Source organism: Sphingomonas changbaiensis NBRC 104936, assembly GCF_000974765.1.
In the GTDB taxonomy this organism is placed as follows: Bacteria; Pseudomonadota; Alphaproteobacteria; order Sphingomonadales; family Sphingomonadaceae; genus Sphingomonas_B; species Sphingomonas_B changbaiensis.
In genome coordinates this window covers 1-57479 of the sequence record NZ_BBWU01000001.1, presented here as the reverse complement: position 1 = coordinate 57479, position 57479 = coordinate 1, and the positions used below count along the sequence as shown (strand labels likewise).

The 57479-nt window shown below is 64.5% G+C and carries 51 protein-coding genes and 2 pseudogenes (1 of these 53 running past the window's edge); 23 read left to right on the top strand and 30 right to left on the bottom strand.

Translation table 11 applies throughout. The features are described 5' to 3' along the window. The 3 genes from SCH01S_RS00245 to SCH01S_RS00235 all read right to left on the bottom strand — a co-directional run. Positions 1–2: a 2-nt sliver of an aminotransferase class I/II-fold pyridoxal phosphate-dependent enzyme gene (locus tag SCH01S_RS00245; RefSeq protein WP_217995389.1), read on the bottom strand. The gene continues 1438 nt to the left of window position 1, outside the view; just 2 of its 1440 coding nucleotides fall inside the window; its start codon straddles the left edge of the window (only 2 of its three bases are visible, at positions 1–2); its stop codon lies beyond the left edge, outside the window. Between the two features lie 72 nt (positions 3–74). Then, a complete protein-coding gene (locus tag SCH01S_RS00240; protein ID WP_046346747.1) occupies positions 75–437 on the bottom strand; it encodes a response regulator in 363 nt (120 codons plus the stop codon). A gap of 17 nt (positions 438–454) precedes the next feature. After that, a complete protein-coding gene (locus tag SCH01S_RS00235) occupies positions 455–1846 on the bottom strand; it encodes a sensor histidine kinase (RefSeq protein ID WP_046346746.1) in 1392 nt (463 codons plus the stop codon). 165 nt (positions 1847–2011) lie between these two features. Between SCH01S_RS00235 and SCH01S_RS15625 the strand changes: the two genes are divergently transcribed. The 9 genes from SCH01S_RS15625 (at position 2012) to SCH01S_RS00190 (ending at position 18294) form a co-directional block, all read left to right on the top strand. Continuing rightward, on the top strand, positions 2012–3430 hold the full coding sequence (locus tag SCH01S_RS15625) for a sensor histidine kinase (RefSeq protein ID WP_052733682.1): 1419 nt from the start codon (positions 2012–2014) through the stop codon (positions 3428–3430). 27 nt (positions 3431–3457) lie between these two features. Next, entirely contained in the window at positions 3458–5368 is a 1911-nt protein-coding gene (locus tag SCH01S_RS00225) for a response regulator (protein ID WP_052733681.1), read from the top strand. Then, positions 5365–5883 (top strand): response regulator transcription factor, encoded by a 519-nt coding sequence (locus tag SCH01S_RS00220; RefSeq protein ID WP_169746337.1) that lies wholly within the window; start codon positions 5365–5367, stop codon positions 5881–5883. The genes SCH01S_RS00225 and SCH01S_RS00220 overlap by 4 nt, the downstream gene beginning before the upstream one ends. A gap of 10 nt (positions 5884–5893) precedes the next feature. Then, positions 5894–7486, top strand: coding sequence for a putative bifunctional diguanylate cyclase/phosphodiesterase (locus SCH01S_RS00215; protein WP_052733679.1), 1593 nt, complete (start codon positions 5894–5896; stop codon positions 7484–7486). Positions 7487–7633: 147 nt separating this feature from the next. After that, positions 7634–10825: an efflux RND transporter permease subunit gene (locus tag SCH01S_RS00210; RefSeq protein WP_046346745.1), complete on the top strand. Its 3192-nt coding sequence runs from the start codon at positions 7634–7636 to the stop codon at positions 10823–10825. Next, the gene (locus SCH01S_RS00205) at positions 10818–11963 is read left to right on the top strand and encodes an efflux RND transporter periplasmic adaptor subunit (protein WP_046346744.1); all 1146 of its coding nucleotides are present in this window, start codon (positions 10818–10820) and stop codon (positions 11961–11963) included. The genes SCH01S_RS00210 and SCH01S_RS00205 overlap by 8 nt, the downstream gene beginning before the upstream one ends. After that, entirely contained in the window at positions 11923–13395 is a 1473-nt protein-coding gene (locus SCH01S_RS00200; protein WP_046346743.1) for an efflux transporter outer membrane subunit, read from the top strand. The genes SCH01S_RS00205 and SCH01S_RS00200 overlap by 41 nt, the downstream gene beginning before the upstream one ends. Before the next feature lie 13 nt (positions 13396–13408). Further along, on the top strand, positions 13409–16627 hold the full coding sequence (locus SCH01S_RS00195) for a WD40/YVTN/BNR-like repeat-containing protein (RefSeq protein WP_046346742.1): 3219 nt from the start codon (positions 13409–13411) through the stop codon (positions 16625–16627). A 2-nt stretch (positions 16628–16629) separates the two neighbouring features. Beyond that, on the top strand, positions 16630–18294 hold the full coding sequence (locus SCH01S_RS00190) for a M28 family metallopeptidase (RefSeq protein ID WP_439645789.1): 1665 nt from the start codon (positions 16630–16632) through the stop codon (positions 18292–18294). Between the two features lie 1051 nt (positions 18295–19345). On the opposite strand, the gene SCH01S_RS15620 is transcribed toward SCH01S_RS00190, so the two are convergent. From SCH01S_RS15620 to SCH01S_RS00155, 9 genes are all read right to left on the bottom strand, one after another. Beyond that, positions 19346–19756: a hypothetical protein gene (locus tag SCH01S_RS15620; RefSeq protein WP_157032744.1), complete on the bottom strand. Its 411-nt coding sequence runs from the start codon at positions 19754–19756 to the stop codon at positions 19346–19348. Position 19757: 1 nt separating this feature from the next. Then, a complete protein-coding gene (locus SCH01S_RS15615; RefSeq protein WP_052733677.1) occupies positions 19758–23963 on the bottom strand; it encodes a S8 family serine peptidase in 4206 nt (1401 codons plus the stop codon). Positions 23964–24003: 40 nt separating this feature from the next. After that, positions 24004–24315, bottom strand: a complete 312-nt coding sequence (locus SCH01S_RS00180) for a hypothetical protein (RefSeq protein ID WP_157032743.1) — start codon at positions 24313–24315, stop codon at positions 24004–24006. A 12-nt stretch (positions 24316–24327) separates the two neighbouring features. Next, the gene (locus SCH01S_RS00175) at positions 24328–24900 is read right to left on the bottom strand and encodes a hypothetical protein (RefSeq protein ID WP_046346740.1); all 573 of its coding nucleotides are present in this window, start codon (positions 24898–24900) and stop codon (positions 24328–24330) included. A gap of 23 nt (positions 24901–24923) precedes the next feature. After that, positions 24924–25364: a hypothetical protein gene (locus SCH01S_RS00170; protein ID WP_046346739.1), complete on the bottom strand. Its 441-nt coding sequence runs from the start codon at positions 25362–25364 to the stop codon at positions 24924–24926. Beyond that, positions 25357–26349 (bottom strand): hypothetical protein, encoded by a 993-nt coding sequence (locus tag SCH01S_RS00165; protein WP_046346738.1) that lies wholly within the window; start codon positions 26347–26349, stop codon positions 25357–25359. Before SCH01S_RS00165 ends, SCH01S_RS00170 begins: the two co-directional genes overlap by 8 nt. A 32-nt stretch (positions 26350–26381) precedes the next feature. Continuing rightward, the gene (locus tag SCH01S_RS17310) at positions 26382–26507 is read right to left on the bottom strand and encodes a hypothetical protein (protein WP_281174934.1); all 126 of its coding nucleotides are present in this window, start codon (positions 26505–26507) and stop codon (positions 26382–26384) included. 218 nt (positions 26508–26725) lie between these two features. After that, positions 26726–27550 (bottom strand): AfsR/SARP family transcriptional regulator, encoded by an 825-nt coding sequence (locus tag SCH01S_RS00160; RefSeq protein ID WP_046346737.1) that lies wholly within the window; start codon positions 27548–27550, stop codon positions 26726–26728. A 777-nt stretch (positions 27551–28327) separates the two neighbouring features. Beyond that, entirely contained in the window at positions 28328–29371 is a 1044-nt protein-coding gene (locus tag SCH01S_RS00155; protein WP_084689310.1) for an alpha/beta hydrolase, read from the bottom strand. A gap of 17 nt (positions 29372–29388) precedes the next feature. Here SCH01S_RS00155 and SCH01S_RS00150 point away from each other — a divergent pair, with 17 nt between their 5' ends. From SCH01S_RS00150 to SCH01S_RS17385, 4 genes are all read left to right on the top strand, one after another. Then, complete coding sequence (locus SCH01S_RS00150; RefSeq protein ID WP_369385506.1) at positions 29389–29652, top strand: helix-turn-helix transcriptional regulator; 264 nt, start codon at positions 29389–29391, stop codon at positions 29650–29652. Continuing rightward, positions 29653–30993, top strand: coding sequence for a type II toxin-antitoxin system HipA family toxin (locus SCH01S_RS00145; RefSeq protein ID WP_046346736.1), 1341 nt, complete (start codon positions 29653–29655; stop codon positions 30991–30993). Positions 30994–31214: 221 nt separating this feature from the next. After that, positions 31215–31541: a GAF domain-containing protein gene (locus SCH01S_RS15975; RefSeq protein ID WP_245612122.1), complete on the top strand. Its 327-nt coding sequence runs from the start codon at positions 31215–31217 to the stop codon at positions 31539–31541. Then, a complete protein-coding gene (locus SCH01S_RS17385; protein ID WP_084689309.1) occupies positions 31542–31877 on the top strand; it encodes a PAS domain-containing protein in 336 nt (111 codons plus the stop codon). It abuts the gene before it with no gap. A 392-nt stretch (positions 31878–32269) separates the two neighbouring features. On the opposite strand, the gene SCH01S_RS15610 is transcribed toward SCH01S_RS17385, so the two are convergent. From SCH01S_RS15610 to SCH01S_RS00120, 4 genes are read right to left on the bottom strand one after another with little or no spacing between them, the layout of a single operon-like run. Further along, positions 32270–34309, bottom strand: coding sequence for a PAS domain-containing hybrid sensor histidine kinase/response regulator (locus SCH01S_RS15610; protein ID WP_052733675.1), 2040 nt, complete (start codon positions 34307–34309; stop codon positions 32270–32272). Then, entirely contained in the window at positions 34306–34767 is a 462-nt protein-coding gene (locus SCH01S_RS00130) for a response regulator (protein ID WP_046346734.1), read from the bottom strand. Before SCH01S_RS00130 ends, SCH01S_RS15610 begins: the two co-directional genes overlap by 4 nt. Next, positions 34764–37013, bottom strand: coding sequence for an ATP-binding protein (locus SCH01S_RS00125; RefSeq protein ID WP_046346733.1), 2250 nt, complete (start codon positions 37011–37013; stop codon positions 34764–34766). Before SCH01S_RS00125 ends, SCH01S_RS00130 begins: the two co-directional genes overlap by 4 nt. Next, positions 37001–37612, bottom strand: coding sequence for a biliverdin-producing heme oxygenase (locus SCH01S_RS00120; protein WP_084689308.1), 612 nt, complete (start codon positions 37610–37612; stop codon positions 37001–37003). The genes SCH01S_RS00125 and SCH01S_RS00120 overlap by 13 nt, the downstream gene beginning before the upstream one ends. A gap of 274 nt (positions 37613–37886) precedes the next feature. Here SCH01S_RS00120 and SCH01S_RS00115 point away from each other — a divergent pair, with 274 nt between their 5' ends. After that, positions 37887–38642 (top strand): Crp/Fnr family transcriptional regulator, encoded by a 756-nt coding sequence (locus SCH01S_RS00115; RefSeq protein WP_046346731.1) that lies wholly within the window; start codon positions 37887–37889, stop codon positions 38640–38642. Positions 38643–38958: 316 nt separating this feature from the next. On the opposite strand, the pseudogene SCH01S_RS17445 reads toward SCH01S_RS00115, so the two are convergent. From SCH01S_RS17445 to SCH01S_RS00065, 10 genes and pseudogenes are all read right to left on the bottom strand, one after another. Beyond that, positions 38959–39087, bottom strand: a pseudogene (locus SCH01S_RS17445) (PEPxxWA-CTERM sorting domain-containing protein); the annotation flags it as partial. Positions 39088–39681: 594 nt separating this feature from the next. Further along, positions 39682–40761, bottom strand: a pseudogene (locus SCH01S_RS17440) (nidogen-like domain-containing protein); the annotation flags it as partial. Positions 40762–41111: 350 nt separating this feature from the next. Next, the gene (locus SCH01S_RS00105) at positions 41112–41531 is read right to left on the bottom strand and encodes a hypothetical protein (protein WP_046346729.1); all 420 of its coding nucleotides are present in this window, start codon (positions 41529–41531) and stop codon (positions 41112–41114) included. Between the two features lie 477 nt (positions 41532–42008). Further along, complete coding sequence (locus tag SCH01S_RS17380; RefSeq protein WP_046346728.1) at positions 42009–42245, bottom strand: helix-turn-helix domain-containing protein; 237 nt, start codon at positions 42243–42245, stop codon at positions 42009–42011. Then, a complete protein-coding gene (locus SCH01S_RS00095) occupies positions 42242–42457 on the bottom strand; it encodes a DUF2274 domain-containing protein (protein WP_046346727.1) in 216 nt (71 codons plus the stop codon). The genes SCH01S_RS17380 and SCH01S_RS00095 overlap by 4 nt, the downstream gene beginning before the upstream one ends. Further along, positions 42458–43657 (bottom strand): TraB/TrbI/VirB10 family type IV secretion system protein, encoded by a 1200-nt coding sequence (locus tag SCH01S_RS00090; protein ID WP_046346726.1) that lies wholly within the window; start codon positions 43655–43657, stop codon positions 42458–42460. It lies immediately after the preceding gene. Further along, positions 43654–44598 carry a P-type conjugative transfer protein TrbG gene (trbG, locus tag SCH01S_RS00085; RefSeq protein ID WP_052733674.1) on the bottom strand — a complete coding sequence of 315 codons (945 nt, stop codon included), beginning with the start codon at positions 44596–44598 and terminating at the stop codon, positions 43654–43656. Before trbG ends, SCH01S_RS00090 begins: the two co-directional genes overlap by 4 nt. After that, positions 44595–44954, bottom strand: a complete 360-nt coding sequence (locus SCH01S_RS00080; protein WP_281174933.1) for a VirB8/TrbF family protein — start codon at positions 44952–44954, stop codon at positions 44595–44597. Before SCH01S_RS00080 ends, trbG begins: the two co-directional genes overlap by 4 nt. Positions 44955–45830: 876 nt before the next feature. Further along, positions 45831–46172, bottom strand: coding sequence for a helix-turn-helix domain-containing protein (locus SCH01S_RS00070; protein ID WP_052733673.1), 342 nt, complete (start codon positions 46170–46172; stop codon positions 45831–45833). A 633-nt stretch (positions 46173–46805) separates the two neighbouring features. Next, positions 46806–47615, bottom strand: a complete 810-nt coding sequence (locus tag SCH01S_RS00065) for a hypothetical protein (protein ID WP_046346724.1) — start codon at positions 47613–47615, stop codon at positions 46806–46808. A 304-nt stretch (positions 47616–47919) separates the two neighbouring features. Here SCH01S_RS00065 and SCH01S_RS00060 point away from each other — a divergent pair, with 304 nt between their 5' ends. Genes SCH01S_RS00060 through SCH01S_RS00050 form a run of 3 tightly spaced genes read left to right on the top strand, consistent with a single transcriptional unit; the run spans position 47920 to position 50010 of the window. Next, positions 47920–48183 carry a hypothetical protein gene (locus tag SCH01S_RS00060; RefSeq protein ID WP_046346723.1) on the top strand — a complete coding sequence of 88 codons (264 nt, stop codon included), beginning with the start codon at positions 47920–47922 and terminating at the stop codon, positions 48181–48183. A 28-nt stretch (positions 48184–48211) separates the two neighbouring features. Beyond that, positions 48212–49282, top strand: a complete 1071-nt coding sequence (locus tag SCH01S_RS00055; RefSeq protein ID WP_046346722.1) for a YcaO-like family protein — start codon at positions 48212–48214, stop codon at positions 49280–49282. Continuing rightward, the gene (locus SCH01S_RS00050; RefSeq protein WP_052733672.1) at positions 49279–50010 is read left to right on the top strand and encodes a TfuA-like protein; all 732 of its coding nucleotides are present in this window, start codon (positions 49279–49281) and stop codon (positions 50008–50010) included. Before SCH01S_RS00055 ends, SCH01S_RS00050 begins: the two co-directional genes overlap by 4 nt. Here SCH01S_RS00050 and SCH01S_RS00045 read toward each other — a convergent pair. Continuing rightward, positions 50003–51826 (bottom strand): hypothetical protein, encoded by a 1824-nt coding sequence (locus SCH01S_RS00045; RefSeq protein ID WP_169746335.1) that lies wholly within the window; start codon positions 51824–51826, stop codon positions 50003–50005. The two genes, SCH01S_RS00050 and SCH01S_RS00045, sit on opposite strands and share 8 nt — an antisense overlap. 489 nt (positions 51827–52315) lie before the next feature. On the opposite strand from SCH01S_RS00045, the gene SCH01S_RS16265 reads away from it, so the two are divergent. The 4 genes from SCH01S_RS16265 to SCH01S_RS00030 all read left to right on the top strand — a co-directional run bounded on the left by SCH01S_RS16265 (position 52316) and on the right by SCH01S_RS00030 (position 54350). Next, complete coding sequence (locus SCH01S_RS16265) at positions 52316–52603, top strand: hypothetical protein (RefSeq protein ID WP_157032742.1); 288 nt, start codon at positions 52316–52318, stop codon at positions 52601–52603. Between the two features lie 84 nt (positions 52604–52687). Further along, entirely contained in the window at positions 52688–53236 is a 549-nt protein-coding gene (locus SCH01S_RS00040) for a GreA/GreB family elongation factor (protein WP_369385505.1), read from the top strand. After that, on the top strand, positions 53233–53901 hold the full coding sequence (locus SCH01S_RS00035; protein ID WP_046346719.1) for an NAD-dependent epimerase/dehydratase family protein: 669 nt from the start codon (positions 53233–53235) through the stop codon (positions 53899–53901). Before SCH01S_RS00040 ends, SCH01S_RS00035 begins: the two co-directional genes overlap by 4 nt. Before the next feature lie 74 nt (positions 53902–53975). Beyond that, positions 53976–54350, top strand: coding sequence for a hypothetical protein (locus tag SCH01S_RS00030; RefSeq protein WP_052733671.1), 375 nt, complete (start codon positions 53976–53978; stop codon positions 54348–54350). A gap of 105 nt (positions 54351–54455) precedes the next feature. Here SCH01S_RS00030 and SCH01S_RS00025 read toward each other — a convergent pair whose 3' ends face one another. Beyond that, a complete protein-coding gene (locus tag SCH01S_RS00025) occupies positions 54456–54638 on the bottom strand; it encodes a hypothetical protein (protein WP_046346718.1) in 183 nt (60 codons plus the stop codon). A gap of 136 nt (positions 54639–54774) precedes the next feature. Beyond that, positions 54775–55179: a heavy metal-binding domain-containing protein gene (locus SCH01S_RS00020; RefSeq protein WP_046346717.1), complete on the bottom strand. Its 405-nt coding sequence runs from the start codon at positions 55177–55179 to the stop codon at positions 54775–54777. A 129-nt stretch (positions 55180–55308) separates the two neighbouring features. Between SCH01S_RS00020 and SCH01S_RS00015 the strand changes: the two genes are divergently transcribed. Further along, entirely contained in the window at positions 55309–55911 is a 603-nt protein-coding gene (locus SCH01S_RS00015; RefSeq protein ID WP_157032741.1) for a hypothetical protein, read from the top strand. A gap of 95 nt (positions 55912–56006) precedes the next feature. Continuing rightward, a complete protein-coding gene (locus SCH01S_RS00010; RefSeq protein ID WP_052733670.1) occupies positions 56007–56402 on the top strand; it encodes a hypothetical protein in 396 nt (131 codons plus the stop codon). Between the two features lie 338 nt (positions 56403–56740). Here the strand turns inward: SCH01S_RS00010 and SCH01S_RS00005 are convergent, their stop codons facing one another. Next, positions 56741–57271 carry a YdcF family protein gene (locus SCH01S_RS00005; protein WP_046346715.1) on the bottom strand — a complete coding sequence of 177 codons (531 nt, stop codon included), beginning with the start codon at positions 57269–57271 and terminating at the stop codon, positions 56741–56743. Between the last annotated feature and the right edge of the window lie 208 nt (positions 57272–57479).

Genomic DNA, 57479 nt, shown 5'->3' with positions numbered 1-57479 from the left:
ATGATGTTGCCCCACTGAATACAATCACAAACAGGATTAACTTCGGATTCGTAATGATCGCCGACCAGGCGTGGTTAACGCGCGTGCAACTCTATTTTGCGGATCAGGTCCGGCAGCGACACAGGCTTGGTCTCGAAATCGACGCAGCCCACTTCGACGCTCTTCTGCCGATCGCTTTCGAGCGCATGGGCGGTCAGCGCGATGACGGGGATGGTGGCGGTGCGATCGTCGTGCCGGATCGCGAGCGTCGCTTCCCACCCGTCCATGTCGCCGAGCGCGACGTCCATCAGGATGACGTTGGGCTGTCCGGCGATCGCCATCTCGATGCCCTGCGGGCCGTCGACCGCGCATTCGACCTCATAGCCGTTCCGCTCGAGGCGGCGGCGCAGCATGTCGCGGTTGAGCTCATTGTCTTCGACGATCAGGATCTTTTTCATGGTCGGTCTTTCGGCTCTCACGCGGCGAGCGGCTGCGGAGCGGCGGAGATGTGTTCGGGAAGAGTGAGAACCGTCGCCGGCCGGCCATCGTCCAGCCGGGTCGATGCGATCGTGCCGCCCAGCAACTGGGCGAATTTATAGGCGAGCGCGATTTCGATCCCGGTCCCGCCATACTTGGTGGGGGACGCATCGTCGCCGTGCTCGAACATCTCGCGAATGATCATGGTCTGTCGCGGCTCGCCCTGCTTCGAGGTGTCGACGAAGGTGAACGCGATCGAACGGTCGGCGCCGGCCTCGCAGCTGAGCAGCAGCTTGCCGCTGCCGTGCTGGCTGGCGATGCCGCTGACCAGGTGGCGCACCGCCGATCCGGTGGCGGTCCAATCCAGCAGCATCGACCGGGTCAGGCCATCGCCGCCGGCGACTTCGATTTCGTAATCGCCGATCAGTCCGGCCAGGTCGCCGAGCCAGGCGTCGAGATGCGCCTCGCCCGACCCGAGCGTCGCGTGAACCGGCATCTTGCCGGCTTCGATCCGGGAATAGGAGAGAATGTCGTCGATCAGGCGCAGCAGGTCCGATCCGGCCTTATGAACATGGCTCAGATCCTTGACCGTCATGTCGTCATTTTCGTCGACGGCCTCTTCGAGCAGCAGCTGGCTGTAACCGATGATCGCATTCAGCGGCGTGCGCAGCTCGTGGCTCATGCCGGCGACGAAATCGGCCTTGGCCGTGCTTGCCTGGTTGGCCGCAGCGGTGAGGTTGCGCAGATTGTCGGAGGTCGAGACGAGCGAGTTCAGCTCGCGGGTGAACTCCCGCTGCTCATGAAACATCTTGGCGAAATAGAGCGACATCATCGCGAAATAGATCGCGACGCTGGCCATCGAGATCATGCCGATCACCTGGAAATCGTGCAGGTTCGCGGCGGGCAGCGGCTTGCCGCCGAAGCAGCGCAGCAGGAACAGCGCGACGCTGCCGAAAATCTGCGCCAGCAACAGGTTCCGCACCCACCCCTTGGGCGGCAGATAAAGAAAGGCCAGCAGCGGAAAGATCAGGATCCACGGCAGGAAGGGCGAGCTGACGCCGCCATAGCTATAGCAGGCCCACAGCACGCAGAAGATCAGGTTCTGCACCGAAAGGAAGGCGAGCAGCTGGTAGCGGCCGGTCGCCCGCAGCGCGAACGGGTAGATCCAGAATGCCAGGATCGACAGGAAGAACACGCCCGCCCGGTAATCGCGCGAGATATCGGCGATCACCAGATAGAGCGGGATCGTGTTGCCCAGGATCGGGCCGAACACGTGGCTGAGCATGAACATGCGCGCGCGGCGGTGCGCTTCGGCATTCACCCGCATTTCCGGCGGGATGAAATAATCGAGCAAGCCGCTGAGGCTGAATTTGGGTTTCACCAATTGCATCTGCCGTGCCTGTTCCGATCGAACCGCGGGCAGACCGTCGGAAAGAAGGTCAACCGCCCGTTTGGCATCCGATAGGGGCAAAGCCCTTAAATGCGCGTTAAGCGCGTCATTCGCTGTTTCTTAAGCATCTCCCTCTATCGCTGCCCCGATCCTCAGGGGCCTTCGATGCATAAGCCAATCTACCGCATCATTGACTGGTTCATCCCGGCGGCGATGCTGGAAAGCGACTCCGATCGCTTGATGGCGCGCACCTTCGTGATGCTGCACCTCGCGGGCCCGCTGATGGGCCACAGCGTGACCTTCTTCCTTGCGCGCACCGCCGCCGGCGCGACCTGGCAATTCTGGGTGACCGAAGGAATGGTCGCCGGATTCTTCGGCATTCCTTTCCTGCTGCGCGCGTGCGGGAGCATGCGCCTGCCGGCGATGACCAGCGTGCAGATGCTGGTCGGGCTCAGCCTGTTCGGGTCATTCTCCTTCGGGGGAATCAGCTCGCCGCTGCTGCCCTGGTTCCTGATCGCGATGGTGCTGGGCTTCTTCTACCTGTCGGAATCGATCAAGCTGGTCCTGACCGGCATCGCGCTGCAGATCGGCGTGTTCATCGGCACCCGCATCTTCTACGGCCAGTTCCCGAGCCTGCTGTCGGCGCAAGACCTGCAGCTGGCGAACACGTTCTCCATCCTCGCAGCCCTCGCTTACATGACGATCCTGGCGCTGTACTACGAAACGGTCATGCGCATCAGTCTCAGCCTTGAGCAGGAGACGATCGATCAGCGCGGCAAGCTCCAGCTCGTGCGCGAGGCGATGGAAGCGGCCGAGCTGGCGAGCAAACGCAAGTCGATCTTTCTGGCCAAGATGAGCCATGAGCTGCGGACGCCGCTCAACGCGGTCATCGGCTATGCCGAAATGCTGCGCGAAACATTCCAGGACCAGGCCGACGCGAGCCGCAAGATGCAGGACCTCGACCGCATTCACGCGGCGGGCCGGCATCTTCTGGCGCTCGTCAACAATGTGCTGGACCTGTCGTCGATCGAGGCGAACCGGCTGGAGCTTTCCACCGAGCCTGTGAACGTCACGTCGCTGATCAACGAAGTGATCGCGACCGCCTCTCCGCTGGTCATGAAGCGGGACAACCGCATGATCGTCAACATGCCGGAGGATCTGGGCACGATCGATCTGGACGCGCTGAAGGTGCGTCAGTCACTGCTCAACCTGCTGAGCAATGCCGCCAAGTTCACCACCAAGGGCACGATCATGCTGACCGTGCTCCGCCGGTCCAGCGGCCGCCGCGATTTCATGTCGCTCGAAGTGACCGACAACGGCATCGGCATGAGCGAGGAAGGCCTGCGCCGGATTTTCGAGGATTTCAGCCAGGCCGAGAACGATACGGTCAGCAAATTCGGCGGCACCGGCCTCGGCCTCGCGCTCACCAAGCGCTTCTGCCAGATGATGGGCGGCACCATCGACGTGCGCTCCGAACGCGGCGTCGGCACCAGCTTCACCATCCAGATTCCGATCGTTGCATCCCGGCGCGCCGAGAGCGATGCCACGCCTTCGGCCCCGCCCGCCGCGGGGGAGGCGGCGTGATGTCGCAGAGCATAGCGGACGCCTGTCATGAATCTTGAGGCACTCGACGACCTGAAGGCGCGCCCGCGGCTGTTCGGCGCCGCCCGGCGTTCGATCGCCGGGCCGATGCTGGCGGCGGCGCTGGTCGTGGTCGTCGTGACCGCATTGGCCAGCGAATTCGGCGCGCTCGCGGCGCTTTCGTCGGGCATCCTGACGGCCGCGGTTGCATGCTGGATTCTGTCTGGCGCAATTGCGCGGCTTGCCGTCGAGCCGGTCGAGCTGCTGCTGGACCAGCTCGATGGCCAGGATCTTGAAAGCTTCCGCTGGCGGCGTGGCCAGGCGATGACCCGGCCGCAGATCGAGGGCGACGTGAAGCTGCTGCGCCGCCGGATTCGCGAGATCATGCGCCGTTCGCGCACCATGATCGACGAGCTCGAACGCGCGCGTGAGCAGGCCAATCACCAGAATCTCGCCAAGTCCCAATTCCTCGCGAAGATGAGCCACGAGCTGCGCACGCCACTGAACGCCATCCTCGGCTACGCGATGCTGCTCCACGAAGATGCGAGCGAAGCGGGCGAAAGCGCCGCGATGGCGGACCTGGACCGGATTCAGCAGGCCGGCCGCACGCTGCTCGCGCTGATCAACGACATTCTGGACCTGTCGAAGATCGACGCCGGGCGGATGACGATCGAGCGGGTCGCGATCGACGTGCAGGCGCTTGCCGCCGCCGTCGCGAGCGCCTGCGGGGCCGGCGATCCGCCGAACGGCAATCGCTTCGAGCTGACGGTCGACCCTGGCATCAGCATCATGATCGGCGATGCCGCGAAATTGCGGCGTTGCCTGATCAACCTGATTGGCAATGCTTTCAAATTCACGCGCGATGGCTCCGTCGCTCTTCGGATTTCTCCGTTGGAGCGCGGCGGTTCGTCGTGGATCGAGTTCGCGGTCAGCGACACCGGGATCGGCATCGCGCCGGAAAACATCGGCGGCCTTTTCGACGCGTTTCGTCAGCTGGACGGCAGCGCGACGCGGCAGTTCAGCGGCGCCGGGCTTGGTCTTTCGATTGTGCAGAGATTGGCAGGACTTATGGATGGCAACTGCACGGTGGAAAGTGTCGTGGGCGAAGGATCGACGTTCCGCATGCTCCTGCCGCTGGGCGATTCCGCCAGCCGGACCGCCGCAGCCGGCGAAAAATCGAGCGAGTCGGTCGGAATGCTGGTCAAGACGCCGAGCGCCGAACACACCGCGCTGGTCGTCGACGACGACGAAGCGACGGTCGAGCTGATGCAGCGCTGGCTGGTGCGGATGGGATACAATGTCGTCTTCACCAATGGTGCCGACAACGTGCTGGAGCTTGCGCGCACGCACAGGCCGGATTTCATCCTGCTCGACGTCCTGCTGCCGGGGGCGTCCGGCTATCAGGTGCTGGAGCAGCTCCGCGCCGATCCGGACATCGGCCATATCCCGACCATCCTGATCACCGTTGAAGATGACCGGGCGCGCGGTTTGCGAGCAGGCGCGACCGACTATCTTCGCAAGCCGATCACCGCGCAGCAATTGCGCAGCGTGCTCGACGTCTATCGCCTGCGCGCGACCGGCGAAGTCCTGGTAATCGACGACGACGATGATTCCGCCGACCTGCTCGCGCGCAGCGTCGCCCAGGTCGGCTTTTCGGCGCGGCGCGCGGCCGACGGCGCCGAAGGCCTGGCAATGGCGGCCGAAATGCGGCCCGATGCGATCGTGCTGGACCTGGCCATGCCGGTCATGAACGGATTTGAAGTTCTGGACCGGCTGTCGGCCACGGAAGAGCTTCGCGACGTGCCGCTGATCGTCGTGTCGGGCTGCGACATCACGATCGAGGAACATCGCCGCCTGGCCGCGGCCGGCCATCGCTTCTTTCCGAAGGCGGCCTCGACGCCCCGCGAAATTGCTCAATCGTTGAAGGAGTTGGTGCTGTGAACGCCCCTGCTTCAATCCCGGTGCAGAAGGTCGTCCTGATCGTCGACGACGTTGAGGACAACCGTGTGCTGCTGGACCGTGCGCTGAAGTCGAGCGGCTATGCGACCGTCCACGCGGAAAGCGGGCGCGAGGCGCTGTCGCTGATCTCGCGCCGCACGCCCGACATCGTGCTGCTGGACTGGATGATGCCCGGCTTTTCGGGCCTCGAGACGCTGCGCGCGATCCGCGAAACCCATCCCAAGACGCGCCTTCCGGTGATCATGTGCACCGCGATGGGCGAGGAAATGTCAGTGGTCACCGCGATCAACGAGGGCGCCAACGACTATATGCTGAAGCCGATCAGCCTTGCGATCCTGCGCGCTCGCATGTCCGTTCACCTGGACCAGCGCGAGGCGATCGACACGCTGACGGTCGAAAAACTGCACGCCGAACGCAAGCTGGGCGAGCAGACCCGTCAGATGTTCATCGCGATCGCCCGCGACCGCGACGATCCCCAGTCGGCGACGAAGGGGTGAGCCGCCGAGCATGAGCAAGACATTCTTGCAGACGACGGAAGCCCGGCTGCCCCACATCCGCAGCAGCTTGTCGCTTGCTGCCATGGCCTTGTCGGTCGTGGCGCTGATCCTGGACCGTGTCCACATGCTCGGCCTGTCGGGGCTCGCGGTCGCCGCCGGCCTTGGTTCAGCGGCGGGCCTGGCCGGCATGGCGGCGGCGGGCGCGCGGGCCCGCGTGCAGATGCGCGCGCTCAATGAGACCAACGGAAGTCTGCGCGAACTGCTGCACGTCGATCAGCTGACTGGCCTGATGAACAGGTCCGCTTTCGACGCGGTGCTGGACGATCCCCGGGTCGCCGAGCATGAAATGCTGATCCTGCTGTTCTTCGACCTAGATCGGTTCAAGGACGTCAACGACACGCTCGGCCACAAGGCCGGCGACGACCTGCTGAAACAGGTGGCGCAGCGCGCGTCGGAAGCGGTCGGACAGACGATCGCGCTCGCGCGGCTGGGCGGCGACGAATTTGCTTCGGTGATCGCGTGGAGCGCCGACAGGCGTGCCGAGCAATACGGGGCCGCGATCGTCGAAGCGGTGGGCGCGCCCTACCTGATCGACGGCCATCAGGTGGAGATCGGCGCGTCCGTCGGGCTCGCGCTTGGCGATCCGACGCGCTTCAACCCCCGCGAGCTGCTGCGCCGCGCCGACCTCGCCATGTACGCGGCCAAGGGCTCGCCGGGCGGGCGCTACAGGCTGTTCGACGATGCGCTGGATCGCCATCAGACGCGCGAGAGCTCGGTGCGGATCGAGCTTGGCAAGGCGATGCTCGAGAATTTGTTCTCGCTCCATTACCAGCCGCTGATCGACGCGCGCACCGGCGCGTTCAGCAGCGCGGAAGCGCTGCTCCGCTCACAGGCGCCGGCGTTGCGCGACGTGACGCCGGCGGCGCTGATCTCGACCGCCGAAGCGAGCGGCCAGATCAACGCGCTGACCGACTGGACGATCGAAACCGCGCTGGCCGCGATCGCGAAGCTGAAGTCCTCGCCGATCGCGGTGAACATCTCGCCGGTCTATTTCCGCAAGCCGGAGTTCGTTTCCCGGCTAATGGACAAATTGCTGCTCGCGCGGGTGCGCCCCGAACTGCTGAGCATCGAGATCACCGAAAGCGTGCTCATCGAAAACCTCGATGCCGCCCGGCAGTCGGTCGACCGCCTGCGCGAACTGGGCATCAAGGTGTTCCTCGACGATTTCGGCACCGGCTATTCGTCGCTCAGCTATCTTCAGTATTTCGAACTCGACGGCCTGAAGCTGGACAAATCTTTCCTGCGCAACGTCGGCGACCGCCGTAAGACCAACCAGATCATCCGCTCGATGATCGATTTCGGCCACAGCCTCGACATGCGGGTCGTCATCGAAGGCGTGGAGAGCGACTGGCAGGTCCGGCTGCTCCAGCTGCTGGGCTGCGACCTGCTGCAGGGATACGAGATCGGCATGCCGATGCCGCTCGACGACCTGCTCGCCTATCGCGACCGCCACGTCGGCGGCGGCGCCGGTGTGCACGGCCATTTTCCGGCACCGCTTTCCCTGCCGACGCCGGACGAGGTTCAGCCAATCCGTTCGCTCTGATCGTTCGCGGTTAGGTGTTGGACTTCATGAAATAAATCGGGCAAGAGCGCCGCGACCAAGATTCGGGCAGGGGGTGCTCGACTTCGGTCATCGGTCATTTGGGCGAACCGTCCGGTGGGGCGGCCACGGTTCGGTCCGGAGTCGTGCATGATCGGCATTGTCGGCGTAGCGCTGCGGCGCCCGCTTACCTTCATCGTGATGGCCTTGCTGATCGCGATCGTCGGCGTGCTGGCCGCGATCCGGACGCCGGTCGACATCTTCCCCGACATTCCGGTGCCGGTGATCGCCACGGCCTGGAAATATGGCGGCCTGCCGCCTGCCGAGATGTCTAGCCGGATCATCACACCGTTCGAACGCACCCTCACCACTACCGTCAACGATATCGAGCATGTCGAGAGTCAGTCGCTCGAAGGCATCGCCGTGGTGAAGGTCTTTCTTCAGCCCTGGGCCGATATCCGCACGGCGACGGCCCAGGTCACGTCCGTATCCCAGACGGTGCTGCGGCAGATGCCGCCGGGCGCGACGCCGCCGCTGATCCTGAACTACAACGCATCGACCGTGCCGATCATGCAGCTGGCGCTCTCCGGACAGGGGATGACCGAGCAGCAATTGAACGATCTCGCGATGAACCAGGTGCGGATCCAGCTGATCTCGGTGCCGGGCATCGCGATGCCGGCGCCCTATGGCGGCAAGCAGCGGCAGATCCAGGTCGATCTCGATTCCGCCGCGCTTCAATCCAAGGGGCTGGCCGCGCCCGACGTGACCGCTGCGATCGGCGCGCAGAACCAGATCAATCCCGCCGGCTCCGTGAAGATCGGCAGCTATCAGTACGCCGTGAAGCTCAACAACGCGCCGGCCTCGGTCGAAGAGCTGAACAACCTGCCGGTCAAGGTCGTGAACGGCGCGACCATCTACCTGCGCGACGTGGCGCACGTCCGGGACGGCAGTGCGCCCCAGACCAACATCGTCCATGTCGACGGCAACCGCTCGGTGCTGATCACGATCCTGAAGAACGGCGCGACGTCGACGCTGTCGATCGTTCAGGGCGTGAAGGACAAATTACCGAAGATCATGGAGGGGCTGCCGCACGCGCTGAAGATCGTGCCGGTCGGCGACCAGTCGCTGTTCGTGCGGGCGGCGGTCAGCGGCGTCGTCCACGAAGGCGTGATCGCTGCGGCGCTGACTTCGCTGATGATCCTGTTGTTCCTCGGCTCATGGCGCTCGACGGTCATCATCGCGCTATCGATCCCGCTCTCTATCCTCGCAGCCATCGCGGGCCTGGCGGCGACCGGGCAGACCTTCAACGTGATGACGCTGGGCGGTCTCGCACTCGCCGTCGGCATCCTGGTCGACGACGCGACGGTCACGATCGAGAACATCAATTGGCACCTCGAGCAGGGCAAAGGCGTCATCCAGGCGATCACCGACGGCGCCGCGCAGATCGTGACGCCGGCGTTCGTCTCCCTGCTCTGCATCTGCATCGTGTTCGTGCCGATGTTCTTCTTGCCCGGGGTCGCAGGTTTCCTGTTCGTGCCGATGGCGCTGGCGGTCGTGTTCGCGATGATCGCGTCGTTCGTGCTGTCGCGCACGCTGGTGCCGACCATGGCCATGTACATGCTGAAGCCGCATGCGCCGGGCGAGGACGTGCACGCGGCCGGATCGCCCGGTTCGCGCAATCCGCTGGTGCGGTTCCAGCGCGGGTTCGAGGCGCGCTTCGAGCGTGTCCGTCACACCTATGCGGCGCTGCTCGGCGAGGCGCTTGCCCGGCGCAAGCCGTTCATGCTGGGCTTCATGGGCCTGGTGCTGGTATCGTTCGCGCTGCTGCCGTTCCTTGGGCGCAACTTCTTCCCGGACGTCGATTCCGGCCAGATCATGATCCATGTCCGCGCGCCGGTCGGGTCGCGCGTCGAGGACACCGCGGCCCAGTTCGACCGTATCCAGCGCCGCATCCGCGAGATCATCCCGCCCGGCGACCTGCTCTCAGTCGCCGACAATATCGGCCTGCCGGTCAGCTCCATCAATACGACCTACAACAACACCGGCACGATCGGCCCGCAGGACGGCGATATCCTGATCGCGCTCACCAAAGGCCATCGCCCCACAGACGAATATGTCGCGAAGCTGAGGCGCGAGCTGCCGCGCAGCTTCCCCGGCACGACCTTTTCCTTCCTGCCGGCCGACATCACTAGCCAGATCCTGAACTTCGGCGCGCCGGCGCCGATCGACGTCCAGATCAGCGGGCGCAAACTGGAAGAGAGCGCTGCCTTTGCCGAAAAGTTGCTGCGCCGCATCCGCACGATCCCCGGCCTCGCCGATGCGCGCATCCAGCAGCCGGCGCGCGCGCCGCAGCTGAATGTCGACATCGATCGTTCGCGCATCAGCCAGTACGGGCTCACTGAAAAGGACGTCACGTCCAGCCTCGCCACATCGCTGGCCGGCACCGGCACGACGGAGCCTGTCTATTACCTCAATCCGGAAAACGGCGTGTCCTATTCGGTCGTGACGCAAACGCCGGAATATCGTGTCGGATCGATGTCGGCGCTGCAAGGGATCCCGATTTCCGGCGGAGATGGCTCCGCTACACAGACGCTGGGCGGCATCGCCAAGGTCAGCCGCAGCAGCACGCTGCCGGTCGTCAGCCATTATGACGTGCAGCCCGTCGTCGACATCTTCGCGGCGCCTGCGGGCCGTGACCTGGGCGCCGTTTCGGCAGACGTGCAGCGCGCAATCAATGCGCTGAAGAAGGAGCAGCCCAAGGGCGTGACCGTCACGATGCGCGGCCAGTATCAGACAATGAACGCCGCCTTTTCGGGTCTCGCCTTCGGCCTGATCGGCGCGATCGTGCTGATCTATCTGCTGATCGTCGTGAACTTCCAGAGCTGGCTCGATCCGTTCGTGATCATCACCGCCCTTCCCGCCGCACTTGCCGGGATCGTCTGGACGCTGTTCGCGACCGGGACGACCCTGTCGGTGCCTGCGCTCACCGGCGCGATCATGTGCATGGGCGTGGCGACGGCGAACTCCATCCTGGTCGTCAGCTTCGCGCGCGAGCGGCTTGCCGAACTCGGCGATTCGACCAAGGCGGCACTGGAAGCCGGCCTTGTCCGCTTCCGCCCGGTGCTGATGACGGCGCTGGCGATGATCATCGGCATGCTGCCGATGGCGCTGGGCCTCGGCGAAGGCGGCGAGCAGAACGCGCCGCTGGGCCGGGCGGTGATCGGCGGCCTCGTCGTCGCGACGGTCGCCACGCTTTTCTTCGTTCCCACCGTCTTCAACTTCGTCCACCGCCGCGGAGGCGCGGCCGAGGCGCCGAAGGAGCTCGAACCCGTACATGCTTGATGAAGTGCAGTCCCGGACCCTGAAGCGCACCGGGCTGATCGCAGCCATGGTCGCGATCGGAGTCGTTGGCGTTGGCGTGACCGCGCGCATGAACACCGATCGCGAGCTGGCCGCAACCGCCCGCGACAATGCCGTGCAGACGGTGAAGGTCGTCAAGCCCAAGCACGGTGCAGGCGAAGCGACCTTGCAGCTTCCCGGCAACGTCCAGGCGTTCAATAGCGCGCCGATCTTCGCGCGCACCAACGGCTATGTCCGGCGCTGGCTGGTCGATATCGGCGACACGGTCGGCGCCGGCCAGACGCTCGCGATCCTGGACGCGCCCGAAATCGACCAGCAGCTCGCCCAGGCGCAGGCCGACTATCAGACCGCCGTCGCCAATCAAAAGCTGGCGCGCACCACTGCCGAGCGGTGGGAGACGCTGCTGCGCAAGGACGCGGTGTCGCATCAGGAAGCGGACGAAAAGGCCGGCGACTATGCGGCCAAGACCGCGGTCGCGAATGCCCAGCTCGCCAATGTGAAGCGGCTGCGCGCGATGCAGGGCTTCGAGCGGCTGACCGCGCCCTTTCCGGGCGTCGTGACCAGCCGCTCGGCCCAGATCGGCGCGCTCGTCACGTCCGGCAACGCCGCGTCGCAGCCGCTCTTCACCGTCTCCGACGTGCACCGGATGCGCATCTATGTCCGCGTGCCGCAGAGCTTTTCGGCGCAGATCCATCCGGGCATGTCGACCAAGCTGACGGTGCCCGAATATCCCGGGCGCACCTTCAACGCCGTCCTTGTCCGCACGGCGGGCGCGGTCGATCCGCAATCGGGCACGGTGCTGGTCGAGCTCCAGGCGGACAATGGCGATCGCGCGCTGAAGCCGGGCGGCTATGCCCAGGTCACATTCCCGCTGTCCGGCGCCGAAAGCACGCTGCGCCTGCCGGGCAGCGCGATCCTGTTCCGCGAATCCGGCCCCACTGTCGTCGTCCTCGACGCGAACGGCCGTGCACGCTTGCAGGCGATCAAGATCGGCCGCGATCAGGGCAAGGAAGTGGAGGTCGTCTCCGGCCTGACCGGCAGCGAGCAGGTCGTCGACACGCCGCCGGACGCGATCGAGAATGGCGACCAGCTCAAGGTCGAGGCCCGTGCGCGCAGCTAGTACGGCTCTTCTGCTCTTGCTTGCCGGGTGCTCGCTGGCACCCGCTTATGCGCCGCCCACAGTCGCCGTGCCCGCCGCCTACAAGGAAGCGCCCACCGGCTGGACGGCGGCGACCCCGCTCGACGCCGCGCCCCGTGGCGCCTGGTGGACGCTGTTCGCCGATCCCGTCCTGGAGGGCCTCGAATCCCGGATCGAAGGCGCGAGCCCCACGCTCGCCGCCGCAGTGGCGCGCTATGATGCCGCACGCGCTGCAGCCGGCGAAGCAGCCGCCGACCTGTACCCGACCGTGACCGCCTCCGCCGATGCGGTGCGGCAGCGGACCTCGGCGCGCCGCCCCGGTGCGAATGCCGCCGGCCGCTTCACCGACGCGACCGCCGGCGCTTCGCTTGCCTATGAGCTCGACCTGTGGGGCCGGGTGCGGAACTCGGTGCATGCCGCTCGCGCCGAAGCCGAAGCGAGCGCGGCCGATCTTGCCGCCGTGCGATTGAGCCTCCAGGCTTCGCTGGCCGACGCCTATTTCCGCCTGCGCGGACTCGATGCCGAAGCGGCGCTGCTGCGCGAGACTGTCGGCGCTTATTCAAAGGCGCTGGAACTCACCCAGGCGCGGCACGAAGGCGGCGCTTCGTCAGGGCTCGACGTCAGCCGCGCGCAGACATTGCTGTCGGACGCGCGCGCCCAGATTTCCGACGTCGCGAACCGCCGTGCCGCGACCGAGCACCAGATCGCGGCGCTGGTTGGGGCCGTTCCATCCGCTCTGTCGATCGCGCCGGTCGACACCGGTGTCGGGTCGCCTCCTCCGGTTCCTGCGGAGGCGCCCGCGCTGCTCGTCCAGCGCCGCCCCGATGTCGCCGCCGCCGAGCGTCGGATTGCTGCCGCCAACGCGCAGATCGGCGTCGCCCGCGCGGCATTCTTCCCCGATGTGACGCTGGGGCTCGCCGGCGGCTTCGAGAGCAGCCACGGGGGCCTGTTGAGCGCACCGGCGGGCTTCTGGGCGCTCGGCCCGCTCTCGGCCGCGCTCGACCTGTTCGATGGCGGCCGGCGCCAGGCGCGCGTCCGCATCTCGCGCGCGCAATATGACGAGGCCGCGGCCAACTATCGCGAGACAGCGCTCACCGCCTTTCGGGAGGTCGAGGACAGCCTTGCCGCGGCACGATTGCTCGCTGCCGAAGCGGCCGACCAGAACAGCGCCGCTGCGGCCGCCGCACGGACCAGCGACCTGGCCCTGACCCGCTATCGCGAAGGTGCCGCCGACTATCTCCAAGTCGTGACCGCGCAGACGGCGGCGCTGGACGCGGAGCGCGCCGCGATCGCGGTGCAGACGCAGCGGATGCAGACTACCGTCGCGCTCGTGCGTGCATTCGGCGGCGATTATTCCACACCGGACGGCGCGTTGCCGGCCCGGACGGCTATGTTACAGGCAGACAACAATTAACGGGGAGCGAAAGATGCGGGGCACAAAAATCTGGTTCGGCTGCGTTTCGGTTTTGGCACTGATAGCGGGGCCGGCCCTTGCCGCAGACACTGACAAGCCGGCTGCGACCAAGGCCGAAGCGGCCAAACCGGTAACGGGCGACGAAGCGTTCTTCACCGGGCTCAAGTGGCGCAATATCGGGCCGGACCGGGGCGGCCGCTCGATCGCGGTCGCCGGCAGCGCATCCCGGCCGAACGAATATTATTTCGGCGCGGTCGGCGGCGGCCTGTGGAAGACGACCGATGGCGGCACGACGTGGAAGCCGGTCACCGACGGCCAGCTCGACAATGCCGCGGTCGGCGGCGTCGCGGTGTGCGAGGCCAACCCGGACGTGGTCTACCTCACCACCGGCGAGACCGAGCTGCGCGGCAACATCATGGCCGGCGACGGCGTCTGGAAATCGACTGACGCGGGCAAGACATGGCACAAGATCGGCCTGACCGACGTGCACAATTTCTCGCGTGTTCGCGTTCACCCGAAGGATTGTGACACGGCCTATGTCGGCGGCTTCGGCCCGTACGGCACCGAAAGCGAGGCGCGCGGCGTCTACAAGACGACCGACGGCGGCAAGGGCTGGAACAAGGTTCTGTACCGCGATGCGCGCACCGGCGCGGTCGATATCTCGATCGATCCGAACCACCCGGACACCGTCTATGCCGCGCTATGGGAGGCCTGGCGCAAGCCCTGGGGCATGAGCTCGGGCGGGCCCGGCAGCGGCCTGTTCAAGAGCACCGACGGCGGCGCGACCTGGACCGAGCTGACCCGCGCGCCGGGCATGCCGCAGAGCGGGCCGATCGGAAAGATCGGCGTCAGCGTCTCGCCCGTGGACGGCCAGCGCGTCTATGCGATCGTCGAGCATGCCGATGGCGGCGTGTTCGTCTCCAACGACGGCGGCGCGCACTGGACCCGCACCAATGAAAGCCGCGATCTGCGCCAGCGCGCCTTTTACTATTCGCGCATCTTCGCCGATCCGAAGATCAAGGATCGCGTCTACGTCCTGAACGTCCAGTTCTTCCGCTCCGACGATGGCGGCAAGACCTTCAAGACCAAGATCAAGGTGCCGCACGGCGATAACCACGACCTCTGGATCGCGGGCAACGATAATCAACGGATGATCCAGGGCAATGACGGCGGCGCCATTGTCAGCGTCAACGGCGGCACCAGCTGGACGGCGGAGGATTTCCCGACCGCGCAGATCTACCGCGTCACGATCAGCCACCACTTCCCCTATTTCGCGTGCGGCGCGCAGCAGGACAACACGACCATCTGCGTGCCCTCGCGCGACTGGAAGTTCGTGAACTCGCTGGGCGGCCAATACGGCTTCGAGGTCGGCGGCGGCGAAAGCGGCTATATCGCGAACGATCCGAAGAACCCGAATGTCTTCTATGCCGGCAGCTATGGCGGCATGCTCGACCGCTTCGATTATTCGACCGGGCAGACGCGGCGGATCAACGTCCACCCCGATAATCCTATGGGCTATTCGGCGAGCGACATCGCCGAGCGTTTCCAGTGGACCTACCCGATCGTCTTCGATCCCAAGGACCCGCAGACGCTCTATGTCGCGTCGCAGCATGTCTGGCGCACGCGCAACGAGGGCCAGAGCTGGGAACGGATCAGCCCCGATCTGACCCGCCACGACCCGTCGACGCTTGGCCCGTCCGGCGGTCCGATCACGCTCGACCAGACCGGGGTCGAGACCTACGGCACGGTCTTCGCCCTTGCCCCTTCGCGACTGGAAAAGGGCGTGATCTGGGCCGGGTCGGACGACGGCATGGTCCATATCACCCGCGACAGCGGCGCGAGTTGGGCGGATGTGACGCCCGCCGGCCTGCCGCCTTACCTCAAGATCACGACGATCGAGGATTCGCCGCACAAGCCGGGCACCGCCTATCTGACCGGTCACCGCTACCTGCTGGGCGACTTCAAGCCCTATGTGCTGAAGACCAGCGACTATGGCCGCAGCTGGACCTCGATCGCCAAGGGCATTCCCGACGACGAGGTCGCCCGCAGCATCCGCGAGGATACGGTGCGCCCCGGCCTGCTGTATCTGGGAACAGAGCGCGGCGTCTGGGTCTCGCTCGATGACGGCGATCACTGGCACAAGCTGCAGCGGAACCTGCCGGCGGTGCAGGTCGCGGACCTTGCCGTCACCGATCACGACCTGGTGATCGGCACGCACGGCCGGTCCTTCTGGGTGATGGATAATATCGACGTGCTCCGGCAGGTCCGGCCCGGCGACGACAAGCAGCTGAAGCTGTTCGCGCCTGCGCCGGCCGTGCGCGACGTCGATGCGGGGGTCGCGATCGACTATTTCCTGCCGAAGGAGCCGAAGAAGCTGACGCTCGATATTCTCGGGCCCGACGGCAAGCTCGTCCAGAGCTTCGCCGGCAGTCTGAAGGAAGAAAAGCCCAAGTCAGAGGGCGGCGGCGACGACGAGGACGATAACGGTCCGAAGCCGGTGCCGACCGCGGCAATGAAGCAGGGCCTCAACCGCTTCACCTGGAACATGCATTATCCGGGCTTCACCGAATTCCCGGGCATGATCATGTGGACGAGCCGGAACCGCGGCATCATGGCCGTCCCCGGCCGCTACACGGCGCGGCTGACCGTCGACGGCAAGGCGCAGGAACAGAGTTTCGAAATCCGCTCCGATCCGCGCGCCAAGGCGAATCCGGCCGACCTGCAGCGCCGCTTCGACTTCGCCAGCCGCGTCTCGGCCCGCGTGTCAGAAGCGAACCAGGCCGTGCTGCTGATCCGCGGCATCAAACAGCAGACGGACGCGGATGCGAAGAAGGCGACCGATCCTGCGGTGAAGGCCGCGCTGGCCGCGTTCGACACGAAGCTGAGCGCGATCGAGGGACGGATTTACCAGACGCGCAATCGCAGCCGTCAGGACCCGCTCAATTATCCGATCATGCTCAACGACAAGCTCGCCGGCCTGATCGGCACCGTCGAAAGCGCCGACGCGCCGCCGACCGAGCAGAGCGAGCGGGTCTTCGCCGACCTCTCCGGCCAGCTCGACACGCAGCTGAACGCGCTCAAGCAGCTGCTCGACAGCGACCTGCCGACGCTCAATGCCCAACTGAAGCATGCCGGGCTGCAGCCGGTCGAGCGCAAGGCCCTGCCCGCGCAGCCGGCCGGAACCGCCAAGGACAGCGGGGGCGAGGAAGCAGAAGAGGAAGAAGGCGAATGACCATGTCGATGAAGGTGCTGCCGGTCGCCGGCCTGTGCGTCGCCGTCTCGACGGCCCTGGCCGCCGCGACGCCGGCGACGCAGCCGATCGACCCCGCGCACCTGTCCGAGACCACGCGCGTGCTCGCATCGGAGCCGTTCCAGGGCCGGGCTCCGGGAACGCCGGGCGAGCAGAAGACGATCGCCTACCTGATCGACCGCTTCAAGGAGGTGGGTCTGTCTCCGGCCGGTGACGATGGCGGCTGGACGCAGCGCGTACCGCTCGTCCACACCCGGCTCGGCGCCGGCGGCACGATGACGGTCGATGCGGGCGGCGCGGCGCTGCCCCTGGAGCAGAAGCGGCAGGTCTATGTAAACACGGTGCGGCCGGTGGATCGCGTGTCGATCGCCAATGCCCCGATGGTCTTCGTCGGCTATGGCGTGACGGCGCCGGAACGCCAGTGGGACGATTTCAAGGGCGTCGACCTGCACGGCAAGGTGGCCGTCTTCCTGGTCAACGATCCCGATTTCGAGGCGAAGCCGGGCGAGCCGTCCTATGGTCGCTTCGGCGGCAAGGCGATGACCTATTACGGCCGCTGGACTTACAAGTACGAGGAAGCTGCGCGCCGCGGCGCCGTGGCCGCACTGATCGTCCATGACACGCCGGGTGCCGGCTATGGCTGGAACACGGTAATCGCGCCGGGCGGCGAGAATTACGATATCGTTCGCACCGGCCCGGTCCAGCCGGTCCTGTTGCAGGGCTGGATCGAAGGCGACGCCGCGCGCGACCTGTTCCGCCGTGCCGGCCTGGATCTCGACAAGCTGCGCGTCGAGGCACGCAGCCCCAATTTCAAGCCGGTCGCCCTGGCGGGCGAGACCTTCTCGGCCGATCTGCCGGTGAGCGCCGAACAGGTGCAGAGCTACAACGTGCTCGGCAAGATCGCCGGCGCCAAGCGGCCGGACGAGACCGTGATGTACGGCGCGCATTGGGACGCGTACGGCATCGGCACGCCCGATGCGCAAGGGCGCACGATCCGTCCCGGCGCTGCCGACGACGCAATCGGGGTTGCCGGGCTGATCGAGATCGCCCGCGCCTTCGCGTCCGGGCCCAAGCCCGATCGAACCGTCGTCTTCGCCGCCTGGACCGCAGAGGAACGCGGCCTGCTCGGGTCGGAAACCTATGCCGTCCATCCGCTGTTCCCGCTCGAGAAGACGGTCGCGAATCTGACGATGGACATTCTGCAGACGGCGGGTCCCGCGCACGACGTCGTGCTGGTCGGCCCGGGGCAAAGCTCGCTCGAAGACGATCTCGCGCGCGCCGCCCAGACGCAGGGCCGCACGATCACGCCGGAAACGCTGCCCGAGCGCGGATTGTTCTATCGCGCCGACCATTTCTCGCTCGCCCGGCGCGGCGTGCCCACGCTTCTCCTGATGGGGATCGCCGGGCCGCACGATCTCGTCACGGGCGGCCGAGCGGCAGGGCAGAAGTGGCTGGAGAGCTACATGGCCTGTTATCACCAGACCTGCGACACCTGGTCGCCCGCGTTCGATTTCCGGGGCGCCGCCCAGGATGTCGAGCTGCTGCTCGACATCGGCCGCAAGCTGGCCTTCTCCGATCAATGGCCGGAATGGCGCCCGACATCGGAGTTCCGCGCCATTCGCGGCCGATCGTCCGCCGAACGCCGCTGAGCGGGCGCCGGACTGGCTTCGAGGCTCAGCAGATATTGCTTGGCCTCGATGCCCCGGCGACGCCAGGTCGCGCCAGCTCGCGAACAGATGATCGCCGCCTGTAGAACGGGATGGCCAGCGCTCTGCGCGGCGGCGACCCCGTGTGTCAGTCAGCTTATCCGGTTTTCGGAAGGAAGGGCGCCTTGGAAAACGCACTCATCACGTCCGACACTCCGGTCGATAGGACAATGCCCATCTTTGACCGGGAGTGGTGCAGGAGAGGACTCACGACCATATCTTAACCCGTTATGATCTTTGTTCTTTTTAGTGTTCACTATTCTCGATACCCTGCTCGATACCCCACGAGCTTTCCGGTGTGACGGTTCGAGTCCCTTCGAGTGATCTCCGGTTCCAAATGTATCGATTCGCGCAATCGATTTTGACGCGCGTTTGCGGAGAAGCGCTTGTCGGCCGCAATCGTGAAGCGGCCAGGGATCGGGAAAATGCGGCGAGCGTGCCCCGCCGGCCGTCACTCTTGCGCTCATTTGGGACATCCCTCTCGCGGTCAACGAGCCTGTCGGCCGATGATGCCGTGTGGGATGGGGGCCTTGCACGGCCAACGTATATGCTGCGCAGTGCGCAGGATCGCCGCCGCCATGTCTACGGCGGCATGCGCCTTCGCTTCGGCCGGCACGAGCGGCTACTGCCTTCTCAGGCGGCCGCGTTCACTTCCTGAACCGCTGCTAGTTTCTCGCGAAGACGTTAGCGCTTTCAGCCCGAGCACGAAGCAGCAGGGCAGGCGATCGCGCCGCGGATCGCAGCGCTACTTCGGCATCCGACTTGGGGCAATGTCCGGGATCTCATCCGTGAACTCGATGTTCGGATCGAGACCTGCTACCAGCATCGGCGCAGGACAGCCCAAGCGCTGCGGACCAGATCTAGGTCGGCCGATTCAGCGCGGAGCTCAATAGTGTGGCGATCTGGTCCGCTTCGTGGGCATCGAGGGCTCGACCAAGACATGCGGCGTGCTGGCGCTGGCAAAGGTCTGATAGTCATTCACACCGGCCGCTCTTCAGCCCAGCAGTTGCTGGATGTCGTAGCGCCGCTCGTCGAGCAATTGCCGGCCACGTTTGATCTCAGCAGAGTCAGACTCGTCCGTGCTCTCAAGATAAGCCGCTTCCCGGTCGCGGGCGGAATCGGCCATGCGCCGTGCCAGTGCGGCGGCCACTTTGCGTGTCTCCTCCGGCGCGATCGGTGCCGTCAGCTGCAGGAGCTTGGCCAGGTGCAGCTCGGTCAGCAACGGCGGATTGGGCGGGTTCTGGACGAACAGCTTTGTGAAGGCGCGCAGATGGCCAACCGGATCGGCGCGCAATTCTTCGAGCGTGCGCTGATATGCCTGCGGGCCGACCGAATCCTCGTGAAAGGTTCCGCCGACAATCTTCAGCACGCGAGCCTCTGTCGGGGAAAGCGTTGCGGTGGTCATGTCACAGCGTCCTTGTCAGTTTGTTGCCGGTGCTCGAATCCGGAGCGTCGAGCGGGTTCGGGAACGGTATCCGCGTGGTTCGTGCCCGCCGCATCCAGTTAAACACATTGTCATTGCTTGCGTCGTTGTTCGGATCCGTCGAATCAGACGCACCCCGCTTGGTGTGGATGCGCCGTCGCACCCGCACGTCCGGCAGGGCCAGACCGTACGCCACTGACGGGTTGGTATTGAACGAGAAGAGCCGCCGAAACGCTATGTTCGTTTCGTCGTCGTCGGTATCCGGACGATTATTCAGCACGTGGTGCAGTTCGTGCCCCAGCGTGTCGCCGACCGGATCCAGCCCCGGATTGATGAAGATGAAATAGCGATCGCCGAGCGCGGTCTTCTTGCGTTCAAAGAGCGTCGTGTAGGCGTTCCCCCTGATCAGCTTGACGAACACGACCGTGAGGGTGTTGTCACTTATCTTCGCGCCATTGATGAGATCGTCAAGGGCGGCGATCTCTTCGTCGTCATCCGCTGTCCGCGTCGCATACCGCCCCTCCGCGTCCGCCGGATCCTTGGCCTTTGCCGGCAGGGTCCGATCCTCGGTCTTGCCAGGATCGATTCTGAGCCCCGTCTGCGCCCACCGCCGATTAGCCGCCGCGAAATGGTTGGTGATCTGGGCGGCGGTGGCGTGGCTGTCGTAGTTGACCACGTTTACCGCCAGCTTGCGCCGGGACTCGGGCTTCCGCTCGAACACGGGGCGCGTGATCTTCACCTCTCCGCCGCCCGAGGCCGACGTGTAGCGGGCTTCGATCTGACCATCTAGCGCGGCCCGGCGCAACCGGTGATTGCTCTCTCCACGCTTGCGGACACCCGAACCGGCGCCACTGGTGAAGCCGCTATGAGTGTCCTGCTTGGCGTCTGCATCATCGGTCACCAGCATCAGACCTTTCGATACGAACACCTTCGAGCCGGGGCTTGTTTCGGTGAGTCTGATCTCCTGAGAAGCCGGCGCATCATCGTCGGCCGCGCCCGCGGTCAGGGTCTTCCACTGCGCGGTGACGGTCGATCCCGTCGCCTTGCTGTCGCGAACCCGGATGTAGAAGCGCCGCAAGTCAGACCCGACGAAATTGTCAGCCTCGGCCGCGCCGTTCTTGACATCGCTCGATGCATCATAGGCCTGGTCCCACAGTCCGAACATCAGCGCCGTCGCGACCGGGCTCTTGGCATCGACCGACCGCTTCTTCTTGTCGTCGAGCACGAACTCGATCTCGGCAGCCGGAGTGACCGGCGGCTGCACGGGCACGAAGTCGAAATCGTTCAGCACCTCGACGCGGCGGCTGGCGGCGTCATCGCCGGGAATGGGCTCATGCTCGCCGCGCGTATCCACCTCGATGACAAGCGTCGCTGTCTTGCCGGTGATCCGCTGGATCGCGTCGAGTATCTCCTTCTTGACGGCCTTTGCGCGGTCAAGGCCGAGATCGTCATTGTCCTTGTCGCTACCGACCGGATCGGTGTGGCCGACCGCCTTCAGGGTCGTGATCGGAGTTTTTGTCTTCTGACTTTCGACGACGCAGCGGGCGATGCCGACGATCTTCGGCTGGTGCCGCGGCAGAACCTTGGACGAGCCGAAGTCGAAGTGGTCGATGACTTCCTTCTTCGACAGTCCCGGGCATTTGGCGGGAAGCTTCGGTTCCTCGCCTTCGCCGCCACTGGCGGCGATCAGCGCTTCCCAGGTGCGCCGCCCGACGACACCGTCCCACTCCGCAGCCTGTCCCGGAAAGGCTATCCGCTGAAAGGAAACGACCGCGGCACGCGTGTTCTGGCCGAACCTGCCGTCGGTCGTCAGCGGACAGCGGTCGAGGCCGCCTTCAGCTCGGGCGACCAGCAGGGTGTGGACCTTGTTGAGCCGAATCTGCGCTTCGGTCACCGCTGCCCCTCTGGAACCCTGGCGAAGCGTCGGCTTCGACACGGCGTCCGCCGCGCCCTCGTCTGCAGGACGCAGCACGTAATATTCGGGAAGGAGCAGCCCGTCGGGACCGGTCAGGCGCCGTCGGCCCTGCCGCAGCCCGACGAAACGGCCCGGCAACTCGCCGCGCTGTGACGCCCGGAGCGCCGGATCGTCGATCATCGCGACACGGCCCCCGCGCCGAGCTCTACGATCGACAAGCAGATCGCCCTTCGCAAGCGGGACTTCAAGCCGCCGGCCAGGATAGCCGAGCACGCTGAGCCTCGGTGCGTCCGGATTGGCGGCCTGGTGCAGCAGCACCGTCGGGTCTGCCTGCAGCAGCAGGGCGGGATCGAGACCCGGCTCAGCCATGGCCGCGGGTTCGGGGCCCACCGCGACCGGGGGCGCGAACAGCGCTTCGACCTCGGCCTCGTTCATCGTCCACGAGCGTTCCAGGCTCGCTAGCTGCTCGGTCATCGCGAATGCCTCCTGAGAGATAAGCTCGCCCGCCTCGCCGGGCGATGCTGAACGCGGGATAAGGGTGCGGGTGCGTAGCGGCCGGCCCTGCTTCAGCGCGCGGGCGTTGGCCACGCAGGGCTCGACATCGAGCAGGCCATAGCCCCAGCGCCGGCCCGGCCCTGGCGCCGGCTCCAGCGAACCGAACAGGGCACGCCGCATTGCGACGATCGGCTGAACGCCTGCCACCTGCATCATCAGCGCCATGGCACCGGTGACGTGGGGCGCAGCCATGCTGGTCCCGCTCATCCTGACATAGCCTGGCGGGTCGCTGGCCGATGTTCGCGAGCGAACCGAGAGGACTTTCACGCCGGGGGCGGAAAGCAGCGGCTTGGGCCGGCCGTCCCGCGTCGGTCCGTCGCTAGAGAACTTCGCGACCGGATGGTCGGGGTCGTGACCATCATAGGCGCCGACCGCGATCGTTCGCATCGCGTTGCAGATGCTGCCGGTCGACGTCTCCGGGTTTGCGAATTCCGGGAGAAATTGACCCTGGCAAGCCGCGCAGGATGCGTTGCGCTCGATCCAGGCATGCCATCGGCCGTCGACCACGTCGGTGCCGGTGATCTCCAGCGCCCAATCGCCGGCCGGCGCCGCGGCCCCCAATGTCAGCATGACGAAGTGATCGCCGTTGTTGGGATCGAAGCCGCGATGGTAGAGTCGACCAAACTCGGTGCCGTCGAGACCCCGCAACACCGCCTTTTGGTCACGTTCGGCAGAGACCGACGCCCCGTCGGGGGCGAGCGCCCGAACCGTCAGATTGTCCGGCGCCTTGTACCAGAGTTCGACCACGACGGGCGTCGCGTCCCGCCGCGTGAGGCGGAACGGCAGCCGCTCGGTCCGCATCTCCCGCAGTCGGCCCGACATGTGCGTGTTGCGCGCGTGATAATTGCCGGTGCTCTGCACCACGGCCGTTCCGGGCCGGTTGACGATCAGCCAATCGATCGCTCGTTCGATCAGCAGCGTTCCGTCGTGCGGCCCGGCGTGGCGGCCGATGCTCATGTTGATCGCAAGCGGGCGCGTGCCCGCCACGGTCGTCACGAAGTGAATGGCTTCGAGCAGATCGATCGAATTGCCGAGATCGCCCAGTCCCGGGCCGAGATGGACGAAGCAGATATCGGCTTCGGGTGCGACGCCGGCGGGACCACCTGCGGCACCGTTGCCGGCGGCGATCCCAAGCACGTGCGTGCCGTGGGTCGGCTCGGCGCCGGTCGAGGGCCTATAGCCGAGCGCCTGGAACGGATCGGCGGCCGCCAGGGCCTGGTCGATGTCGGGCCGCCGATGGATGCGGCCATAGCCATAGGGGTTGGGCGTGGCCGGTGCGCGCTGGTCCCAGAGCGCCAGCAGCCGGCTGTGTCCGTCAGGGGTACGGAAATCGGGATGAGCGAAGTCGCAACCCCAATCAATCACCGCGACGATTGCGCCCTTGCCGGTTTCGGCGAGGCCTGCGGGACGACGCCGATCGCTATCCTTGAGATCGGGTTCCGATTCGCTGATGCCCGGCTCCTCGCCGCGCTCGATCGCGTCGAACTCCCCCTCGAATTCGCCCGCGTAAACGCGGGGCGCCTTGAGGCTCAGGATGCAGGGGTCGTCATGGATGCGCGGCAGGTCCTCCCGCGCGACGCGGCCGGTCGCTACGTCGCCGAAGCGCGCGACCAGCCGCAGTCCGGGTGGAAGCCGGCCGCATTTACCGAGGCGGGCGATGATCGCCGTCTCATCGTGCGGCGCGCCGGCCGCGATCAATTCCTGAAGCGCGGGATCCATGCTTCATTGTCTCCCGATCGCGGCCGGGGCGGAGCGTCGGTCAGGCCCGTTTGGGCGACGCCGGCGCAGCGGGGGGTTCGGGCGCCGATGGCGGGGCTGACGTCGGCTCAGCGACCAGCATCGTGTTGTTGCGCGCGTCGCCCTTACCCGAAGGCGGCTTGGCGTCCGGGGGTGGCGACCCGCTTCGCTTGGCCTCGCTATCGGCCATCTGCTTGGCGGCAAGGATGCCGATCGGGCTGCTGCCGAACAAGCCACCCACCAGTCCGATGCGGGTTGCCGCCGAACCCTTCACCCCGCTCGACTGGGCAACCGCATTGGCAATGGCAAAGCCTGGCAGAGAAAAACTGGCCATGATCCTTCTCCCTCAGGCGCTGAGCGCGATGGCCATCATCGCGATCATCATTCCCTGATTGTCGCCGCCCAGACCCGAGCTGCCGCCGCCGCCGAACGCCCCGCTGTAGAGCAGGATCGGCAGCATCTTCGCGAACTTGTCGTTCGGGTCGGCCCCGGCCGTGATCAGGGGAACGATCATCGCGAGCTGACGCGATTCATCGAGCCCCTTGCGCAACTCGGTGGTCTGACGCTTGCGGACCTCGATTTCCTTCTTGAGCGCAGTCCCCATCTTCGCGCTCTCCGTCTCCATCGTCCGGGTGCGGCCGTCGAGCGCCTTGATGGAGCCGGTATTGGTCGCGATCCGCGCGTCGAGCTTCTTCGCGGTCGCGTCCAGTTCTGCCTTCGTGGCAAGACCCTGGCGCGGAGGGGTGACGGTCGGACTGCCCTTCTGTGGGGCCTTCAGTGGCCTGAAGGACCGCGGGCGGACCTTTGCGGCCTCGTCCCAAGTACCCTCGTCATATTCGAAGTCGCTTTCATAATCGCCCTCGACATCGTGCTCCAGCACGTCTTCGAAATCGGATTCGAAGCTCGTCGTCCCAAGCATGTCACATCTCCTCGTTGTTCAGTTCAGGCTGCCTGCGCAGCGTGCCCGGCGGGTTCGACATCTTGACGCCGCGGGCCGAGCAGCCGCGCGCGCAGTTCGAAATCTGGCCTGGTCATTCCGGGCCTGCCGCGACCTCGGCAGGCGGCGCAGGCAGGGTCGTCACCCCAGCACACGCCGCATGCCCCGAGCGCGGCCGCGAGTTCGCAAAGCCGGGCAGCCGCGCGGCCATGGGCCTCGTGCAGTCGCTTGGCGATGCGCGTGACGCGATCCAGCTTCGCCTCCGTCTCATCAAGCCGTTCGCTGAGGCTGGCGATCACCTCGTCCCGCTCGTCGACCGTCGGCTCGGGCGCAGCCTTGGGCTGGAGCATCTGCATCAGCATCGCCATGCGCGGGTCGCTGCCGGCGAGCTCTCTGATCATCGCGGCCGGATCCTGCGGCGCGCCGGGGGGGACCGCGTCAAGCATAGGGGTCGTCCGCCGCTTCGAGCGCAGCCTCGTATTCAGCCTCCTGCTCGTGCCAGGCCTCCCCCTGCAGCCAGAATTGCTCTGGCACGTCATAGGTGCCGCCCCCGCCAGATGCCGGGCTGCTGACACTGACGTTCACCGGCTGGCGCTGCTGGCTCATCCAGATCGACGGCGTGAGCGCAAGCAGCGTGAGCAGTGCGTCGGTGCGTCCTTCCGCATCGTCGGCATCGATGCCGAGCGTCGCTTCGGCTGCGGTAGCGAATTCGGGAGTGGCCTCGGCCGACTCGTCATATTCGGCGGCCTCGTGCGCGGCGCGCTGCGAAAGCGTTCCCAGCGCGGCGAGAATCTGATTGACCGGGACCTGCTGGCCGCCGATCGGGATGTTGGTGCGGCCGAAGCCGCCCATCGCTGCGGAGGACAACGCCTGAGCCAGCTCGGGCCGGCCAAGCAGCCCCATCAGCGCATTGGCCGCCCCGCCTCCGGCCTGGCCGCCGGCAAGGGCGCCCGCGACCGAGCGACCGGCCTGGGTAGCGCCCAGCGCGCCGCTCGCGACGGAGGCCAGCGAACCGAGCGCGCCACCGGCGCCGCCGCCGCGCACCGTCGAGACCAGCCCCCCCACATCGTGGATCGCGCCGCCGATCTGGCGCGCGGTCTTGTTTTTGGACTGGGCCAGGATGCCGCCCGCGGCTCCCGTCGCCGCGCCGATCAGCGCGCCCCACGGGCCGAAGGTCGCGCCAGTGGCCGCTCCTTGCGCGATCGAAGGTAGCGCGCCGGCGACGACGGGCGCCGCCTGTTGGGCGAACTTGCCGACCCCTTTGGCCGCGTTCTGGAAGCCGCGGCCGATATCATCGAAGAGACCTTCGACATCCTCGGCCGTCGCTTCGGGGCCGTAGAGCGCCTGGACGACTTCATCAAGTTCCGCGGCGCCAAGGCCGGCATATTGCGGGGCCAGACTTGCGCGCAGCAGCGGAAAATCAGTGGACATGAGCAATCTCCCGAAAGGGCCGAGCGCGCATGTCAGGACGCGCCAGCATCATGGTCGATCTCGTCGGAAAGAAAGGTGCGGAGCTGCGCGACGAGACCCTCGAAATGTTCGAAGCCGCGCGAGTTGCCGCCCGATATGTCGCGAAGAGTGCCCCGCATCCGCGAGGCTCGCGTTTGCGGCTCTTCCAGCCAGCAGCGGATGATAAGTGTCCGCGCGCGAGCGGCGCTCGGGCCGGCATCCGTGGGAGCGTCGACAGACTCCTCATTCACGCCACCTCCTCCGCCGTACCGAGTCGTCCGAATTTTGCAGAATGTGGCAGAGCCGGATCACCGGCCGGACACGGCCGATCACCATTCGATCACCGGAGCGGCTGTGCCTAACCCGCGAGCATCGCGTCGATGGTGTTGATCGCGCGCGTCAAGTCTTGCCGTACGCGCAGCAGCGCTGCCTGTCCCAACCCTTCCGGGGCAGGATGGACGATCTGGTCACGACGGCCGGGCTCGATTCCAGGAAGACCGATTTTGCGCGCCAGCGCGACCGTTTCGACGGCGGGACTTACGGCCAGCTCGCGGGCGAGCAGCGCCTCCAACTCATGGTATTGCTGAATCGCCAGGCCACGGTTGCCGGTACGCTCCAGCGTCTGGATGTAGAGACGCTGTGCATCCTCCCGTAGCGGCTCGTCCGCGCAGAGCCGGCGCGTGCTCTGACGGGCAAGGTTCCACTCGCCAGCGAACGCCTCCGCGGTCGCAAGCTCGAACAGCGCGTCCAGATATAGCGCGCGTAACCGTTCACGCTCGACGACGATGCGTTCCTGGTCGCGCTGCGGCAGGAAGTCGCCCCGGTAAAGGGCGAGGGACCGGCGCAGGCGGTGCCGCTCGCATGGCTGACGCAGCCGCGCCGGATCGCGCAGCGCCGCTTCGGCCCTGGCCGCAAATGCCACGACGTCGATCCAGATCGATCGATTTGCGGCGAGCGCGATCGTCTCCCCCCTGGCGATCAGGCAGCCTCCGAAGGCTCCGGATCGCGTACGGATGCGCCAAAGCGCCGTTGCGAGGCAATGGCGAGCGGAGTCGTCGCTCTGGTTCGGCCAGAGTGCCGACGCCAGCTGCGCTCGGGTCAGCGCGCGGCGCGGAGCCGATAGCAGGCAGCCGAAGACGGGCCAAGCAGCGTCGGACAAGCGAAGCTCGCTGCCACGCACCATGCGCACGGCCTCGACGCCGAGGCAATGGAGTGACCATCTGGGCACGACATCTACCCTTTGGAAACCGCCCGGCGACCCGACAATCGAGTTCGTTGATTGTTCGAGGCTCTGCCTCCGACTCTCAACTGGTGCGGCAATATAGCACGGATGCAGCCCCGCTGTTCGGCCGGCGATGACTCTCCGTCGCGCAAACGGAAGGATTGGACGTTCGGTTGCGATTTACTCATAGGCAACCAGCGTGTGCGCGCGCGGGCCCGTCGAACCCCAGTAAGCCACGTCGAGCATGTTATATCCCAAGCTCACGAACATGACTGCCGCTGCCCCGCATCGGGGCGGGCCGTTTCCTCGATGCGCACCATGCCTCGTTCCCTCGTTCGGAGCGCTCGGCGAGAGCCGTCCTAAGGCGCGCTGACGAAAGCTTCGAGCGCAGCTGATCCGCGCAGTTCGGGGCCCGGCCCGCAGCAGGGTAGTTATAGGATCACGGTCAGTTTTTCGTCCAACCGACAGCCGTGTTCAACGCACGAACACGGACTCGACCGTCGCTTTCAGGAGCCACAAGAGCTCACCTCTATGGCGGTGCCCATTCTTAAGCGCTTGATCCCGCGAGACGGGTAGATCGTCGGGAATCGGGCGATAGCGGGCCCTCCAATCGCTAAGCGCGTGTACGTCGGCGATCTCACCTGGCGCGCCCGAAGTTGAAGCGCGGCACCGAGGGCTGCTCAAACATGCGCGAAGCGGCAGGGTCAGAGTTCTTGAAAGAGCAAATAGCTCCGCTTGCTACTGGTCGGAACACTGAAGATCGAAGCCGAAAGCGGCCGCCGGTGGCTCTGCAGGAGGCAGCAGATATTGCAGGGCCTCGGGCGTCAACTGCTGATAAATCGTCGCATGGGTCAGGTCGGGACGCTGCACGTCACATAACGGCAGGCCTTGTTGGCGGGTCGCGGCAATAAGCCTTTGACTGGCGGCAGGCTCTTCCAACTGTTCCTTCGCGATCGCTAGGAAGAAAGGACGGGATTTTTGCCGCTTATCGATCCAACCCGCTGCGGCGAGCGACAATGCTTCCCTGTCCCACCACAGGCTGGGATCGATCGCGCCATAGCCGTCGAATAGCGTCGGCTCGGTGAGATATGTCTCAACGACGAACAGACCGGCAAGGGACTCACCCAGCACGACGCTCCGACCATTGGTGCGATACGTTCGCTCGATGAGCGGCTTCACCTCGGCTCTGATGAAGTCCCGAAACCTCGCTGATGCGCCGGCGGTCGGATAGCGCTTCAACAGCTCGGGATCCCTGGTCGGGCCGACCAATTCCTTGCGGCGATCCTCGGTCGCGATGCCGACGACGATCGCCTCGACGGATCGGCCCCACATAGCGCCCAGCTGAACCACGCCCGCCACATGCAGCAGGTCCTGGTCGATGCCGCCGTCGATCAGGTAGAGCACAGGGTAGCGCCGGTCGGGCGCCTTCGCGTAACTGGATGGCAGGACCACATTGACAATGCGATGCTCGCCCAGCGCCTGCGATGGGATATCATAGGATTTGCCGATTTCGATCGGGCTCTGGGTCGCCCCTGGCAACACGGCCCAAGCCGCCGCTGTCAACGCGATTTCCCAAAGCCGAGGCATCATCGCCTGACGAATTGCCGCTCCTGAAGCGCAAATACCAGAACATTCATTGCGAGCCCGGCCTCGATCGCGCCGGCAACGAGCAGCTTCAACCTGGGCAGCTGCGTTGCCTGCTACAATCCCTGCGAGGTATATATTGAAAATATAGCCTAAAAGGAATACATTGAATTTATACCCCGGCCGGTATATCTCCATAATATACCATCCACGGGATGACCGCGACCGCTATGAACCAGCCAATCCGATCCCCAAAGCAGCTAGGATCTCTTATCCGTCAGGCCCGTCTTCAACGCTCGATGACGCAGAAGGACCTTGCTGACCTTATTGGCACCTACCAGAAAACCATCTCGCAAATCGAAAACGGGAATCCCGGCGCCAAACTCGAGACAATGTTCTCAATCCTCGCGGCGCTCGACCTGGACCTGGAACTGGTCTCGAGGCGCAAGAGCCGCCCTGACCTGGGGGACATATTCTAAATGACGCGCCGCAAGAGTCACGCTCCTCTCAAGGTGCTTATCAATGGCCGTATCACGGGACGGCTGGAAAAGGAGACCAGCGGCGCGATCCGCTTCAAATATGACGACAGCTGGCTTGGCTGGGCACATCGTTTTCCAATTTCGCTGTCCTTGCAATTACGACACACGGCCTATCAAGGCACGCCCGTGGCGGCAGTTTTCGACAACCTGCTGCCTGATAACCCGAACATCCGGCGCAGGGTCGCCGAACGAACTGGGGCCCAAGGAACCGACGCGTACAGCCTGCTGGAGCAGATCGGGCGGGATTGCGTCGGGGCGATGCAGTTCCTACCCGAAGAGATGGAGGCCCGGAACGGGGACATCCAAGGAGAGTCGATCGACGACGACGAAATCGAGCGACTGCTCGCAAATCTCGGAGGGGTACCGCTCGGAATCGATCCCGAGCATGAGTTTCGCATCTCGATCGCGGGCGCACAGGAAAAAACCGCGCTGCTCCATTATGACGGCAAATGGATGCGCCCCATCGGCACCACCCCCACCACCCATATTCTCAAGCCACAATTAGGCGAGATACCGACTTCGACCGGCGTGATCGACATGGCTGCCAGCGTCGATAATGAGCATTACTGCTTGAAGCTGATGGAAGCCTTCGGGCTGACCGTGGCGTCGACGTCCATCGCCACCTTCGGGGAGCGCCGCGTGCTTGTCGTGGAACGCTTCGATCGGCAGCGCACCTCCGACAGCCGGATCCTTCGGCAGCCGCAAGAAGACTGCTGCCAGGCCTTGGGCATTCCGCCGAGCCGAAAGTACCAGTCAACTGTCGAAGGCCATCAAAATGGTCCCAGTGCCGTCGATATCCTAACTCTATTGCGTGGGAGCGATGAGCCGACGCGAGATCGAGTTGACTTCTTCAAAAGCCAAATTCTCTTCTGGCTGATCGGTGCAACTGACGGTCATGGTAAGAATTTCAGCATTTTCCTCCGCCCGGGCGGCGGTTACGAGCTGACCCCCTTCTATGACGTGCTGTCAGCCCAGCTGGCATTCGACAACAAACAGATTCCGAACAATCGCTACAAGCTGGCGATGTCAGTCGGCGCATCTCGCAAATATCGGATTCTAGACATCACCGGGCGGCATTTTGTCCAGACCGGCAAGGAAGCCGGTCTAGGCCCCACACCCATAAGGGGCGCTATCACCGAGATATTGGATACTGCCCAGAGCGCGCTGACCGAGGCGCGCGAGCAAATGCCGCGCGACTTTTTCGAACCAGTACATAACAGCGTCTCACGTGCACTCGAAGGGAGGCTCGCTACGTTGATGCTTGCGTTCGATGAGCTTTAGACTGCTCTCGGATGCGCGACCAGTCGAATACAACCGCGCGCACGATCTGCGGCAATCCAGTCACCCCTCATCGCTGCACGGCGAAACGGCCGATCACTTGCGCGCACGATAATCTTCCGTTTGCGACATAAGCCGAGACGATCACGATTGAGCGCGACTGGAACGCGCCTGGAATTCAGAGCCTAGCCGGAGTGCTGCATTTCCGAGACTACGGCTCGTAGATCGACGATCTCAAGGGCGGGCGAACGGTCGTATTCGCCGACGCTGAAAAGGATCCGCGAACCGCAGAGACGGCGGAGGCGCTAAAGGGAATCAGCGCTCAGTCCGTGGTCAACATGCCGATCAACGAGCAAGGCGGTTTTGTCGCTCTGCTTTATCTCAATCACGCTACCGCTCGCGAGTGGACCCAGGACGAACTCGATTTCATTCGTGACGTTGCCGAGCGCACCCGTGCGGTCGTCGAACGTCGGCGAGTGGAACAGGAGCTTAAGGAAAGCGCGGAGCGATTCCGGACCGTGTTCGAGAATGCAGCGGTCGGGATGATCTAGATCGACGCCGACTGGCGGATACTCGGCGCCAATGTCGCTTACTGCGACATAGTCGGAATATCACGCAATTCGCTGGTTGAGCAGAACTGCCTCGCTTTCACGCACGAGGACGACATCGAACTCAGCCAGAGCGCGCTGCGCACGGCCGCCGCCGGGCCCAAAGGCGAACGGATCAGCTTCGAGAAGCGCTATATTCGAAGTGACGGGCGTGAGGTGTGGATTTCGGATCGATCGTGCCGTAGCCAGCCCGGCTCACGTTCAGGCTCCGGCCGAGAACTTCGGCGGCGGCATACGCAATCTCGGCCGGGTCTTCCAGGTCGCGAAAACGGTCGTTGAGTTCCAGCAGGGCTGCTAGTCTGGCCGCGAGGGTGCGTTCCGATCGGGGCGCGCTGCTTGGAGAGGTCGCCGCTGGCGGGACACGATCACTGGCCATGGAGCGCTCCTACCGCCCTGAAAATGCAAGTCCAACAGAGATGTTAGCTCTTGCTGGACGCATGCCCGCTTCTCGGAAGCACGTGCGTCGCTACAACGACGGGGCGTCACCCTGCCGCTCCACGTTAGTGGGTGTGAGCGTGCGCTTCGGAGCAGACTGCAACCCAACTCTGAGGTTGCGAATGGGCGCAGAGCTGCCAACCTTCGATCGGCCGTGCCGCCCACACAGGATCGTCCTAGACGCGATCGCATCAATCCAAGCACGGCTAATGGAACGCGAGCATCGGCGCAGCCGGTTAACCGGCGGCGCGGGCGACACACGGATCGGTCGATTCACGGCCGATTCCCTCGCTAACGATTCGCGCCAGTCGTTCAGCCAGTTCGCTTTGCCGAAAAGGCTTGGGCAGGAGAGGCAAGTCGCCCGCTTCATGCCCAGCCAGTTGAGCATACCCAGTGAGCAACAAGATCGGCGGTGCGCTCGGCATCTGCCTGATCGCCGCCGCGAGATCGAGACCGGTCATGCCGGGCATCAGATAATCCGTCACAACCAAGTCTGGGCGAAGTCCGCCGCACAGCAGTTCCAGGGCGTTCGAGGCTGAGCTGGCTTCAGTCACGCTGTGACCCATGTCCTTCAGCATCTCGGACGTGCCTGTTCGGACCAACTCCTCATCGTCGACGAGAAGTATGGCGAGCGGCCGAGTGTGAGGAAAATCACCCGTCGAATCCCGCCTCAAGGCTTCAGGCATACCGCTCGTGGCGGGCAGCCAAATATCGGCTCGAGTGCCCTGACCCGGCGTGCTCCAAAGAAGCAACGCCCCGCCGGATTGCGCCGCCAGGCCATGGACCATGGAAAGTCCAAGCCCTGTCCCCTTGCCGACGCCCTTGGTCGAGAAGAACGGCTCGATCGCTCGCTTCATCGTGGCGCTATCCATGCCCGCGCCTGTATCGATGACCGACAAACGTACATATTTGCCATGGCGCAGACCGGTGGGATGATCCGGCCCGATATCGTGCGCATCGATATCGACCGTTATTACTCCGCCGTTCGGCATGGCATCACGGGCGTTCACGGCCAGATTAAGCAATGCGAGTTCGAGTTGATTAGGGTCGACACGCGCAGGCGGCAAATTAGGAGCCGCGTTCACCTTGATGTCGACCTTCGGGCCGATCGAACGGCCGATCAGCTCGGTGACGCCGCCGACAAGCTCAGCCGTATCGACTGCCGTGGCTTCGAGCACCTGCTTGCGCGCGAAGGCGAGCAGCCGCTGGACGAGGGTCTTAGCGCGCTCGGCCGCCTTCAACGCTCCGCTCAGCAGGCGCTGGCCGCGATCGTCGCCATCGAGCCGCTGGCGCAGCAGGTCGAGATTGCCCATGATCGGCGTCAGCAGATTATTGAAATCATGGGCAACGCCGCCGGTCAGCTGCCCGATCGTCTCGAGCTTCTGGACTTCGCCGAGCTGCGCGAGAACCTGCTCACGTTCTGCAATTGCCGCGACCACTCGGCTTTCCAGCTCTTCATTGAGGCGCTTCAAAGCAGCCTCGGCCTCGTACTGCGCCGACACGTCGGTATTGGTGCCAAGCCATCGCACGACCTTGCTCTCTGCGTCGTGGACGGGCACCGCTCTGGTCAGGAAGGGTCGGAACACACCGTCCGCGCCTCGAAGCGGGAATGTCATCTCAAATGGCTCGCCCGTCTCAATCGAGTGACGCCATCCATTCTGCACAGTGGGCAGCACAGCCGGATCGTGCACAGACTCGCCGTCCCAACTGTCCATGTCCTCCGGGTGAGTGCCGGTGTATTCATGCCAGCGGCGATTGTACCAAGTGATACGGCCATCGGCATTCGCCATCCAGCAGAGCTGCGGCATCGCATCGACCAGAGTTGAAAAATTGCGCTCGCTTTCGCGCAGTGCCGCTTCCGCCCGCCGGCGCTCCTCTCGCTCGCGCGCCTCGACGATGCCGCGCTTCGCGACGCTGAACAGCCGCTCCAGCCGCTGCTTCACGACATAGTCGGTCGCACCGCGTTTGACCGCTTCAACTGCGACATCTTCGCCGAGCGTGCCCGACACGAAGATGAACGGCGTCTGCGGTGCGATCTCAAGGGCTATGTCGAGCGCGGCTTCGCCATCGAAATTGGGCAGCTGATGATCGGCGAGGATCAGATCGAAGCGCTCCCGCTCGAGCGCGGTCCGAAACTCGTCGCGGGTCCAGACGCGATGGATGAAGCAGTCCATGCCTTCGCTGCGCAGGAACTCGCAGATCAGGTCGGCGTCCAGCGCGCTGTCCTCCAGATGGAGGATCCGCACTTCGCCCAGCGGAAGATCTGCTTTGGTCACGCGTTGCCGCTTCCGCCTTTGCCGCGGGGAGGCGGCTCGTTCAGCACCGCCCAGAACATGCCGAGATCGCGGATCGCTTCGAAGAATTGCTCGAACCCGACTGGCTTCACGACGAACGCGTTGACGCCGAGGCTGTAGCTGCGGACCAGATCACTTTCCTCGCGAGACGAGGTCAGCATCACCACTGGCGTATGGCGCAGGTTCGGGTCGCTCTTGATGCGCTCCAGCACTTCGAGCCCGTCGACCTTCGGCAGTTTGAGGTCAAGCAGCACCACGGCCGGGTCGCCTGTCTCGCGCCCGGCCTGGGCTCCGGTCGACGTGAGATACTCCAGCGCCTCGGCGCCATCTCTTACCACCACAACCGTGTTGGCGAGCTGGCACTGCTCAAGCGCGGCGAGCGTAAGCTCGAGGTCCTTCGGGCTGTCCTCGACCAGCAATATGGGTTTCAGATCGCTCATTCCACCTCCACTTCCTTTGGCAGCGCGAAGAAGAAAGTAGCGCCGCCATTCAACGTGCCTTCCGCCCAGGCCTGCCCACCGTGCCGTTCCACGATGCGCTTCACGTTCGCGAGCCCGATGCCTGTGCCCTCGAATTCCTCGACCCGGTGAAGGCGCTGAAACACGCCGAACAGCTTGCCGACATAGGCCATGTCGAAGCCGGTGCCGTTGTCGCGCACGAAGTAGGTCACCTGATTGCCATCGTCGGTGGCGCCGATCTCGATGGTCGGCTCGTCGCGCTCACGGCTGAATTTCAGCGCGTTTTCGAGCAGGTTCTGCCAAACGAGCCTCAACATCGTGGCATCGCCCATGACGCTCGGCAGTTTGGCAATCGTCCAGTCCGTGCGGCCCTCTTCTTCACCGAGAAGCGCGCGCTTCACCTCATCGACAAGCATGTTCATGTCAATGCGAATGGGGCGAAGCGACGCGCGCCCCATCTGGCTGTAGCTCAGCAGATCATCGACCAAAGTACCGGCCGAAATCGCGGACTCGACGATTGTGTCTATGTACCTGTCGCCGCGTTCGGTCAGCCGGTCTCCTTCGTATTTCTTGAGCAGCTGCGCATAGCCGACGATATGCCGAAACGGTGCCCGCAGGTCATGGCTGACGGAGTAAGAGAACGCCTCCAGCTCCTTATTGATACTGACAAGTCGCTCGGTCAGTTCCGCGCGCTCCTCGGCGTTGCGCAGGACGATATCGACGATGGCGGTGCGCAAAGCCGTTGCCGCCTCGACCTCGGCGGCCTCCCATGGACGCGATTTCAGCCGCACTGTCTCCTGCCAGCTCTCGAAGGACTTGCGCGGATGCAGCCGCAGGCCCTGGGGGTCCAGTTCGGCGCGTTTTCGGGGATCGCCGCCCCAGCTGATGGTGCGGATGACCTCTGGCCGGAACCACAGCAAGTAGCTGTCGTGAAGCTGCGAGATCGAGATTGCGAGAAGGCCGCTCGCCTGGTCCTTGATGCGTTCGGCGCCCGGCATGTCGCCAGCCAGGCTGTCGCTCACGACGATGTCGCGGCGATCGCCCTGTGCGAGCCAGTCGACGATGCCGGAAACCTCACCTTCGCTGGGCGTCTCACCGACCAGCGTGCAAGTGTCGCCCGAAACGATCGCCGCTCCGGCCGCACCGGTGAGCGCGAGCAGGTCGTCCGTGCCTGCCAGCAAGCCCGTGACGAAATTGCCTGCCGCCGCCATTTGTGCCAGCAGCCGGCTCTGAACCGTCTGGAGCGCCGACCGCTTCTGGGCCAGGGCCGCGCTTTCCTTGGCCGCGATCTGCATCGACACGACTTGGCCGATGAAATCACAGGCGGTCCGGATGTGATAGCCGACCTGCGTCGCGTCGCGGTTATGGCAGGAGATCAGTCCCCAAAGCTGGCCGTCGCGCAACAGCGAGATCGACATTGACGCCATGGTGCCCATGTTGCGCATATATTCGAGATGCACCGGCGAGACGCTGCGTAGGATCGAGTGGCTTAGATCGACCGGAGCACCCGTTTTCGGATTCAGCACGGGCTCGATCGGCACCGGCGTGTAGGTCGCGTCAGCGATCAGGCGAAGCCGGTTGAGGCGGTAGAGTTCGCGCGCCTGCGCCGGAATGTCCGATGCGGGAAACCGCAGGTCGAGATAGGATGGAAGCCGGTCATTCCGATCCTCGGCAATGACCGTGCCGTTCCAGGCCTCGTCGAACTGATAGACCATGGTGCGATCGAGCCCGGTGATGCGGCGAACCTCCCGAGCGGCAAGGGACGCCACATCCTCGATCGAGTTCGCGTGCTGCAGATCGTCGAGGAAGTCGCGCACATGGGGATAGACTTCGTCGAAGCTGCGTGGCTCTGTCTCGGACGCTCGCTCGAGTTCGAGGATGAGCATCCCGCCTGACCGATGCGCAACGAGATGGTGGAGGGTGGCCCCGGTCCGGAGCGCGCCAAGAGAGACGCTGCCGGCAGGCGGCACCTTTGCGTCCAGATCCTGGACCACGGCGGCGGCGCCAGGCGTCAGCACGTCCTTGATCGGACGCCCGATCGCTCCCCTGTCATCGGCCAGCGCCGAGCGATCTCCGATCGCCGCCTGCATCACGACCTGGCTGACAGGATCGAGCACCAGCAGCGCGCCCTGAGGCTGGATGCTGCCGGGAATGCGGATCGGCTCTTGTTCGCAGCCAATAATGTCGAGGTCCGGCGTTCCGGTGGTCGTAGCGGCTACCGAAGACATCGGCCCTCCATGCATGTGCGGAAATGACCAAACGCCGCCGCCGCGCCTTCGGTCGCATCCTCTATAAGCTTGTTACGGTCCAGGCGCTCCAGACGAGCGCAGAACTCGGTCCAGCGCTGCCCTTGGCCGACCGGTCCCCGGAAGAAGCGGCGCCCGTCCTTCTTCGCACCGAATAAAGCGTCGAGCGCGGCGTAGATCACCTGCCCTCCGACGCTAGACCCTCGAACGACGTAAGAGAATCCGATGTTCCAGCCCGGGCGAGTATCGGCCTCGAGCACCGCCCTGCAAGAGATGGCGGGCAATCCGAGCGCCGCCAGGTCGAGCTCGATAAGTGCTCGACGCGCGCGACCGTCAAAGTCTGGATCGTCGTAATCGAGTGACTGATCGGCGCATGTCTGTATGCCTTCGGTCGATCCGTGGAAGTCATGGAGCGCGGCGACAACGCGCCCATACCGAGGCTTGTCCAGGCGGCCCTGGAGCAGTTCCCTAAAGGGCGGCAGTTCGTGGATGGCCTGATGCGCGCCGCGCGTCGCTTCTCGCAACGCCCAACGAAAACCCGGTCTAGTTTCGCTCCCCCCGAGTGGAGCTACTTCGAACATTGGAGCGCGCAATGCCCGGATGCGGAACGAATCTCAAGCAGGAAAGCCGAGCGACGAGCGCGACGATCAGCCGTGTGGCCGTTGATCGGGTTCGGTTCGAAAGCCCGTTCAGGCGTAGGCATAAGCACACAAACTCCGAGCGCGTCGGGCGATAAAATGATGCGAGCCCTCTAACCGCATGCGCAACGATCCTGTATGTCTTGTGACATAGGGACGTCGAAAGGCGGCAGTTTAGGTTGCAATCGTTCACTCCCTCGACATCGAGCGCGTTCAGATGGCCCCGTACTTCGACCGCATTCCCAACCCGGCGCCCTGCGTCGCGTGCCCGCTGCGGCGCCTACCGGTGTTCCGGGCGAACACGATTGAGGAGGTCGCATTCATCGAGCACATGCGGATGGATCAGATCAAGGTGACAGCGGGGCACACGATTTGCCACGAAGGCGACCCATCTCCCCCGCTGGCGTCCCTCTTTTCCGGCTGGGCTTTTCGCTACAAAACTCTGCCGGACGACAGGCGGCAGATTCTCAATTTTCTGCTTCCCGGCGATGTGATAGGGTTTCAGGCGAACATGCTGGGCGAGGCCGCACACGGTGTGGAAGCACTAACCGACGTCGTCCTATGCCGGCATTCCCGCGATCAGCTCTGGCCCTTGTATTGCACTTATCCCGAGCTTGCCTTCGACACGACCTGGCTGACGGCAAAAGAGGAAAGCCTTGTCGACGAGGTGCTGTTGTCCGTTGGCCGCAGAACCGCCGCCGAACGCGTGGCCATGCTGATGATCCATCTATACAGGCGTGCCCGGGCCATTCAGCCCAGCGGCGACGACGTTGTCCATATGCCGGTTACCCAGCAACACATAGCCGACGCGCTGGGCCTGTCGCTGGTTCACACCAACAAGACCCTTCGCCGCCTGCAGAAATTCGGCTTTTTCAGCTTCCGGCAGCAACAGCTGCAGGTGCCGAATCTGAAAGCGTTGGAGCAGTTCGCCCATTTTGCCGAGCCGCCACCTCGTCCACGTCCCCTGCTCTGAAGCAGGCGCGAAGGCCGCTCGGAATGGAAGACAGATCAGAGAAAAGGTGGTGGACGCACTAGGGCCCGAACCGAGGACCCGCTGATCAAGACTCAGCTGCTTTCACAGCCGTCGAACGTCCGCTTGGATGCAAGCCTGCCAAGAGCTGTCAGGCCGCTCCCGGCTCGACTTCGGTCATTCGCTGAGACCCTGACGAACGGCGAGAATGGGCGCTAAACAGGCCAACGCAGAACCTTAGGATTGTCACATCAGTGTCTTGCAGACCACTGATCGTCCGACACAGCCGCGAGAAGTTCGATGGGCAAGTTCCACAACTCTAATATTTGCCCGGTTGAACCCCGAAGCACCCTCGATACGGCCGAAGCACACGACGGCGAGCGCAAGCGCCTGCAAGGGCAAATCCCGCAGTCATCATCGCCCACGAGAACGGCTCGGGAACAGCAGCTGGCCCTGACGCTGGAACGTTGAAGGTAAAGGTCGCCTGGAACCCAGCTTGCGCTTGCCCAGACTTGGTGAACTGGAACGGATTGAAGCCTCGTAGCGGATCACTGACGCCAAAATCCAAACTCCAGTCGCCGTTCGCAATGCCAAATAGCTGAAACGTGTACTCGCCGGGTAAGAAGTCTCCGATGAAGAAGCTTATGGGTCCCAGCCTACCTAAGAGCGGCTGGCTATCGTCGGATGCATCCGTCGCTACGCCTTCTCGGAAATATTCACTATCGGGGATGTCATTATAAAACATGGCCGATTGCGGATCGTAACCTAGTCTTCGCCCTTTCGGATCGGTAATTACCAACTCGATGGGAGAATTAACAGAACCCTGGATAATCTGCTTCTTGAACGGAGTAAGGACGTCGACGAACGTAGCTCTGTTCGTAGAGAATGCGCCGCCGTTGCTCGCCCGAAAGAAGAAGGACAGGTCTCTACCGCTGACAGTTCCATCAGCATTTTTCAGCTGCCATTCTGGATGACCTTGGGCGCGCACATACGCGTTCACATAATCTACGTATTCGCCGAGCGTTCCAGGGCTCGTGCTCCAGCCCGGATCACGGATGTAGATCGTATTAGTGGCGGTATCAACTTTCCATGCAACGACCGCGTGAACCTCCGGACCATAATTGAACTCACCGTGATTCCTGCTCGGCACCCTCAAGATTACAGGGCCATCTTTATCGATCAGATCGGCTAGTTTGGCATAGTCGAAGCCCACTGAGTTGCTGATCTGCGTTGAACTGAACCGGACCGGCGGACCAAGCGTCCCATCCGTCTGCCCGTACGCCAATGCCTGAGGCATGCTCGCATAGGAGAGGTTGCCACCGACCATATAGCTACGAAGGAACGTGTTCAGTTGGCCCGGATCCACATTGTGACCGATTGCATTCAGCACCATGGCCGTGGAGGTTACGAAGCAACCGGTCTGCGTCATGATGTCCGACACGCTGTTCAAAGTATGCTGCGCGCCCCAAGGCGCATTGAACTGCTTGAAAAGCGGAGTGGTAAGCTGAGCGCTATCGGTCTGGAAATACCATCTGGTCCCGTCCAAATCTGACACATTTGGACCGCTGTATCTGGCGAGAACCTGAGCCTGACGCCCATCCCCTGCATTGATGCCGAGGGTTGCGGGGGTGCCGCCGAATCCACCTGATCCGCCGGATGCGTCGCCTGTGGTCCAGTTCATCAGCCCATATTGAAACAGGATTCCGTTGTTCCTTTGCAAAGAAAGAGAAAACGTATTTCGTGTATCAACGTTACCCACTCTAGTCGCATCGTAGTAGCCTACCCTGCTCCAGCTGACGTTGAACGCATTAGCATCCCCAGAATAAGAAACGATGCCCTTCCCGTTCCGGGTGTCTACATCTGCCCAAAATGGAGCTATGATCGCCGGCCCCGCAGAAGGAAACGCGTTTGGTGTAAAAACACTCAGTGGCGCCGAAAACGTGACGTTTCCGTTATTGTTCACATACAGAGAATGATACGTTTGGCCGTAGAAGGTGAAGTCAAAGTCGATTTGCAGAAGGTTAGTGCTTCCGTCGTCATTTGCAGGCAAGATGCCAGAAACTGACAATGCAGGGAAAAGCGGCCACCCTGTGAGCGCGGCAGCGAATATCGCGCGCGACATTATCAACTTATGGGCCACCGTGTTTCTCCTGTTCTGTCCACTATCGGCTGTGCGAGCCAAGCAAGCGCAACAGAACATGAGTCGAGCGACTCAGGTTTAGTTTATAGTAATGGGAGGCAATCGGCAGCCAATTTGGCGCCATTTTGGTGCTAAATCTCGGGGGGGGGCAACTGCGGGCGCTCCGGCGATAGGGCCTCCGTCGAATCCAGTTATTTCGGCGACCAACCCGAGTGAGCTCGCTCGCCCCGGATATTTTGACGTCCATGGTCGACTAAACACATCCGCCAACGCTGCGACAGACGCCTAACCAGGTGGATTCCCACGCCTGTCGCAGTAATCGAGAGATCTCATCAATTGATCAGCACAATGTCGCCATTTGCCGGGTCGTTGAGGACAGCCTTTCCGGTATTGCCGTTATGCTGGATGTACACGCAATCGCCGCGGCCGGTGACCGTGAATCCATCGTGATATCCTGGGCCTTGGAGATCAATTGACATGCTGGTCGTCGAATAGCTGATCGGAATCGCGGTATTAGGGGCAATGGCACAACCTTTCTCGCACATCCCGGAGCCGCCGCTACCGGTGAAAAGCCAGAAGCTGTTGGATTTGTTGTAGAGATGGCGGGTGCAGGGCCCTCCTCCAGTCAACGACCTGATAATATCGACGACTTCCTTGCCAGCAGCGACACCGGCTGCTGCCGATTGCGCAAGAGCGGCGTCAGCACTGACGAGAAGTCCGAGCCCAAGGACAAAATAGAACTGCTTGCGCATGTATCTCTCCACGTCATGAGGCAAAGCGGCGAGCCACGAACGTCGAAAGCGCCCCGCTTGGACAAATCTCCGCCGGGCCTTGTCGGAAATGAAGTTCATGACGGATGGGCAGCTCTTTGCACTTCAAACCTGATCCATTTTGGGGGCATTTGCTGTTTCTGGAGAACGTCTCGAGCCCGGCGCCAATGCAACGAACGGCGCGCGCCTGCTATGTGGCCTCGATCTCCAGACTTATGAGAAATCTCAAGAGGCAGGCGTCTACGTTGCGGTCGCACCTAAGAGTGATGGGGCATAGTTCCATTGGTGCCGACGCACATTGATGCCGCACGACGGATCGTCGCGTCATGGCCCGAAGGTGTCCTGCACGATTTCAGGATTACAGGCTCTGCCGCATAACCGCAGCCGCCGGCCAATTCGCTCCCCCAAGCAAGAAGCAGCGATGTTCGAGCTCATATTCTTGAGGCTGCTCGCCCGAACTCAGCCCTCGACGAGTCGTTTCAAGCACCGATACGGAATGAAGGTGGATCGGCCGATTTTCACGGTCTCGATCCGCCCCGAAGCTATGAGTTCGTAGAGAGTCGACCGGCCGATCCCGGTCAGCTTGACCGCCATTGCCACCCGTACGCTGATCGGTTCGATCGGGAGCGAGCCCAAGGCGGCAAGCGCGTCGGCGGCCTCCCGATCCCGCGCGTCCGTCTTTGCGCCCCGGGTCATGGCTTCGCCCTCGACCGGCTGAAACCGCGGTCGCTGTCCAGAAACGCAGTCAACATGGCTGGTATCAGGTCGGCGAGTGGCTCATCGCGCCCGTAGGCCCTGGCGTAGAGAGCGGCATAGTCGGTCAATGCCTGATGGAGATCGGGCATTACGGAGATGGTCAGCTTGACCGGCGTGCGGTCGGGCAACTGCGGCAGCTTGATGTCGGCCATTCAGTCTCTCCTGTCGAACGGGGGTGCCAGGACCAGATCCTTGTGCACGACCAGCCGCACCGGGGTTCCTGGGCGGATGGTGATCGTCGGTTGGATCCCGAGATTGCGCTGCGTGATCTGATCGCCGGCGCGCGCGACATTGTCCTGTGTCGACATCCGGATCGCCTGGACGAGGTCGCCCTTCCCGGACAGCGCCAGCTCGGAACCAACGCCGAGCAGCGTGGAAAGCACCACGCCCTTGAGCAGCTGCCAGGTGTGGAAGTCGACCTTGTCCGCCAGCCCCGCATAGCCGGACGGATCCGTCGCCGGCACATTGTCGATGCGCAGCGAACTTCCGTCCGGCATGATGATGCGCTGCCAGACGATCAGCGCCCGCTTCTGCCCGAAAGCGACGACGCTGTCATAGCTGCCCACCAGTCGTGCGCCCTGCGGCACCAGCAGCAATCGGCCGGTGGCGCTGTCGTAGATGTTCTCGGTCACTTGCGCCGTGACCAGACCAGGCAGGTCCGACCGCAGGCCAGTGATCAGGCTGGCCGTGATCACGCTGCCCGCAGATAATGTGTAGGGAGAGGGCAGCGCCGCAAGCGCGTGCGGGTTTACGTCAGCTTTGGGATCGAGCGCCGCCACAAACGACGTCTTGCGTCCCTGGGCATTAGGATCGCTTGTCGGATCGAGCGCGATCTTCTCGGCCTCTCTCGCTGGCGTCGCGGACGGACCAGGGATGGCCGCTTCGGTAGCCGGCTGGGCCTGACGATTCTGCACCAGCACGCCGGACTCGCGAGCGGCCTTCAGCTCGGCGAGCCGACGTTCGCGCTCCGCCGCTTCCGCCTGCTGGATCTGCTGGTCGCGCGGATCCACTGCCGTCGCCAGCTGCTGCTGCCGTTCGAGGATCGGCTTGCCGAGGTCACCAGGGAGAGGCGGCCCAAGACGGGGTACGTCGCCGTAGGTGGCTGGCGCGCCACTCAGGGCGTCGCTGGTCGGTCGCACGTTGGGCTGGGACAGTTCCTGTGGGGTCTCCCCGCGCTGGAACAGCCGCGGCGTCAGCGCCATCCAGGTCACAGCGATCAGGCTGACCGACAGGCAAGCGGCGGCAGCGATGATCACGCCGCGCTTGAAGCGGATTGCGCGCGGCGGCCGGGCCCGGATCGCCAGCGTCTCCGGGTCGAGCTTCGCGCTTGGCTGCACGGCTGCCTCGTTCACGACCCCCTCCCCCGCCTATCGACCTGGCCCCCTCGGGTGATCCGCACGATGTCCTGCCGCTTCAGCCCAAGGCGGAGTTCGGCCGTCTCGAACAGCCGATCCACCACATAATATCGCCCCTGCACCCGGTAGTTGACGAGCTGCGCGGTTCCCTTTGCATCGACAAGGAAGAGCGGCGGTGCCTCGCCGGTGCCGAGACTGGGCGGGAACTCGATGAAGGTCTGACGACCATCATCGAACGCACGCAGTGGCCGCCACGCCGGCCGGTCGCCGGAGATGACATAGTCGAAGTGGAGCTGGTCGACCGAAAGCCCGGTCGCCACCGGCTGTGTTGCCCGGGCACGATCCTCCGCCGCCTTCAGCGCGATCAGCTGGTCCTGCGGATAGGTCCACGACAAGGCCACCATTGCGGAGCGTCCGGCGCTCGAGAGCGCCAGATGGTAGGTCCGCTTGTCGGTCGTGATGATGATGTTCGTGACCAGCCCGGCCGAGAAGGGCTTCACCAAGACATGGGTCCGCTTGCCTTCGCCGCTCCCGCTGGTCGTGTCGCCGATCACCCACCGGACGGTATCGCCGGCGGCGACAGCGCCCAGCACTTCACCTGGCTGCAGCGCGATGTCGGTCACCTGCCCAGGCGCAGTGAGCACACGGTAGATCGCACCTTCGCTGAACGGATAGACCTGGACCGCGCCCAAGTAGCCGGCCGCGGCCGGTTCGAGCGTCGCCACGCGGTTCGCGGCGCGGACGCGCAATTCTGCAGGAGACGGCAGCACATGCCGGCGCGGCATCGTGTGCGATGTCACCGGCGGGATGGGTTGGGCGACGACCGGAGCAGCCACTGCCGGAGGGGGTGCTGCGGCAAGCGACGGTGGAACGGTGGGGGTCTGTGCCGCCGCGATGCTGGCGCTGGCGAGCAGGCCGGTGATGACAAGAGATTTCATTGGCGCGTCTCCGCTTGGCGTGGCTGGGGCTGGGCGAGGTTCGGATCGAGCGGCGTGTCCGATGGAAGACTGGGTGCCGGGGCCGCGGTCGCTCTCGCAGCGGGAAGCGGCGACGCAGGCCCCGTCACCCCCGGCTCGAGCTCGCGGCTCCAGTCGATGGCATCGACATAGAGTCCGAGCGGATTGCGGCGCAGCGCCTCGGCGCTCGCCGGCGGCTTGAGGGCCACGGTAAGGATGCCGGTCCAATGTGCGGACCCGGCCTGTGCTCCGCGCTCGTAGCTGGTCTCGATCCACTTCACTTGAGACATGCGCCGCCGCCTTTGGCCGCGAACGGCTTGGACATGCGCGTCGGCCACCCGGCCGGAACACGGGTCGGATTCCCAAGCAAGGTTCTCACGCCTCGGCGCCGCTGCTGCGGCGCCTCTCCAAACTAGAGTCCCGGCGCGCCAATGCAACCCTTCGAAGCGCGTCTGGTCAGCACGTATCCCGCAGATTGACGTATTGGTGCCACCCGTCGAGGCGCGTGCAGGATGGTCGGCGAAGCCGCCGATAGCGCCTGCTGCCCACCAGAACCGAAAAAACCCCAGCTTACGACTGCTCGCGCGTCAGCGACCTCGCGTCGGAGGCTTTCTCCATGAGCGGCCATGCTCATCGGCAAGCAGCGCTGCCATGCGCATTTGCGATTGGGCTTTGTGCCAAGTGTCCCACTGAGTTCGAGACCGGCACTGAAGCAATTGCAGAGGCCCCGCGCCCCGCGCGAGGGGTAGGAGCATGTTCGGGCTTTGGTGCGCACCTCACGGGAAGGGCTGATCAGTTCCAAAATGGGCGTACTTGCACAAGCCTGCTTGCGACGATCCCGCTACGGATGTGAGCAGGCCCGGCCCGATCGCGGCATCGTCACAGCCGCGCCGCCCGAGACCGAGTGAGAGAACTTGATGCGGATGATCAATCCGAGGTCACACGTGGCTAACAAGGCAGCGATCGAGCGCGCTCGCGATTCGCTCCGTCTTGCGATTGGCACGCTCGATGCTCTGGGGATGCACATTGCAGCCGCGCAGGCGGATCTCGCACTGAACTGCTTGAACGAAACCTTCCCGGACGACGGGCGGAGCCCCACGGCAATGCCCATGCCCGACTGGCCGTCAGAGCAATAGCCGGCACGGACGGCAGGCATCATATCGACCTTTCAGCCGAGCGCTTTCGATGAAGAAAAGCGAAATCTCAGCCGGCCATCAGCCGAGCAATCGCATCATGCCGTCCCATGCGCGAGGCGTGAGATGGAGGAACTTGCGACGCCCGTCTCGCACATCCGCGACCTGCTCGATCAATCCGGCAGCGAGGAGCATCGCAATATACCGGCTCGCTGTGGCCGCAGGCGCGCGGGATCCAATGCAAGCGGCAGTCACGCTGATGTCCCGACGATCAGCTTGCGAGATCACCAAGTCGAGAAGGATATTCCATGCAGGGTCGGCGAACAGGCCCTGCCCGAAGATCTTGCAACGGTCTCCCGCCAAGCGATATTCGCGGCGAGCGCGCGCGACCAGCATATCGATATCGCAGTCCTTGTCTCCCACAGCCGCATCCGGCTGCGTGCTGCACCGAATGCGAGCAGATGATCCGGCGCGCTCCGTCCGTCTCGACTCGATGAATTGATCGGACGACCGCAACCAGTCACGCGTACCCAGGACAGATCGGTGACGTTCGCCGAGGGCCCGGTGGGGATCAGCGCATGCCGCTTCATTGATCGTATCGGCATCTGGCAGACTGCTGCTGGACATTGCTTGCCACCCCAATTGCTTCCCCGTCATCGGGGACGGGACCCTTTCATCGCCACCCCCGCGCGCTTCTTGGGTCAGCTTGCACCATCGGCGAACGCCTGCGAGGCAGCCGGCGCCAAACCTTCGCTTGCGGCATGCGCGCCCCGGATCGTCGCCAAGAGGCGCCACCGTGCCAGGCGTGCGCGACGCCGATCACCTGCCCCCTGCCCTGCGCCGCGATCCATTCTCCGGCGCAGGGCACGCGCACGCAGGGAATATTCTTGCCGAGGAAATGGCCCGCAGCGTCGGCGGTCATGACCCGATCCATCGCCATTTCCTTCTCGTCGGGTTCAGACGCAACGCAACCAACGGAACGAGCCAGGGTCCGCGAGAGCCAAACCTCCTTGGAGGTCGAGGGCGCAGTCGCGCGAGGCCAGCGGCTCCAACATTTCACGGCCGCAGCACCTCGCAATAATGGATCGCTCCTTCGGCGCTCGCCCAGTGGCGCTTCGCGAACCCGGAGCCAGCGGCCGCGGCGATCGCGCGCATCTCGCCTTCGCTGCGCCAGGCGGGGCGCCAGCCGAAAAAACATTCGACGAAAGCGGCATCGGGACAGGCATCCGCGAAGCTCGAAAAGAGAAAGCAACCGCCGCTCCGCAGTCGGGAGGCAGCCGCCCGCGTCACACGCATCGCCTCCGCGGTTCCCATGCAGTCGAACAGCCCTCGCACGAACATGAAGTCCGCAGGACGGCGCGCGTCGGCGTCCATAGCCCAGCCTCGGCGAATATCTTCGGCGGTGACCGCCGCGACGAATGGCTCGACGGACAGTCGCATCCGGTCGACGGCGCTGCTGCGCAGCACGCTTTCGCGTGCGCGGATCGCCGACGCCAGAGGGCGTGTCGCAATCGCTGTGTGAAGTGTGCCGATCGTGGGATCGTCAGCCCACAGCAGCGGCGTGCTCGCGATGAAATCGAGCAGCTCGTCATGTGCGCTATCGCGCTTTCTGGCGCGCCGAGCCGTCGCGACGATCGGCTCGCGGGCAAGGATGCGGCCAAGCACGGTCGACCGCGCAGCGCTGCAGAACTGGCGCCAGTCCCCCTGGGCGAGGCGGCTCCTGACCTCGCTAAGATATCCGAAGAGGTCGGATATTGCCGCGGACGGTTCGCCTAACCTGATCTGATCGGCGGCACGATCGAGCCGGGCCAGCGGCCGCATTGTTTCAGCGGCTTTCCGATCATCGGTCGTGGCAGCTGCGATCATGCCTGGGGCGCTCCTCGTGAGTGCAACAAGCATTTTCTCCGGCTCATTCGCCTCGGAGCCGCAAGCGGGCGCTCCCCGGGCGTGCGCCCCCACCGGCTACGCACCGACATCTGGAAGATCGAATCGATGACGGCGGCTCCCGAAATAGAGTCGAGTTCGGCTAATCGCAGCCAAGCCGTCACCGGAAGCCTCGCGACGCTTAATTCACGCGCTATTCACGGCCTTGCCGGATGGACGGAGTCGGCCCGCTCGCATAGTTTTGACCGGCTCCGAACCAATGCGGGACAGACAAAAGGGGGACGCTATGGCTGGAAATATCGTGACGGTATCCGCCGACTCCGGGGAAGCGCTTTCGGAACCCGTCTTCATCATCGAGAAGAACGGAGTCTTCTATGTCACGCTTGCGCTCTGGGCCTATGATCCCAACCAGGCGAACACTCCGGAGCAGCAGCAAGGCATCGCCGGGATTGCGCAGCTGTTCCAGCAGAATCCCAAGCTCGAGGCAGCGGAAGTGACGAGCCGCGGCCAGGTCGACATCTTCGAGGCGACCGATCCTCCGCACAACTGAGACGCCTGAAGAGGCGTTTCTTGTCCCATTGGCGCGCGAGCACGGCGTCACGCGGCTCGCCGACCTGACCGGACTCGATCGGATCGGCGTTCCTGTCTGGCAGGCGGTCAGGCCTGACAGCCGGGCGCTCAGCGTGCACCAGGGCAAGGGCTTGACGCGGAGCGAGGCACGGCGCGGTGCGCTGATGGAAGCGATTGAATCGGCGCACGCGGAAGGCTGGTCGCGGGTCGACCGGGTTGCCGCATGGTCCGAACTGCCAGCCGATGCGCGGCCGCTTCACGTCGACGATTTCGCCGTGACGAGAGATGAGGGCACCACCGATGCGCTGCTCGCCTGGTGCGAAACCGAGCCTCTCGGCCGCCGGATGCCATTTCTGGTTCCGTTTGCAAGCGTCTCGCTCGACACCACGCGGCCGGGCGAAGCCGGCATTCGTCGATCGAGCGACGGTCAGGCCGCGCATTTCGGCCTCGAAGCGGCAACTCTGGGCGCCTTGCGCGAACTTATCGAGCGGGACGCCCGAGCGGCGGAAGCGGCGGAGCCGATCACACGGTCGATGCGACGGTCGATCGACCTGGAGTCGATTGATTACCCCTGGTTCCGCGGACTGCGTTCCTCCTTCGCGGAAAGGAACATCATCCCGCGCGTACGCTTGCTTCCCGCAGTGATCCCATTGACCGCGCTGTTTTGCGAACTGCACGACACCGATCCCTTCTCGGCGGCGCGCGCAGCGACGGGTGGGGCGGCTGCGCACGAAGACCCGGAAGCGGCGCTGCTCGGCGCAGTTCTGGAGGCAATCCAGTCGCGCGCGACCATCCTGTCCGGCAGCAGAGACGATCTGCCGCTTGCGCCGGCCGTCCGCACCGGCTGTGACCGGCCGAGCGGGCTGCCCGGGCTGCCGCCGGGCCACCGGGGTGTCGCCTTTCCGGTGAACGGCCATGGACCCTGGGACCTCGACCGGTTCGTTTCGGAACTCGACCGCGCGGGCCTGCCCCAGGTAGGGATCGTAAAGCTCTCTCCCCGGGAGTCGCCGGTCACCACCGTGAAAGCCTTTGTTCCCGGCCTGGCAGGCGGGCTCAAGTCACGCAGGATATCCAAATGAATGCCATCGTCGCTTTCCTGGGTCCGAGCGCGCCTTCCCGGATCGACCCGACCATCGACGTGCGGCCGCCTGCGGCGGCGGGGGACTTGCTTGCGCTGATCGTCGAAGAGCCGTGCACGGTCGTGCTCCTGGACGGCGTGTTCGACGCGCGAGCGGCCGTTCGGCACAAGGAAATCCTAGCCCTGCTCGCGCGCGGGTTCCGGGTGATCGGTGCTGCGAGCATGGGGGCGCTCCGCGCGGCCGAACTCGACGGTCTCGGCATGGAGGGCGTCGGCCGCGTCTACGAGGCCTATCGTCGGGAACGGATCACGGGCGACGACGAAGTCGCGTTGCTTCATGTGCCAGCATCGATGGGCTCGCACGCTGTCACCGTGCCTCTTGTCGACGTTCGAGCGACGATCGGATTCGCCTTACGCACGCGCAGGATCGGCCGAACCACTGCGCGACGCATGTTCGAGGCCGCGCGCGCTCTCCATTTCACCGAGCGGGATTGGCCTGCGATCTTCGAGCGCATGGCTGGAGCGGGGCACATCGTGGAGCCGACGCTGCCGCCGTGGATCGATGAGAACCGGGTCTGGGTGAAACGCGATGATGCAAGTGCGGCGCTCGCCGCCGCGGTCTCTCGCCAGCGCCCTCCCCATCCGAGCATACACTGTCATGCGACAGCCTATGTGCGGCAGCTCGCGCGCCAAGTCGGCGTCGAACTTCCCTCGTTCCCGATCAGCTGAGTCCGAGCCGAAGTCCTTCGATCAGCAGATCGCGATGGGCGATCAGCCGGAAGGGTCGTTGCCGCCTGATCCATTCTGCGAGTGCGACCTGGGACGGCACACGTCCATCCGGCCAGATCGCTGCGAGCCACGAAGCCGCCTCGGCACGCGCATCGGCGGTGTTGGCGCCGGCCAGCGCACTGGCCGCAAGCTCGTAGAGAACGACCCAGCCACGACGGTCGGCGACGTGCAGGAACTCTTGAAGGGCGCGATCGAACTCGCCTGAAAGCAGATGGAGCAGGCCGCGATCTGCACGGAACCGGTCGTCGAGATGCGGCTCCAGGGCCAGGCAGCGGTCGAAAAGCGCGCTCGCCGTCGAAAGGTCGCCGAGAAAAAGGCTCCCGAACGCCGCTTCGACGAGGCGCTCGGGATGATGCGGATTGAGCTCGACTGCCTTTTCAAAGTTCCGCTGCGCAAGCGCCCAGTCGCCGCGCCACAGGTGGCACCAGCCCATCACCGTATAGGCGTGCACGTGGTGACGATCGAGCGACAAGGCGCGGCGGGTCAGCGCGAACGCGCGTTCGCGCTCTGGGGGTCCGGAACTCCCGGCGCGAGTATAGCCGAAGTCGGTGTTGAGGAGGCGCGCCAGCGCCAGCATCGGAGGTGCGAAATCGGGAGCGCTTGCGATAAGCACCTCGAGCGCGCTCGCAGCTCCGACAGCGTCTGCGAAGCTGCGCGCCTGGATCGCGTGCGTTCGTGCGGCCACATATTGGGAATAAAGCGGCCCCGACGCGTGCGGCCGCAGCATCGCGTGTGCGTCGACGGCCGGCAGCACCGCAGCAGCGGTCCGGCCGACGATATGATCGAGAGCAGTCTGGACCTTCTCTCCTGACCCGAGTGACGTGCGTTCGCACCAGAGGACCGTTCGCGAGGGCAGTTCGAGAAGCGTGACAATGATGGCGTCCGAATGCAGCGTAGCGCCCAAAGCATACCCGATCCGGCTTTTGCCGTCTTCCAGCGCGTCGAGCGGATGCGGCGCGCTTATCAGCCTCAGGTCCCGGAATCGCGATAGCGCGACCAGCAACTCCTCGCGCAGGACAAGACTCATGCGCTCGGCGTCCGCGGCCGTGCCTTCCATCTGAGCAACGAGCAGAAGCGGCGCGGCGGTCGGCGGAGGCGGTTCGGCCGCAATCGAACCCACGCCCGCCGGTGCAGCTTCGCGCGCGACCAGTCGTTCATAGCGAGCCGCGGCCAGGTCGGGCACGCGCATCTCGATTTCGCAACGCATGACCAGAGCCGTCATATCCTCATCCTCGGGGGCGCGGGCAAGCCAGCTTTCGCCAAGGCGGCGCGCCAACGACCAGTCCTTTGCGGTCGAGGCCAACTCGACCGCACCAAGCACATGTTGCCTGATCCGCCGCTCGAGGGCACGACGAGCGCCCGCGACCCAGGCTTCCATCGGCGGGCTCACGTCGAGCCCCGCAAGAGGCGGCCCCGGGGAGAGCGTCTCAAGTTCGGCAAGAAGCTCGGCCCCGCCGCGCTGCTCGAACGTGGAAACGTCCGTGGCAATCCCGCCGGACGCGATCACGGCGTCGCCTTCGGTCACTATAAGCGGGTGATCGACCGGAGCGTTTCGAAGTTCAGCCAAGCAGTGCCTGAGGCTGCCGCGCGCATGAGCGGGAAATCGTCCCGGCCAGAGCAGGTCGACAAGCGCCGCGCGCGAGACCGGCCGGCCGGGCTGAAGCGCGACGTAGGCGAGCAAGGCGGTGGCACGGCGGCTGAGCCGAATCCCGTGCTCGCCGAGAAGGAGAGCCGGCGCGCCGAAAAGACGCAGCATGGGCGTTTCGCTGATAGTCCGGATATCCCCCATTGGGTCGATTTGTCGCGTATTTGGCGTTGCGCGTAAACCGCTTGCGCCTTGCCGACGAGGGGCGACCGCATTGGTCCTCGGCGCCTCGTGCCTCGTGTACCGGTGGTGATATGCGGTGGGTGCCGACGGCGCGGTGCGTTCCAACGACGCTATTCAGTGTTTGCCGACGCATACCCGCAGCTGCTCGGTTCGAGTTTGCGAAGGTCGGCCGCAGGCCGCCGACTTCAACGGCAAGGCGGTAAAGCGGCTCGCGGGCGGCCGCCGTCCGGATCGAAGCCGGGTTCGGCCGCGACCCCGAACAGACGGACAGCGCTCCGCTAAGCAGGACGTTCAATTCTTCCCGCCTTTCGGCCACGGCGGGGGCCGAAGCGATCCATGTCCGGTCCCAACGGCTGGCCGGGATCGGTACTCCCTCCCCTCATTTCCCAGGCGCGGGCGGAACGGCGAGCCGATAAGATGTCAAACATCATTGAGCGATATCGTGCCGGCGGTGGGCATTCCCGATCGCGCCTTCAACAGAGGGCCAGGTGGGATGCAGAGATTGGCCATTTCAGGGTGAGAGACAGCATGGACATTGATAGCGAAGACCAGGTTTCGGAGCGCGCCGAGCTGCATTTCTTGGCCGCATTGGTGGACGAGCTGATGAAGGCGCTGCTGGAAGCCCAAGTGATGAATCGGGCCCAACTGCAGGAAATCGAGAATGCGGTGAGCGCGCGCACCGGAGCCGCGCCGCGCGCATGGTAATTCTTGAAGGGTTTTAGCCCCACTCTCGATTGGGCTCCGCATCGCCGATAGCGAGCGATCGTTTGCGAAATCGACCCGCGGCGGATGCCCCGGCTGGGCGCAATCCAGCCGATCATGGCCCTCGCGCACCGAATGGAGCATTGTACACGTCAGACGTATTGGCGGAGCAATTCGATGAGCGTGGCATTTCGGCGCGACAGCGACGAAGAACATAAGGAGCCGCGCTTCGAGCGGACGATCCCGAGCGGGCCAAACTACGTCACGGCGCGCGGATTGGCGCTCATTGCGGCACGGATCGCCGAGTTGGAAGCGAATCTGGCTGTTGCCGCCGACGAGGTCGAGCGCGAAGGGATCGCACGCGACCTGCGCTACTGGAATACGCGCCAGGTGACCGCGATCAAAGCGCCGGCACCCCCGGCCGGCGAAGCTGCGTTCGGATCATGTCTACGGGTCCGTATCGGCAAGAGCGAACGCACCATTCACATCGTTGGCGACGACGAAGCCGATCCAGCCACCGGCCACATACCGTTCTCGGCTCCGCTCGCGCGCGCACTGGTCGGCGCCGCTGCGGGCGATCGGATCGACTTTGGCGCCGGTGTCGAGGTTCTCGAAGTCCTCGAACCGGCCCCGTGACCGTGCGTGTCCTGCTCGCCGGCGGGACGGGGCTGGTCGGCACGCGCCTGACCAAGCTCCTGTCCACTCGCCACGATGTAGTACTGACGAGTTTGGCGCGCACGCCTCGTTGTATGGCCGAGCATGCAATCGACTTCGACGCGCTGGTTGCCGATCCATTGGGGGTGGCGGGACCGGACCCGGTCGATGTCGGAATATCCTGTTTGGGCACGACCATCCGCAAGGCAGGAGCCCAAGCCGCCTTTCGGCGGGTCGACCACGACTATGTGCTCGCTGTTGCACGTGCCGCGCTGGGCAGAGGTGCGCGGCAGTTCATCATGGTCTCCTCGGTGGGCGCGGGCGGGCGCGGATTTTACCTGCGCGTCAAAGGCGAAGTGGAAAAGGCAGTGACGTCGCTCGGATTTGCACGAGTGGACATCATCCGGCCCGGCCTGATCCTGGGTGAGCGGCAGGAGCGGCGGCCGATCGAAAAGCTCGCGCAACAGCTTGCGCCGCTGCTCGATCCGCTGCTGGTCGGCGGTTTGGGTCGATACGCTTCCGTCTCGGCGGACGCGGTCGCGGCGGCAATCGTCAACCTGATCGGCAAGACCCAGCCTGGGTGCCACATCCACCAAAGCCCCGAACTCGGCAGCCTGGCCGCCGAAGCAATCCGAGCCGGAGCATGACTTCTATGTTGAAGGACAGCCGTTCTCCAACGTCACACAAGGTCGTCATCCACTCTCCCGTCTTGCTGACCTGAATGGTTGCCGTGGAGCGGACCGGCCCTGAGTGGATCAAGAAAGCAGAAGGCATCGCGCGCAGCTTCCGCGCCACGACTGTGGGAGAGCGGGGTGCCAGCCATTCCGTCTACGTCATTCTGCTGCACGACACGGCGCGAAATGGGCGGTGGGGCCTCTATGTGGGGCAGACCTCGCGCGACCCGGACTGGCGCTTCGATCAGCACAAGGCCGGATACAAGGCGAGTGGCGCGGTCCGGCGCTTCGGAGTGCGGCTGTTGCCAAATCTGGTGGACCATTTGAATCCGATGAAGCGGTGGGAGTCTCTCGAGCTCGAGGCCGCTTTGGCTGAAGCCTTGCGAGACGCCGGCATCCCATGGATCGAGGGCGGCCACTGATGTGGCCGCGAGTGCCACTCACCCGGCGGTAATTTGGCGTTGTGCTCGTGACCGGGGCTCATCGACATGCGTCAGCCGGTTCGACCGGCTCGCACATCGATCGACTCATCGAGGTGCGTTCCGCATCCGCTTGTTCCGCTCGTTCTGCATGAACCGCAGGGCGCTCTCGACTAGCGCGTCCTGCGCATCCTTCGTCCGCGCTTCCGATGCCGCCTGGTTGAGCCGCCCAAGCGCCTGCGCGGCGGCTTCCGCGTCATCGTTTTCGAACGGGCGAGGGAGCTCGGCCATTTCGTTTGATCCGATATGTTGAGAGCGAAAGCCCGGACCGGCTCCTGGGGGCGTCCGGTCAGCTTTCGCCCTCTGAAAGCAGCCACTCTCATCAACGGGGGTCGATGGGGGTATGCGGCTGCTTCGCTTCCGTCCCTTACTGGCCCGCCGGCGTCACCGCGGTGGCCGGCGCTCCGGTGAACTTGATCGCGGTGCCAGTGGCGTTGGTCTTGCCCCAGCTCATCACGCTGACATGGCTGTCGCCGTATTTGGCGTTGATGACCGCGTCGGCACCCATCTTCTCGGCGCGCTCCCAGAGCTCCTTGTAGATCTTCTCCTGGCTCGCTTCCTTGCTGAACACGGTCGCCTTGCGAACGCCCGCCTTCACTTCGCCGACTACGGTGTAAGGGCGGTCCGTGATGTCATAGGCGAACACAGGCACGCCGACGTCCTCGTTCACCACGACATAGGTCTTCGCCTTGTCCTTGGCGGTGGCAACCCCACCGACGGCAACGGATGCGCACGCCAGCACGGCGCACGAGATTAAAGCCCGAACCTTCATTGTTCTTCCCCTTTTCCACCACTGCCCCGCGCAGTGGCCTCGCAGCGCCGATTGACCAAAGGCCCCACAATCAAGCGCTTGCCGGATGATGCTAGTCTGTGCATCAATCCACGCCAAGAGGGGGAAATCATGAAGACATGCATTCTGCTCGCGGCGCTCGCGGCCGCCTCCGCAACGTCCGCTCAGGTCTCCAGCCCAGAGACACCGGCCGTGCCGGCGTCTGCCGCTCCCGCCACCCGCGTCACATTGCCCCGCGACACGCCCGTCGAACTGATGGCGCCCAGGGAAGTCAGCACGGCCGACGCGACCGCCGGCGAGATCTTCAAGCTGCGCGTCAACAAGGCGATCGTGATCGACGGGCGGACGATCGTGCCGGCGGGAACGACGGCGTTCGGCCAGGTCATCAGCGCGAGCGACTCCGGAGGTCTCGGCAAGTCGGGCCGGATGACCGCCAAGCTCCTCCACATCCAGCTCGGCGAAACCGAAATCCCGCTCGAGGGCGAGATGAGCGCGAAGGGCACCGGCGCCGGCTCCGCGGGTCTGGCCGTCCTGTTCACCGGCTGGGCGGGGTTCTTTCATCGCGGTAACAACGCGAAGATCAAGGCGGGAGAGATCCTGGCGGGCTTTGTTGCCTCGGATGTCGTGCTCGACATGTCGGGTCCGGTGCCGCGTCGGGTCGAAGAGCCAGTGTCAACCGTCGCGCCAGCGTCGACCGAAGCCGCAGCGAAATGAGGTTCTCGGCTCTTCGGGCAGCCCTTTGCATCACGAGCGTTGGCGTCGTTTGCGGCATCGCCACTCGAACGGAAGCCGCCACTGTCGTCGTACCAATGGGAACCGATGTGAGGCTCGCAACAGCGCAGCCGCTGTCGAGCAAGACCAACGTCAAGGGCGACTTCGTGTCGCTCACGGTCACGGAAGATGTGCGGATCGGCGATCTCGTCGCGATCCCGGCCGGGACGTCAGCCGTGGGTCAGATCAGTGATGCACGCGCCAAAGGCGCGATGGGCATGAACGGGCGGCTCGTCATTCGGCCGCTCTACCTGCAAGTGAACGGCCGCACTGTGCGCCTTACCGGTGCCGAGCGTGAGCAGGGCTCGGTGGAAGCCGGCGCCGTCGTGGGCATGGCCGTGCTCGGCCCGGTATTCACCGGCCGTAGCGCCAACATTCCGGCCGGCACCCTAGTTTTGGCGATGACCGAAAAAACCGCCGTTCTGGAACAATAGGGATGAAATCAGCCAGGCATGGCGCCTTCACGCGGCACATCCATTCTGCGCGGCTCGATGACTCCTCAATCACTCTATAGTCTGCGAAAGGACAGCTACTTTGCGAGCGGGTGCCACCAAGACGTTGTCGAACAGCTATTTCCTCATTTCGGCATGAGTTCGGGTCTTCAGTGTAGTCATTGTGACGGAACAACTGCGATGTCCGCAATGGGCGCTAATCGGACCATCCCAGGTCCGGAATGCGAATGTCCGTTTCGGAGCGGTCTGGACGCGCGGCGGACATCCCGAAAGGGCGCACAGTCCACAATTGCTCCGCATCTCGGATGCGGGCGCAATTCCTATGACGTTGTCGTTGGGTGACGGCGATCGCGCCAGGCGGCGCAGATCCCGGCAACGAGATCGTAGGGGAGCGCGGCGCATTCGCGGAGCCACATTTTCAGCCGCAATTGCTTTCCCCCGCGAGGGGGTAACGGCACCGGCAAACTGGAAAATCCGAGGAGCCAGAACAGCATTCGCACTCGCGGCTGATGATAGGAATCTGTGCAAGACAAGATTGCCGCGTATCCATTCGCGCGCGCATGAGCGGCAGCCGCCCGCACCGTTTGAAGCGTATCCCCGCTGACCTCGTCCAGCGTCAGTCGCTCGGCGGAAACATTGCCCGCCAACAGTGCGGCCATCACAGAAGCTTCCGAAGGTGGATGGTCCCCGACCTTCCCCGAGAGAAACAGATCCACGCTCGGGTCAGCTTCCGCCGCGGCGGCGGCGTAGCCAACACGACGGGCCAATGTCGGGCTCGCGCTCCCGTCGGCGCGCACGGCCGCGCCAAACACGACCGCAAGCGTGCGCTTGCCTAAAGCGGGTGCTTTCATATCTCCGTTTAGCTGGACTAGTGATCGGCGGGAAAGCGCCGCGACGAGTTCGAGGCACAAAGCCCATGACCTCGATTACCTTGTGAATGGCCGGATATGGAAGCGACGCACCATTATGCAAACCGCGACGATGCGGCGCGAAGCAGGCGCTCGACGCGAAGGATTCCCACGGCTGCAATGGGCGCCGTTCGGGCCGTTCCAGATCCGG

Bases quoted from the DNA above. Each gene is read 5' to 3' on its own strand.
- SCH01S_RS00240 (WP_046346747.1), bottom strand. From the start codon at position 437: ATGAAAAAGATCCTGATCGTCGAAGACAATGAGCTCAACCGCGACATG.
- SCH01S_RS00235 (WP_046346746.1), bottom strand. From the start codon at position 1,846: ATGCAATTGGTGAAACCCAAATTCAGCCTCAGCGGCTTGCTCGATTAT.
- SCH01S_RS15625 (WP_052733682.1), top strand. From the start codon at position 2,012: ATGCATAAGCCAATCTACCGCATCATTGACTGGTTCATCCCGGCGGCG.
- SCH01S_RS00225 (WP_052733681.1), top strand. From the start codon at position 3,458: ATGAATCTTGAGGCACTCGACGACCTGAAGGCGCGCCCGCGGCTGTTC.
- SCH01S_RS00215 (WP_052733679.1), top strand. From the start codon at position 5,894: ATGAGCAAGACATTCTTGCAGACGACGGAAGCCCGGCTGCCCCACATC.
- SCH01S_RS00210 (WP_046346745.1), top strand. From the start codon at position 7,634: ATGATCGGCATTGTCGGCGTAGCGCTGCGGCGCCCGCTTACCTTCATC.
- SCH01S_RS00205 (WP_046346744.1), top strand. From the start codon at position 10,818: ATGCTTGATGAAGTGCAGTCCCGGACCCTGAAGCGCACCGGGCTGATC.
- SCH01S_RS00200 (WP_046346743.1), top strand. From the start codon at position 11,923: ATGGCGACCAGCTCAAGGTCGAGGCCCGTGCGCGCAGCTAGTACGGCT.
- SCH01S_RS00195 (WP_046346742.1), top strand. From the start codon at position 13,409: ATGCGGGGCACAAAAATCTGGTTCGGCTGCGTTTCGGTTTTGGCACTG.
- SCH01S_RS00190 (WP_439645789.1), top strand. From the start codon at position 16,630: ATGTCGATGAAGGTGCTGCCGGTCGCCGGCCTGTGCGTCGCCGTCTCG.
- SCH01S_RS15620 (WP_157032744.1), bottom strand. From the start codon at position 19,756: ATGACCACCGCAACGCTTTCCCCGACAGAGGCTCGCGTGCTGAAGATT.
- SCH01S_RS15615 (WP_052733677.1), bottom strand. From the start codon at position 23,963: ATGGATCCCGCGCTTCAGGAATTGATCGCGGCCGGCGCGCCGCACGAT.
- SCH01S_RS00180 (WP_157032743.1), bottom strand. From the start codon at position 24,315: ATGGCCAGTTTTTCTCTGCCAGGCTTTGCCATTGCCAATGCGGTTGCC.
- SCH01S_RS00175 (WP_046346740.1), bottom strand. From the start codon at position 24,900: ATGCTTGGGACGACGAGCTTCGAATCCGATTTCGAAGACGTGCTGGAG.
- SCH01S_RS00170 (WP_046346739.1), bottom strand. From the start codon at position 25,364: ATGCTTGACGCGGTCCCCCCCGGCGCGCCGCAGGATCCGGCCGCGATG.
- SCH01S_RS00165 (WP_046346738.1), bottom strand. From the start codon at position 26,349: ATGTCCACTGATTTTCCGCTGCTGCGCGCAAGTCTGGCCCCGCAATAT.
- SCH01S_RS17310 (WP_281174934.1), bottom strand. From the start codon at position 26,507: ATGCGGGGCACTCTTCGCGACATATCGGGCGGCAACTCGCGCGGCTTC.
- SCH01S_RS00160 (WP_046346737.1), bottom strand. From the start codon at position 27,550: ATGGTGCGTGGCAGCGAGCTTCGCTTGTCCGACGCTGCTTGGCCCGTC.
- SCH01S_RS00155 (WP_084689310.1), bottom strand. From the start codon at position 29,371: ATGGAGATATACCGGCCGGGGTATAAATTCAATGTATTCCTTTTAGGC.
- SCH01S_RS00150 (WP_369385506.1), top strand. From the start codon at position 29,389: ATGACCGCGACCGCTATGAACCAGCCAATCCGATCCCCAAAGCAGCTA.
- SCH01S_RS00145 (WP_046346736.1), top strand. From the start codon at position 29,653: ATGACGCGCCGCAAGAGTCACGCTCCTCTCAAGGTGCTTATCAATGGC.
- SCH01S_RS00130 (WP_046346734.1), bottom strand. From the start codon at position 34,767: ATGAGCGATCTGAAACCCATATTGCTGGTCGAGGACAGCCCGAAGGAC.
- SCH01S_RS00125 (WP_046346733.1), bottom strand. From the start codon at position 37,013: ATGTCTTCGGTAGCCGCTACGACCACCGGAACGCCGGACCTCGACATT.
- SCH01S_RS00120 (WP_084689308.1), bottom strand. From the start codon at position 37,612: ATGTTCGAAGTAGCTCCACTCGGGGGGAGCGAAACTAGACCGGGTTTT.
- SCH01S_RS00115 (WP_046346731.1), top strand. From the start codon at position 37,887: ATGGCCCCGTACTTCGACCGCATTCCCAACCCGGCGCCCTGCGTCGCG.
- SCH01S_RS00105 (WP_046346729.1), bottom strand. From the start codon at position 41,531: ATGCGCAAGCAGTTCTATTTTGTCCTTGGGCTCGGACTTCTCGTCAGT.
- SCH01S_RS17380 (WP_046346728.1), bottom strand. From the start codon at position 42,245: ATGACCCGGGGCGCAAAGACGGACGCGCGGGATCGGGAGGCCGCCGAC.
- SCH01S_RS00095 (WP_046346727.1), bottom strand. From the start codon at position 42,457: ATGGCCGACATCAAGCTGCCGCAGTTGCCCGACCGCACGCCGGTCAAG.
- trbG (WP_052733674.1), bottom strand. From the start codon at position 44,598: ATGAAATCTCTTGTCATCACCGGCCTGCTCGCCAGCGCCAGCATCGCG.
- SCH01S_RS00065 (WP_046346724.1), bottom strand. From the start codon at position 47,615: ATGATCGCAGCTGCCACGACCGATGATCGGAAAGCCGCTGAAACAATG.
- SCH01S_RS00060 (WP_046346723.1), top strand. From the start codon at position 47,920: ATGGCTGGAAATATCGTGACGGTATCCGCCGACTCCGGGGAAGCGCTT.
- SCH01S_RS00050 (WP_052733672.1), top strand. From the start codon at position 49,279: ATGAATGCCATCGTCGCTTTCCTGGGTCCGAGCGCGCCTTCCCGGATC.
- SCH01S_RS00045 (WP_169746335.1), bottom strand. From the start codon at position 51,826: ATGCTGCGTCTTTTCGGCGCGCCGGCTCTCCTTCTCGGCGAGCACGGG.
- SCH01S_RS16265 (WP_157032742.1), top strand. From the start codon at position 52,316: ATGTCAAACATCATTGAGCGATATCGTGCCGGCGGTGGGCATTCCCGA.
- SCH01S_RS00040 (WP_369385505.1), top strand. From the start codon at position 52,688: ATGCCCCGGCTGGGCGCAATCCAGCCGATCATGGCCCTCGCGCACCGA.
- SCH01S_RS00030 (WP_052733671.1), top strand. From the start codon at position 53,976: ATGGTTGCCGTGGAGCGGACCGGCCCTGAGTGGATCAAGAAAGCAGAA.
- SCH01S_RS00025 (WP_046346718.1), bottom strand. From the start codon at position 54,638: ATGGCCGAGCTCCCTCGCCCGTTCGAAAACGATGACGCGGAAGCCGCC.
- SCH01S_RS00020 (WP_046346717.1), bottom strand. From the start codon at position 55,179: ATGAAGGTTCGGGCTTTAATCTCGTGCGCCGTGCTGGCGTGCGCATCC.
- SCH01S_RS00015 (WP_157032741.1), top strand. From the start codon at position 55,309: ATGAAGACATGCATTCTGCTCGCGGCGCTCGCGGCCGCCTCCGCAACG.
- SCH01S_RS00010 (WP_052733670.1), top strand. From the start codon at position 56,007: ATGGGAACCGATGTGAGGCTCGCAACAGCGCAGCCGCTGTCGAGCAAG.
- SCH01S_RS00005 (WP_046346715.1), bottom strand. From the start codon at position 57,271: ATGAAAGCACCCGCTTTAGGCAAGCGCACGCTTGCGGTCGTGTTTGGC.